The organism is Eubacterium ramulus ATCC 29099 (assembly GCF_000469345.1).
GTDB classification, from domain to species: Bacteria; Bacillota; Clostridia; order Lachnospirales; family Lachnospiraceae; genus Eubacterium_I; species Eubacterium_I ramulus.
The window spans coordinates 39,539-90,853 of record NZ_KI271096.1; the positions used below are offsets into that span (position 1 = coordinate 39,539).

Below are 51,315 nucleotides of genomic sequence, written 5' to 3' on the forward strand. Positions count from 1 at the left end.
AAGTAGCAAAAGCGGATTGCGAATGTCCGCTTGAAATATAAATAGAAAATGTACCGGAGTAGTGGTAAAATATTTCAGATAGAGAAAAAGTTAGTAAAAGGAGGTAAGTATCATGTATCAGGCAAAAGAGACAAGATATGACAAAATGGTATACAACCGTTGTGGAAACAGCGGCTTAAAACTGCCGGAAGTTTCCCTTGGATTCTGGCACAATTTCGGAGATACCGGAGTATATGAAAATATGCGGCAGATGGTATTTACTGCTTTTGACAATGGTATCACACATTTTGATCTGGCCAATAATTACGGACCGGAGTATGGAAGTGCGGAAGCAAATCTCGGAAAACTGCTGAAGGAAAATTTCGCGTCTTACCGGGATGAGCTGATCATCAGTACAAAAGCCGGTTATGATATGTGGAAAGGTCCTTACGGCGACTGGGGCAGCCGCAAATATCTGCTGGCAAGTCTGGATCAGAGTCTGGAGAGACTGGGACTGGAGTATGTGGATATTTTTTACCATCACCGGATGGATCCGAATACTCCGTTAGAGGAGACTATGGGAGCACTGGATCAGGCGGTAAAAAGCGGAAAAGCGTTGTATGCCGGAATTTCCAATTATGACGGTGAGACGATGAAACGCGCAGCAGCGATTATGAGAGAACTGCATTGCCCGTTTGTCATTAACCAGAATCGTTATTCTATTTTTGACCGTACCATTGAGCAGAACGGATTAAAACAGGCGGCACAGGAAGAGGGCAAGGGAATCATTGCATTCAGTCCATTGGCACAGGGGATGCTGACCGACCGTTATCTGAATGGGATTCCTGCTGACAGCCGTGTCAATACAGATGGCCGGTTCCTGAAAAAAGAGCAGTTGACAGACAGTAAGATCCATCAGATCCAGGCGTTGAATGAGATCGCAAAACAGCGTGGCGAGAGCCTGGCACAGATGGCTCTGAAATGGGTATTAAAGGATGATGTAGTCACCAGTGTACTGATCGGGGCATCCAGACCGCAGCAGATCCTGGATAATATCAAAGTGATAGAAAGTGCCGGATTTACAGAGGAAGAACTTAGATTGATTGATGAGGTTTCAGTGGAAAAGAAGGCTTAATCTGTCTGATGCAGCAAGAAAATGAACGCAGAATAAGCATTCCCCCGCTTCAAGTGCGTAGAGCACTAAGCGGTGGGTAAGGGGGATGCTTATGTCAGTGGGAGTTAAAAGCTCCCACTGACAGGTCGCAAAGCGACTGCGTTCATGAGCAAGTAGCGAAAGCGGATTGCGAATGTCCGCTTTACTCGTATTCCGGGGAAATATCATTCAGATCGAATGCATGTGGAAATAGTGCGAGGATATTCTTGAAGTGTTAGAAGGGAGTATATAGATAGAGATAGATGTGGATAATACTTATCGTTGTGGCAGCAGTTGTTATTTTGCTGTGGATGGTAATTGGATATGTGGGATTCCGGACGGCTATCTGCCGTGGACATGAGTTGAATATTACAGACCGGGAGGCATTGAAAGGCACATCCTGGGATCAGTATTATGAGGAAATCCAGGAGGGAATCGAATGGATCAACCGGCAGGAGGCAGAAGATATTTTTATCCGGTCTGAGGATGGCTTCAAGCTGCATGGCCGTCTGATGGATCAGCCAGGAGCAAAAGGAACGGTACTGATGTTTCATGGATACCGCACCCATCCGGAGGTGGATTTTTCCGCCTCTTCCCATGTGTATTATGAATGTGGTAATCGGATCGTACATATTGATCAGCGTGCCGCAGGCGAAAGCGAAGGAAAGTACATCGGATTCGGGGTACTGGAGAGCAGAGACTGCTGTCTGTGGGCGCAGTATATTGCAAAACGGTTTGGACCGGATCAGAAAATCATTCTGGCCGGGCTGTCCATGGGAGCATCTACGGTGCTGATGGCCACTGCACACCATGAAAAGAAGCTGATTCCAATCAGTATTTCCACAGAAAAAACGATGGAAGTGTGTATGGAACTTCCGGAAAATGTGACGGGAATCGTGGCGGACAGTGCGTTTTCATCGCCTTATGATATTATAAAAAAGAGAATCAACACAATGTTTCATTGCAAGGGGAATCTGATTACGGTATCAATCGGGATCTGGAGTCGTTTTTATGCACACTATGGGCTGAAAACATTGTCTGTGCCGGAAGTAATGAAAGAAAATACGATTCCGGTACTGTTGGTGCACGGAACGGCAGACAGTAATGTACCGGTGGAAATGACGATTCAGGCTGCCAAAAACTGCATCGCACCGAAAAAACTGCTTTTGGTGAAAGGCGCAGAGCATGGCACCGGTTATTTGGTAGATAATGCAGGCTATGTGCAGGCATTACAAGAGTTTTGTTGTGTAAGCAGTGCAGAGAGACACTAAAATCTGTAAATTTAACAGAGTAAATTTAGAACTTCTGCAATTTTCTCTCAAGGAGCTATTTCTAGCGACTGAGATAAAATTGCAGAAGTTCGTATTATAAAATTTAATCTAAAACGGAAAATCAAGAATTCATATCTCGTGATTTCTGCACGCATGCTCTTTGTGCTTCAATGACAGCATTGCGCAGGCCCGCTTTTTCCAATGTTGCGACAGCTTCGATGGTAGTGCCGCCCGGAGAGCATACAGCATCTTTCAGTTCGCCCGGATGCTTTCCTGTCTCAAGTACCATTTTGGCGGAACCAAGTACGGCCTGGGCAGCAAATTTATATGCCTGCGCACGCGGCATGCCATCTGCCACAGCGGCATCGGCCATTGCTTCAATAAACATGTATACATATGCAGGAGAAGATCCGCTGACACCGATAACGGTATCTATCATAGATTCGCTGACCACCTCGGATTTACCAAAACTGTTGAAAATAGCCTGTACTTCAGCTAGGTCTTCATCGGTAACGGCATCGTTACAGCATATAGCACTCATGGCTGCACCAACCATAGCGGGAGTATTTGGCATGACACGCACTAATTTGATGGAAGTTTCAAATATTTCTTCTATGCGTTCGATCGTCTGTCCGGCAGCAATTGATACGATGATCGCATTTTCTTTCACTGCATGTCGGATTTCAGGAATTACTTTGTGAAACATATTTGGTTTTATGGCCAAAAAAAGAATGTCTGCTTTTTGAGCAGCGGCTTTGTTGTCTGTAGTAGCTTCAATGTGTAAAGTTTCTTTCAGACGAATAACAGAAGATTCGTGTGCGGCAGTTGCACAGATATGGTCACTGTCTGACAGTCCGGAAGAGAGGATCCCGCTGATGATGGCAGTAGCCATATTTCCACCGCCAATGAAACTGATCATTTTTTTGTTCATGTTTTTCAATTCCTTTCAATAATAGTAAGTTCAAGACGAACGCACGTGAGACTTGGTGCGTGATTCTGGTCAGCGAAAGCTGACATATTCTTTTCAGAATCACCGCACATCCTCAGCACTTCGTGCAAACGATGCATACTTTCTTGTTTTTTTATGAAAGAAGGAGTGCCAGAAATACATACTTGTATTTGGTGGCACCCCTATCATGGTTGATTTATTTCAGTCTGAGTTGAGTAGAATCACGCACTAGGTCTCACGTGCGTTCGACTTGAACTCAGTCTGAAAAGATTCGGAAACGATTCCGGTTTTATTTAGAAATCTGTGAAGTTTTTCTCTTTACGTTTCTCAAGGAAAGCAGTCATTCCTTCTGTTTTGTCATGTGTAGAGCATGTCATACCGAAGAGGTTTGCTTCGTACTCAACCGCATTCTTGATATCCATGTCATAACCATTGTTGATAGCAGCTTTTGCAATTGCAACCGCATAGCTTGCGTTACGTGCAATCTTACCGGCTAATTTTTTAGCAGTAGCCATAAGCTCTTCCTGCGGAACAACTTTGTTTACAAGACCGATTCTGTAAGCCTCGGCAGCATCAATGTTCTGGCATGCAAAGATCATTTCTTTTGCACGTCCCATACCAACCAGGCGGGCAAGTCTCTGTGTACCACCGAATCCCGGGATAATTCCAAGACCGCATTCCGGCTGTCCGAATAATGCATTTTCAGAAGCAATACGGATATCACAAGCCATGGAAATCTCGCATCCACCGCCTAATGCAAAACCGTTTACAGCTGCGATTGTAACCTGACGCATGTTCTGTAATTTGAAGAATGGTTCGGAAGCTCTCATACCGAAAGCACGTCCTTCTGCTGCGGAGAAGTTTACCATCTCAGAGATGTCTGCACCTGCAACAAATGATTTTTCGCCGGCACCGGTAAGGATTACGACTTTGATGTCATCTCTTCCTTCAATCTCAGTAAGAACTTCGTTTAACTCTGTCAGTGTCTCACTGTTCAGGGCATTTAATGCCTTTGGTCTGTTGATAGTAAGTACGGCGATTGGGCCTTCTACTTCTAAAAGTAAATTATTCATTTCAAATACCTCCTGTTTTGGTAAATGTACGGTCATAATCTCTTTAAACAAGTTTAGAATTCTTCATTTAAAAGGGGTGGAACGTACATGTAATTTATGTATCCTGAGAATACAATTTACTCAACAAATTGATTATACACCATATTTGTTAAAAAGAAAACAATAAAACGAACATTTCCCAGTAGAAAAAGTATAAAATATCTGTTAAAGTGCTAAATGATATGAGAGTGGGTCGCAAAGCGACTGCGTTCATGAGCAAGCAGCGAAAACGGATTGCGAATGTCCGTTTGATTATGTCAGCTTTCGCTGACCAGAATTACGCCCCAAGTCTCACGTGTGTTTGACTTGAATGGCGGGATAGATAATTCATTACGGGCTGTAAGGAATAGGAAGCACATATAATAGGAGATAAGATAGAAATGCTGGAAAAATTTCAATTGGAACAGATTGTAAAGCCTTTGCTGGCATGGTTTGAAAAAAATGCACGGACACTGCCCTGGAGGAGTATAAGTACACCTTATCGTGTCTGGGTGTCGGAGATCATGCTGCAGCAGACCCGTGTGGAGGCAGTGAAACCATATTTTGAACGGTTTATGCATGCACTTCCGGATGTGAAAAGTCTGGCAGAATGTGAGGAAGAACGGCTGTTAAAACTGTGGGAAGGGCTTGGTTATTATAACCGGGTGCGTAACATGCAGATCGCGGCACAGACGGTGATGGAGCAGTATGATGGAAAACTGCCGGCGGATTATGAAAAACTGCTGGAGCTGAAAGGAATCGGACACTATACAGCGGGCGCAATTGCATCTATTGCATACGGGATTCCGGTGCCTGCGGTGGATGGAAATGTATTGCGGATCCTGATGCGTGTATCTGCGGACAACTCTGATATTATGAAGCAGTCAGTAAAAACGAGGGTAGAGCAGGCACTGCAGCAGGTGATTCCACAGGACTGTGCCGGGAGTTTTAACCAGGCACTGATGGAACTTGGAGCCATTGTCTGTGTGCCAAACGGAGAGCCTTTGTGTGACCAGTGCCCCTGGTATTCTTTCTGTGAAACGAGAAAACGGGGACTCTGGCAGGAACTTCCGGTAAAAAAGAAGGCAAAGGGCAGAAGAATCGAGGAACGCACGGTGCTGGTGATCCGTGACGGAGAGCGAGTGGTTTTGAAAAGACGTCCGAAAAAGGGATTGCTGGCAGGTCTGTATGAGTTTCCAAATGAGCCGGGAACGCTGACAGAGGATGAAGCATTGCGGGTGGTGCAGGATATGCATCTACATCCCATGCGGATCCAGCGTCTTGAAGAAGCAAAACATATTTTTTCCCACGTGGAATGGCATATGCAGGGGTACATGGTAGAAGTGGATTCTCTGACCAGAGAGGAAGCAGGACTGTTGTTTGTAGAGGCGGCACATTCGGAGGAAGCGTATCCGATCCCGGCGGCATTTGCGGCTTATACGAAATATATGAACATCCGGCTGGGAAATGAAAGATTTAAAGAAAAATAATGAGTCAGTTCTACAGATAAAATAGTGGAACCTTACTGAACCTGGAGTTCGAGAAGCAGCGTTCTCTGCGGGAACTGAAAAGAGGAGCCGATGCGGTTGGCATCGGCTATACATGAAAAAGATTTATGAAAAGAAATTGCTAATTGCTATGTTGGCTGGTGTAAGTTCTTTATTTATCTTACACTTAGAAGTATAGAGATAAATTGTGTCTTTCGTATGTGGAGAGTATGTTATTTTTGCAAATAAAATGTGAACAAACTATGAATACAAAAGAAGTAAGAAAAAATTCAGAAAAAACAGGTTAATTTTTTCAAAACTGTGATGTATACTAAAAGGAAACAAGGAATACGAAAAAGGGGAAAGAGATCGTATGAAGTTATTAACATTTACCGTGCCCTGTTACAATTCACAGGATTATATGCGCCGATGTGTAGATTCGTTGCTGATCGGTGGAGAAGATGTGGAAATTATTATCGTAGACGATGGTTCTTCCGATGATACAGGTGCGATTGCAGATGCATATGCGGAAAAATACCCATCCATTGTTCGTGCCATTCATCAGGAGAACGGCGGCCATGGTGCCGGATTGAATGCAGGACTGAATCATGCTACCGGATTGTATTTTAAGGTTGTAGACAGCGATGACTGGGTAGATGAAGCAAGTTATCGCCAGATTTTGGATGCATTGCATAATCTTTGTTCTGCAGGATGTATGCTGGATATGATGATCAGTAATTTTGTATATGAAAAAGAAGGGGCAAAGCACAAGTCTGCGACCCGTTACCATAATATCCTTCCGCAGGGACAGTTGTTCGGCTGGGAAGAGACAAGGAATTTTAAAATCGGAAAATATATTCTGATGCATTCTGTTATTTATCGGACACAGCTGTTGCGCGACTGTCATCTGGTACTGCCAAAGCATACCTTTTACGTGGACAATCTTTTTGTATATGTGCCACTTCCATATGTAAAAACGATGTACTATCTGGATGTTGATTTTTACCGTTATTATATCGGTCGGGAAGATCAGTCCGTCAATGAAAAGAATATGATCAAAAACATTGATCAGCAGATCAAAGTGAACAAGATCATGGTGGATGCCTATGATTTGTGGAAGATAGCAGACCGCCATCTGCGGCATTATATGATGAACTATCTGGAAATCATTACCGTGATATCTACTGTGATGCTGCTGAAATCCGGTACGGAGGAGAATCTGGAGAAAAAAAGAGAACTCTGGACTTATATCAAGAACCGGGATATCCGGCTGTTCCATAAACTGCGGAACCGCATTATGGGACAGACATTGAATCTTCCCGGAAAAGGCGGAAGAAAATTGTCGCTGACGATTTACAAAATCTCCCAGAAAGTGATCGGGTTTAATTAAATTTTCTTTTTATTTATAAAGAACAAACTGAAACTATTCCAACAAGGACATGAAAAATTTTCTGTGTCAGCTGCATCGCTTATCTCTGACCGCTCCCGCGAACTCACCCGCAAAACCAGCGGGTTCAGACACACTCACGCGGTCGGGCTAGATGCAGCAGTCACGACGAAAATTTTACAACGATCCTTTTGTTGGAATAGTTTCAGTTTTGTTCTATTTACACAATGAATAAACGGAAAAAGTATTCTGTACAGTTCATCTCTGATTAAGTTGATGTGGTATAAAGTGCAGTGGTGTGAATTGGCTGATTCATAAGGTAAATATAGAAAACGAAGAATTCTGTCAGGGTAAGCGATTCAGTGAACGACTGAGTTTTGCGAGTTTTGTGCGAGCGGGAACGACCTCTTTTTCAGGCGTGAGAGCGAGCACGATAAAACCGAAGCAAAACGAGGGTAGTGAACGTCTAGCGTCCCGACAGGATTCTTCGTTTTCATATTAAATTTAAGAAGCGAGCCATTACACAATGTGGTATTTTGCCGCACTGAGTTCATTGAAGACTTTTTGTTTCAGGTCATATAAGTTATCAGACAGATCCACATATACGTTGGATGGATTTACGAAACGCATATTTTCATCCCATAGTGTAGCTTTTTCCTGTGTACAGATGGACTGGATTTCCATAACACTCGGAGAAGTGTATACACATTTTCCTTCTTCAAAGATCGGAACCAGAAGTTTCCGCATAGTGTAAGTGCCACCGACGATGCGAGTGCGTTTCCATGTCTCATTCGGATCAAAGAGTACCATGTCTTCATTTTCATCAAAGGTTTCATTTGCCAGGCAGATCAGATCTGCACGGATTTTTCCTGTTTCTTTATCATAAATACGATAAATCTCTTTGTTGCCCGGATTGGTAACTTTCTCCGTGTTTTCAGAAAGTTTGATCTTTGGTGTGAAGTGCCCATCTTCATTGCGGATGGCAGCAAGTTTGTATACACCGCCGAAAGCCGGGCAGTCTCTGGAGGTGATCAGGCTTGTACCGACACCCCAGGAGGTGATTTTTGCACCCTGGATCTTCAGGGTCTCGATCAGATATTCGTCCAGATCGTTGGAAGCGGAGATGATGGCATCCGGGAATCCGGCAGTATCCAGCATTTGCCGTACTTTCTTGGACAGATAAGCCAGGTCTCCGCTGTCCATCCGGATACCATAATTGTGCAGTTTTACACCGGCATCTTTCATCTCCTGGAATACGCGGATGGCATTTGGAATACCGGATTTTAAAGTGTCATAGGTATCGACCAGCAGAATGCAGGCATTCGGATATAGCTCCGCATATGTTTTGAATGCGGTGTACTCGTCCGGAAAACTCATGATCCAGCTGTGGGCGTGTGTGCCTTTGACCGGAATGTTGAAAATCTGTCCTGCAAGTACGTTGGAAGTTCCGCAGCAGCCGCCAATGACAGCAGCGCGGGCACCGTAAATACCGGAATCCGGTCCCTGTGCACGGCGCAGGCCGAATTCCATGACACCGTCGTTTTGTGCTGCATAGCAGACACGGGCTGCTTTTGTGGCGATGAGGCTCTGATGGTTCAAAATATTTAAAATAGCGGTTTCTACCAGCTGTGCTTCCATGATTGGTGCGATAACTTTGATGAATGGCTCACGGGGGAACATCACGGTGCCTTCCGGAATTGCATAAATACTGCCGGAAAAACGGAACGTACTCAGATATTTTAAGAAATCTTCGTCAAACATATTCAGACTCTGCAGATAGCGGATATCGTCCGCAGAGAACTGAAGATTTTTGATGTAATCGATGACCTGTTCCAGACCACAGGCGATGGCATAGCCGCCACCACATGGATTTTCCCGGTAAAATGCATCAAATACAACCACGTCATTGTTCCGGGCTTTGAAATAGCCCTGCATCATTGTTATTTCGTATAAATCAGTAAGTAATGTCAGATTTAATGATCTCATAGTATCAGTTTGACCGGCGGCCGGTCATTTCCTCCCTATCCTTATAATACTGGCAGACTGCGCTGTCAGTCATTTTTGTAAATGTCTTTTTTCCAGTATACACTTTTTTCAGAAAACTTCCAGTTATTTTTCAGCAAAATGATATCCGGCATTGTCCAAAAAAGCATAACCAGACGGTAGGACAAATGATAACTAAAGTGTATGACAAGATGGGATTTATTCAGTGTACATGCATCAGGATAATAGATATACTTGATTTATCAAAAAGAAATGTCATTGAACAGTGGCGGAAAAAATAAGGACAAGTATTGCCAAACATGGAGGAATGTATTATGGGTAAATATGAAGAGAATCTTGAATTATTGAGAAAAGCGGTTCGCTGTGAGCCGGTGGACCGTGTACCGGTGGTTCCATGTGGAAACGCGTATTTTGCACGGGCACAGCATGTATTATTAAAAGATTATATCACGGATTTCGATAAAGCCTGCGATGCAAATCTGACGGAACTAAAGCGCATTGGAGCAGATGGTACACAGAATGTGATCTTTTCCCCGTATCTGCTGGGTACACAGTGGCTGTCTAAAGCAGCACTTCCGGGACAGGAACTGGGCGATGATGATATGTGGCAGATCAAAGAGTTTGAGAACATGCAGTTTGAGGATTATGAGAAGATCAAAGAGATGGGATGGGATGCATTCCAGAAACAGTTTATCGCAGAAAAATGTGACAATAACTGGGAAAACCTGAAACCGTTTTTTGAAGCAAATCCCCGCTGCTATCAGAAGTTTTATGAAGCAGGTATTCCGTGTATCGCTGATTTCCTGATGATCACACCGTTTGAGTATTTCTGCGGCGGACGTTCCCTGGAAGCATTCTTTATGGATGATCTGATGGAAGAACCGGAGTTGATGCATGAAATTTTTGATATGGTATTGGAGCATAATCTGAAAGCTTATAAACAGCAGATAAAAGATACCCATGCCCTGGGCGTATGGATTGGAGGATGGAGAACCGGCCCGGATCTGGTTTCCCCGAAGATGTTTGATGAATTCGTATGGCCGGCCTTTAAAGCTTACTATGACCTGTGTATCGAGATGAACGTCATTCCGACGTTCCATCTGGATTCCTGCTGGAATCTGGATCTGGATAAGTTTAAACGTCTGGAAGACAAGACCTATATCCTGGCACTGGATTCCAAAACAGATATTCGCAAAGCAAGAGAAGTACTTGGAAAAGATGTATGTATCCTCGGTGATGTTCCGTGTGAACTGATGACATTTGGTACACCGGAGGAGGTAAAAGAGTATGTGACAAAACTTCTGGAAGATATCGGACCTTGGGGTTGTATGATCGCAACCGGATGTGATATCCCGTCAGATGCAAAACCGGAAAATGTGCTTGCCATGAGTGAGGCTGCACATGATTTCCTGAAGACACATCCGCAGAAATAATCAAATAATCAAATCCTTACAAACCACCCCTTGGAAAGTTTATTTCCAAGGGGTGGTTTGCCCACAACATCATCTTATAAAAGAAATGAATACACAAACGGCATAGAATCATAACCAAAACCGATGACAAAACCGATAGAATATATAAATATAACAAAAAATAAATATAAAATATATACAATATGTATAAAAAACAAGCGAGAAAAAGTGCTTTTGATAACCGTTGTGTATCAGTGTATGAATGCAGAAAGAATCATTACCAAACTGCATGGCAGAATGACTTTTACAAATTGGATTCTGGAGCAGGGAACACTTATAATGTGAGTGTAAAAACAGATAAGAAATTCCGGAAAAAAATCTGTGGAGTGTAGAGAAAATGTATAGCTCATGATTTGAGAGAAAGAAGGTAAGGTAGATTATGAATTGGGGAATACTGGCATTTGTTATTATTTATGAAGTTTTAACGGTTGTTGGCGTCGGTCTGGTCATTGCCCGGAAAAATAAACACAGTGTGGAGGAAGGAATCTTTGCACTTGCAGGAAAAGGGCTGCCAACTGCACAGGTCGGTGTCACACTTGCTTTGACCATGCTTGGTTCCGCACATATCTGGGGTACCTGTGAGAATGCTTATTCCATGGGTTCTATCGCAACCTGGTTTGGTATTGCATGTACGGTCATGATGATCGTGATTACACAGATCACCGGTCCATGGGTAAGAAAAATCGGAACAGATACCATGCCGGATCTGTTTGGTAAATTATATGGAAAGAAAATGCGTATCCTGTGCGCCTGTGTTATGGGACCGTTAGTATTCGGATGTCTGTGTCTGGAAACACAGTGTATCGCAGTTACATTCGTGGCATGTACCGGCTGGTCCTACACCGTAGGTGCAATCGTAGGCGGAGCGTTCGGTATCCTCTATGTACTGCTCGCAGGTATGAAAGAAGTATCCTGGCTGAATATGATCAATGCGGTATTTATGTATGCAGCACTGATCATCGCACTGATCGCAATGTTTGTATACCTTCCGGGTAACGGATGGGAGGATGTGGCACAGAATATTACAGATTCCGGAAATGCATGGATGCTTGATATCTTTGGAAATAAAAACCTGATCATCGGATTCGCAATCCCGACGATTTTCTGTACATCCATGTTCCAGGGCGTATCCCAGATGGGATTACAGACCTGTATCGCTGCAAAAGATGTTAAATCCGTAAAGAAATCTATCTGGCTGGCAGGCCCGGTCAACGGTCTGTTCTGTATCATTCCGGCTCTGCTTGGTATGGCAGCACTGGCACTTGGATATTATAAACTGGCTGGCGACAGCGCGATGATGATGACACCGATGATGATGCTTGAAGTACTTCCGCATTGGGTAGTAGCACTGATCTGTGCATCCTTCCTTGGAGCGTTGTTATCCACATTTGCGATGACATCCCTTTGCCCGGCAACTATTTTTGCATACGATTTGTATGGCGGATTATACAAACCGGAAGCAACAGAGAAAGAAAAAACGCTGGTGATGAGAATCATGATCGTCATCGTAGGTATTCTTGCAATCGTATTGTGCAACTTCCAGCCGGCCGTTGTAACAACGATCAACTGGATCTTTACCTGGGGCGTACCGCTTTTTGTAATGCTGGTTATTGGCTTATGCTGGAAACGCAATACTACAGCTGCAATGATCACTATGTTTGTATCATGGATCGCAAATATCGTATGGATAACCTGTGGACTGCAGGAGCGTCTGGGAATGGTAAATTTCCATCAGGTATATCTGTGCATGATTGTTTCAGTGATCCTTGGCCTTGTTCTGACAGCCGTGCTGCCTGGAACAAAACCTGGATATTTCCGCTTATCCAAAGAAGAAAAAGCGGCTTGCTAGGAAAAGGAGGAAAAGATAGATGGTAGCTCATATTGTTCTGGAAAGTGCACTTATGGTATTTGGAATCACAATTGCCGGTTATTTCATCGGCAAACTGTTTAAAGAGGCAGAAAGAGAAGATTAAAGGGGGAAATTGATATGCTGGCAATTACGATGACACAGGGTTGGATGATTGGAATCATCGCATTTATGGCAGTGTTTGGAATCTGTGCGGGTGTTTTTTCCGTACTTGGCAAAAAGAGAAAATAGACAGTACATACATCGTGTGATCTGGTGAAAAATCCCGTGTAATGTGCAGGAAGTCCTGTGGTACAGACAAGTACAGCAGGACTTCCTTTTATCGGCATGTTTTTTTTGCAAAAACAGGCGAGATATGGTAGTATGGATAAACAGGAGGGTTTTGCACTATGAACATGATTCAGATGAAATATTTTATTACGGCAGCAAAGTGTCTGAATTTTACGAAAGCGGCAGATAAACTGTTTATCACGCAGCCGGCACTGAGTCGTCAGATTGCTTCCATGGAAGCAGAACTGAATATGCAGCTGTTTATCCGAAATAACCGTTCTGTACGGCTGACACCGGCAGCAGTGGTGCTTCTAGAAGGATTTGAAAAGATTTATAATGAATATAATGTGACAGTAGCAAAGGCTCTGAATAGTTTCCAGGGATTGAGCGGTGAATTGAACATTGGCATTCTGGACGGTACTTATGTGGGAGACCTGTTCCCGGGTGTATTAAAACATTTTGCAAATTGTTATCCAAATGTGAAGATTAATTTACAGAATTATAGTTTTAATGCATTGGTAGAGAATCTATACAGCAGTAGGCTCGATTTGATCATTACATTGAGATTCGATGTGGAACATCGGGAAAAAATGAAGTATCGTGTGATAGAAGAGACCAGGGATCATGTGGTGGTACATAAGGATCACCGGTTGGCCAATGCATCTTATGTAAAGCTTTCTGATTTCAAAGATGATACTTTTATTATGGTGTCCCCGGAAGATTCGGAAGAATCTCCAAAACTGATCATTGATGCCTGCAAAATGAGTGGATTCAATCCTCAGGTAAAGTTTGCAAGCTCTGTGCAGGAGGAGATGCTCTGGGTGCAGGCCGGTGTGGGCGTATGTATTCTGGATTCACGGAATCTGCTGTCTAATAACGATACGGTACGGTTTTTGAATACGGATATCATCAGTGATCCAAGCCTTGTTATGGCATGGAATATTGATAATTACAATCCGATGAGGGAAATATTTGTAGACAATTTCTTCTGCGATGATAAGAAGTAACAGTAGATATAATTGAACGCAGAACAAGTAGCAAAAGCGGATTGCGAATGTCGATTTACTGATATATGAATCAGAGATGACGGAAATATTGTTACATTTCCGGATAGAAGAGTCAGGCTCAAATGCCTGACTTTTTGGGGGTTTCAGTAAGTATCAGGGAAAATTCGATAATACAGACGGTGAGAAGACACTGCTGAAAAAATGATCAGAGGGGGAAGCTATTATGGATTTACAGACATTGATCAAGGATGCAAAAGAACGTTTTGGATTTGAAGAAGCCGGTGCGCTGAATGTGGAGGCACTGGAGTTTTTGCCGGAAGTACGGCAGATGTGTGCGGCAGACCGCTGCCGTTCTTTTAACAGAAACTGGTCCTGCCCGCCGGGATGCGGCACGCTGGAAGAGATTTCTGAGCGGGTGAAACCGTATACCAGAGGTATCCTGGTGCAGTCGATAGGACAGCTGGAGGATGAGTTTGATGTGGAGACGATGATGGAGACAGAGCATACTCAGAAAGCACGGTTTGCACAGCTGGTGGAATATGTGCGTTCTAAGGAGCCGGACTGCATTCCGATGGCAGCAGGAGCCTGCCAGGTATGCAAAAAATGCACCTATCCGGATGAGCCGTGCAGATTTCCGGAGAAATCCATTCCGTCGATGGAAGCGTATGGATTGTTTGTGAGTAAAGTCTGCATCCAGTCTGGCATGAAGTATAATTATGGAAAAAATACCATCGCGTACAGCAGCTGTATTTTGCTGAAATAGATTTCTGTACAAACGGATGAGTGAAGGAACAGGTAACAGTAATGAAGGTAAAAATCAGAATTGGAAATGAAGTGAAAGAGTATACAGGAGCGTGGGAAGATCATACGCTCCTGGAAGTGTTTCAGGAGCTTGGCATCACGCAGGTACATGCCCCCTGTGGTGGAAACGGTACCTGTAAAAAATGTCTGGTGACAGTGGAGGGACTTGGTGAAGTCCTGTCATGCCAGACGCAATGTAAAGATGGCATGTGTGTGACCGTTGCAGAAGAGCAGAAGTCAGCCATTGCTGAAAATGGAAACTGCTATCTGTATCCGGCAGATGCGGGTGAAGGGCTGTTGGCGGCCTGTGATATCGGAACGACCACTGTGGTATGTCATCTGCTGGATGGAGCAACCGGAGTGCGTCTTTGTACAGTCAGCGCACCGAATGCACAGCGCAGTTTTGGCGCAGATGTCATCTCCAGGATCCAGGCATCTGTGGACAGCGGTCTGGATAAATTGCAGAGTGCCATTGTGGATCAGATCAATGGTATGCTGGTGCAGTTAAAACAGAAAGCGGGCAGAACAGAAGATATCCGTCGGCTGGCGGTTGCCGGCAACACGGTCATGAGCCATCTGTTCTGCGGATTGTCTCCGGAGAGTATCGGTGTGGCACCTTTTACGCCTTTGTCTCTGTTTGGGGAAAGTTATGACGCAAAACAGATTGGTATCGAAGGTTGTGAGACTGTGTATGTCGTGCCGTCCATTGCCGGTTATGTGGGCGGCGATATTGTAGCGGATCTGGCAGCGGTACAGATGCACTCTTCTGTGCTGGCAGAAGATGGTGAGAAAGAGACACTGATGCTGGATATTGGTACCAACGGAGAGATGGTGCTTGGAAAATCCGGTTCGTATGTGTGCTGTGCGACAGCGGCAGGACCGGCTTTTGAAGGAGCGGAGATCGCCATGGGAATGCCGGCAGCTTCCGGAGCTATCTCAAAAGTCTGGCTGGAAGATGGAAAAATCTGTTGTTCCACGATCAACGATGCACCGGCAGTGGGAATCTGCGGTTCCGGGTTGATCGACGCACTGGCGGTATTTTTGGAAACAGAGCTGTTGGATGAGACCGGTCTGATCGCGGATGAGGATGAGGTGGAGGAAGCATATGCCGGTTACCTGGGAGAAGATGAGGACGGTACCTGTGTCTATCTGACGGATACTGTGAAAGTGACCCAGGCAGATGTGCGGAAGCTTCAGCTTGCCAAGGCATCGATCGCGGCTGGTATCCGGATTCTGTTATCCGAGCGGAATATTTCTGTGACTGATGTGGAGCAGGTGATCCTTGCCGGCGGTTTTGGAAGTTTTCTGAACAAAAAGAGTGCGGCAGCGATCGGGCTGATCCCGGAGGAACTGGAGCCGGTGACGATCTCTGTAGGAAATGCGGCCGGTGAGGGCGCAGTGTCTGCGGCAGTGTCAGAGGCAGCCAGACAGGAACTGGGCCGTCTGCAGCAGGAGATGCGCTATGTGGAACTGTCCACACACAAAAAGTTCAGCGATGCTTATATGGAAGAAATGTTTTTCGAATAAAAAACTGAGAAAGAAAGGAAATAAGAAACATGAGAGGAATTTTATACGGGGTAGGAGTAGGTCCGGGAGATCCGGAATTAATGACTTTGAAGGCGGTTCGTATGATCCGCGAGAATGAGGTGATTGCAGTACCGGGGGCAGAGGCAAAGGAAACTGTTGCGTACCAGATCGCTGTACAGGCGGTGCCGGAACTGGCAGACAAAGAATTGCTTTCTATCTATATGCCAATGACACACGATGCAAAGGAACTGGAGGAAAATCACAGAAAGGGAGCAAAAGCACTGGAAGAAGTACTGGATCAGGGAAAAGATATCGTGTTTCTGACCCTCGGAGATCCGACCATCTATTCTACATTTTCCTATTTGCAGAAACGTGTGGAAGATGATGGTTATGAGACTGCGCTGGTAAGTGGTATCACTTCTTTCTGTGCAGCAGCGGCCAGAACAAACCAGCCGCTGGTTGAGTGGAATCAGACTCTGCATATCGTACCTGCTGTTCACCGTCTGGGTGATACTCCGGATGCCGAAGGTAATTATGTATTTATGAAATCCGGAAAGAAGATGAAACAGGTAAAAGAGATTTTGCGGGAGACCGGAAAGCAGGTGTCCATGGTGGAAAACTGTGGAATGGAGACGGAACATGTATACCGCAGTGTGGATGAAATCCCGGATGATGCCGGATACTATTCCCTGATCATTGCGAAAGAGATGGAATCCGGAAAATGATAGAACTGTCAGATCTTACGAAAAAGTTTGATACGTTTACTGCGGTGGATCATCTGAACCTGCGGATCGAAACCGGTGAATTTTTTGGCCTGTTGGGGCCAAACGGAGCCGGAAAGACTACAACAATCAGCCTGATGTCCACCCTGCTTCTGCCTACGGAAGGCGAGATCCGGGTGGACGGGGAAGTGCTTTCACGGAAAAATCCCGGACTGAAACGAAAAATCAGTGTCATTACCCAGGAGTATTCCATGCGTCAGGACATGACGATGGATGAGGTGATGGAATATCAGGGACGGCTGTACTTTATGCCCCGGAAAAAAATCCGGGAAAAGACAGAAGAACTGCTGGAATTTTGTGGCCTGATCGATTTCCGCAGAAGGACAGTGCGAAAACTTTCCGGTGGTATGAAACGAAAACTGATGGTCTGCCGGGCTTTGTTGACAGAGCCGGAGATCCTGCTGCTGGATGAGCCAACCGCTGGTATGGATGCTCTTTCCAGACGGCAGATGTGGAATCTGCTGCGCCAGCTCAATGACCACAATCTTACGATCCTTCTTACGACCCATTATATGGAAGAGGCGGAGAGTCTGTGCCAGAGGGTAGCATTTATGGATCGTGGAAGACTGGAAGAAGTCAGTGAACCAAAGAAAATGGTGGAACAGCTGGGACATTTTGCAGTGGATGAGATGACATCAGATGGGCTGAAAAGTCATTATTTTAAAAACAGAGAAGATGCTATTGCTCATTTGAGCAGACTGACCGGTCAGACTGCTTTGCGCAATACCACATTGGAAGATGTCTTTGTGGCACGGGCAGAGCGGAAAGAGAGGCAGCGGTAGTCAATGGGAATTATAACAGTATTATGGGAAAAATGGACGGAGTTCCGCAGAGATTTTTACAAAATCACTCTGGCGGCAATGATTGCACCGCTGATGTATCTGATCGTGTTTGGAATGGGAATCCAGATGGTGTCCCACGGAGAACCATATCTGAATTTCCTGATTCCGGGTGTAGTGTCACTGACAACGATGACAGGCAGTTTTAATGCCATTGCACAGAATCTGAATGTGCAGCGTCTGTATGAGAAGGCTTTTGATCAGGTAATGATCTCACCGACACCGCTCTGGCAGTTTATTGTAGGCCAGGTGATTGCCGGAAGTCTCCGGGGACTGTATGCGGGATGTGTGATCATGCTTTTGGTCCTGCCGATTCATACCGGAGTAATATTCAACGGATTTTCTTTTCTGATCATGTTTTTGAACGGGGCAGTATTTTCAACGATTGCCGTGGTAGTTTCCTTTATTGCGAAAAATCATACGGATGTGCCGCGGTTTTCCAATTATGTCATTATGCCGATGTCTTATCTGTGTAATACATTTTTTGCTATGGATAATATGCCGGAAGGCATCCGTCAGGTCATCGGTGCATTGCCGTTGTCACAGACAAGTGCTATGATCCGGAGCATTGCAAAAGGAGAAGCCATCAATCCGATTGGAATTCTGATCCTTGCAATTTATCTGGCGGTATTTCTGACACTTTCCTTTTGGTTTATTTACAAGCGGAAGAATCTGTAAACATCGTCTTTATGGACGCAGGTCGCAAAGTAGCTGCGTTCATGAGCAAGCAGCGAAAGCGGATTGCGAATGTCTGCTTTACAACAGAAATATCGGAATAAAAATACAGGGAAAGGAAGCTGAATATGGAAAAACAGACGGGATTCAGAGGAAAAGGAAAAGAACAGAAGACGGGAGTAACCGGAATCTGGCACCGGATCCTGATGGGAGTCTGCTGCTGTCTGCTGCTTGGTGTCTGCCTGTGCCGGACAGTTCAGGCGGAGCCATTGTCCGTGGACAAAGAAGATGGGGAATATGCCATTGATGTGTCCATGACCGGAGGAAGCGGAAAGGCAACGGTGGTATCGCCGACCGTTTTTCTGGTGAAAGATGGCAAAGCATATGCAAAACTGCAGTGGAGCAGCTCTAATTATGATTATATGATCGTGGATGGTGAGAAAATTTTAAATGAGAATACCAATGAGAACGGGTATTCCACCTTTACGATTCCAGTGACGGCATTTGACAGTGAGATGTCTGTCATTGCAGATACTACCGCTATGGGAACACCTCATGAGATTGCTTATGCACTGACCTTTTATGCGGATTCGATTGAAAGTAAGGGAGCACTTCCACAGGAAGCGGCAAAACGTGTACTGGTGGTGGCTGCCATTATCATTGTAGGCGGTGGAATTCTGAATCATTTTGTGGCAAAACGCAGAAACCGGGATTATACCCCGCACAAAAAGACGGGAAAATAAATAACGTTATATATTGTGAATAGAAACGTCATTTTACCAAAATTGAAGTATTTAGAAAGATATGAGGAGCAGCTATGGAATTGAATGCAATGAAAGAACGGGAAGCAATCTGTGATGTCTGCCATAAAATGTGGCAGCGTGGGATCGTGGCAGCAAATGATGGAAATGTTTCCGTAAAATTAGAGGACGGTACATTCTTGTGTACTCCATCCGGTGTCAGCAAGGCAGCCATGACACCGGAGATCCTGGTGCATCTTGCTGCGGACGGAAGTGTGATCTCTGCGGCAGAAGGCTACAAACCATCTTCCGAAATGAAGATGCATTTCCGGTGTTATGCGGAACGTGAGGATGTAAAGGCAGTGGTACATGCTCATCCGCCGATCGCAACAAGCTATGCGTCCATGGGGCGTGCACTGGATGGGTATCAGGCCATGGAATTTATCGTAAATCTCGGTGCAGTTCCGATCGCTCCGTATGCACAGCCATCCACAGATGAAGTGCCGGATTCTATCGCACCGTTTCTTCAGGATCATGATGCCATTTTACTGGCACATCACGGAGCACTGACGGTGGGAGACAGTCTGACCAGAGCTTACTTCAGGATGGAATCGCTGGAGATGTTTGCAAAAACTTCGCTGTATATCCATCTGCTGGGTGGTGCACCGGACATGCCGCAGGATAAGATTGATGCGCTGATCGATCTGCGTAACAATGGATACAAGATTCCGGGCAGACATCCGGGATATGTCAAATATAATGAACCGGAAGGTGACAATCAGTAATGAACAGCAGACAGTTGGAATATTTTCTTGCCGTTGCCCATGAACTGAATTTTACAAAAGCAGCGGAATCCATGTATGTTTCCCAGACGGCGGTAACTCAGCAGATCAAGGCACTGGAAGAACAGCTGGGAGTCAGCCTGTTTGAGCGGACAAAGAAAAAAGTTGTTCTGACTCCGGCAGGAAAAGTATTTCTGCAGGAGGCATCTTCAATACTGAACCGAATCGATACGGCGGTGGAGCGTACCAGGGAGGCATCCAGCGGAGTGATCGGATCACTGGAAATCGGATTTTCCGTGGGCATCGGCAATACGGGACTGGCGGAAAAAATTCAGGCGTTTAATGAGAAATATCCGAATATTGCCATGAAGTTTACGAACCAGAGTCCCTCCATGCTGTTAAAAATGTTGAAAAACGGAGATCTGGACCTGGTGCTGATGCCGATGTTTGAAGAGCGGTATTATCAGAATGTGGAAGTGCGCAGACTGAGCACGGAGCGGATGTCAGCCGTATTTCCACGGACACATGTCCTGGCACAGAAGCCGTATGTGACGAGAGCAGATCTCAAGGACGAGAACCTGATCCTTGCCTGCACACCGGAAAGTGAGATCGGTGAGGACAAGCGGATCATTGAAACATTCTGGAAGCGGGGATATCATCCGAATGTGGTGGCAAAGATCGAGGATGTGGAGACGATTCTTCTGATGCTGTCAGCAAATATGGGGGTGACGATTCTGCCATCCTATCTGTCGATTCCATTGCAGTCAAGAGGGCGGCTTGTGTCAGTGCCATTTGGCGGACCGGAGGATACCATTGATATTATTGCAGCATGGATGCCGCAGACAGAGAATCCGTCCCTGGAAAAAATCCTGCCGTTTCTGGAGGAAAATCAATAGAAGAGAAAAAGTCAAAGAGAGAGGAGCTGGGTGCGGGCAAAATGAAAACCGGATTGGAAGATTATTTTATTATCAAAGATCAGAAAAAAATGCGCTTTGGGTATACCACAGGCAGCTGTGCGGCAGCAGCGGCAAAGGCAGCGGCCAGTATGCTGTTTGAGCGGAAAGAACTTCCGGTTGTAGAACTGCTGCCCCCAAAAGGAATCCGTCTCTGGCTGGAAGTGCTGGACATTAGCCGGAAAAAGGATTGTGTGTCCTGTGCGATCAAAAAGGACGGCGGCGATGATCCGGATGTGACCAGCGGATTGCTGGTATATGCAACCGTGCGGTTGTGCAGCAGGGGAGAGGCCAGGGCACTGCAGCAGGTATTTTTACATACAAAACAGATGCAGGGAGATTGCCGGCAGACAGAATTGCTGCAGCAGGAAAAACCGGAAACTGCAGTGGTGGGAATTACTGCCGGAGAAGGGGTTGGAAAAATCACACTGCCGGGTCTGGAACAGCCGGTGGGAGCCCCTGCCATTAATAAAGTGCCCCGGCGTATGATCACGGAAGCCGTGCAGGAAATCTGTGAAAAACATGGTTATTGTGGCGGAATCGAAGTGTGTATCCGGGTACCGGAAGGGGCGCAGACAGCACAGAAAACCTTTAATCCGAGACTCGGCATACAGGGCGGTATCTCAATCCTCGGAACCAGCGGCATCGTGGAACCTATGAGTGAAAAAGCACTGATCTCCAGTATTGAAGTGGAGATGAAGCAGAAAGCTTCCGGCGGAAAACAATATCTGCTGGTGGCACCGGGCAATTATGGACTGCAGTATCTGTCCGGTCATTTTCCCTTTGATGCTGATGAAGCGGTAAAATGCAGTAATTATGTAGGACAGACCATTGATTTTGCTGTAAATATGGGACTGAAAGGCATTTTATTCGTAGCGCATATCGGAAAATTTATCAAAGTAGCCGGTGGTATCATGAACACCCATTCCAGAGATGCAGATGCAAGGATGGAGATTCTTGCAGCAAATGCCCTGCGGGCAGGAGCGGATGTCCGGACAGCGAAGCAGATACTGGATGCAGTTACAACGGATGAAGGACTTGCTGTTTTAAAACAGACCCCATACTGGACGGATACCATGCAGCTTGTGGCACAGCAGGTGGAATATTATCTGAACCACCGGGCACAGGGGCAGCTGATCATCGGTGCCGTGCTGTATTCCAATGCGATGGGTGAGCTTGGGCGGACAACGCAGGCTGAGCGATTGTTGGAAAATCTGATAAAAGAACGAAAGACGCAGTTATAATACAGAAAAGATAAGAGATAAAAATCAGGAGCAGGAAGCGGTGCACCGGATCTGATCACCGTCAGAGGAAAAAATCTGCTGGAGCAGGCAGATGTGATTATTTATGCGGGATCTTTGGTTAATCCGGAGCTGCTGTCCTATAAAAAAGAAGGATGCGAAGTGTATAACAGTGCGACGATGACACTGGAGGAAGTGCTGGAAGTGATGGAGCAGGCTCATGCAGAGCAGAAAATGATTGTTCGTCTGCATACAGGTGATCCATGTATTTATGGCGCGATCCGTGAACAGATGGATCGACTGGATGAGAAGAACATTCCATATGAGAGCTGCCCGGGTGTCAGCGCATTTTGCGGAGCTGCAGCAGCCCTGAATCTGGAATATACGCTTCCGAATGTGTCACAGAGCGTGGTCATTACCCGTATGGAAGGACGGACACCGGTGCCGGAGCGGGAACGTATTGCTTCTTTTGCAGCGCATCATGCAACGATGGTTGTGTTCCTCAGTACCGGCTTACTGGAGGAACTTTCAAAGGAACTGATTGCCGGAGGGTACACAGCGGATACACCGGCAGCCATTGTATATAAGGCGACCTGGCCGGAGGAAGAAAAATATATCTGTACCGTCGGAACGCTGGCACAGACCGCAAAGGAACACAATATCACAAAGACAGCCCTGATGATCATCGGTGATGCAGTGACACATACGAATTATGACAGATCCGAGCTGTATCATCCGGAATTTACCACAGAATTCAGAAAAGCGAAACAGTGATGGACAGAGTCAGGATCGTATCCTTTACGGAAAATGGATATCAGCTTTTCTGCCGGATGCGGAAGGTGATCGGTGACCGCGCGGCAGTGACAGGATACAGTGGCAGATCGCAGGTAGCAGAGACACATCCGGATATCTATCCGGTGACAGAGGGACTGCAGGCCTGGTGTGAGACCGTATTTGAACAGTCGGAGGTGCTGATCTTTATCGGAGCATGCGGGATAGCCGTGCGAACCATAGCACCCTTTCTGGACAGCAAATATACAGATCCGGCGGTGCTTGTGGCAGATGAACAGGGCGGACATGTGATCTCACTTTTGTCGGGACATCTGGGAGGCGCGAATGCCTGGACGCAGTTTCTGGCAGAGGGATTGCAGGCAGATCCGGTGATTACCACAGCGTCTGATGTCAACGGGCGTCTTGCAGTGGATGTATGGGCTGTCAGACATGGACTTCAGATCACGGACCGGACGCTGGCAAAATATGCAGCGGCTGTGTTTGTGACCGGAGAGCCGCTTCCTTTTTATGCAGAGCCCGGATATGTGGATATTGCTGCGTTGCCGGAGGAATTTAACAGGTTTGAGGCAAAAGAAGCATTTTGGAATGCGGCAGAGCGAAGAAAACAGGAGCAGATCGCAGGTATTGTGGTGTCTGTGCACAGTGGATGGCAGACCAATGTACTTCGGCTGGTTCCGCAGCGGGTAGTTCTCGGCATCGGCTGCCGCAGGGACAAGGATCCGGAAGAACTTGCGCAGCAGGTGGACCGTGTATTGGCACAGTATCAGATTGCACCGGAGAGTATCTGCAAAATTGCCTCGATCGATCTGAAAACGCATGAGAGGGCAATCTGTCAGCTGGCAGAAACATGGAAAGTTCCGTTCGTGACATTTTCTGCGGAAACACTTTTGCAGGTGCCCGGAGCGTATGCGTTGTCTGATTTTGTGAAACAGACAACCGGTGTCGGGAATGTCTGTGAACGTGCGGCAGTGGCTGCCCTGGAAGAACAGAAAAGAAAGAATCCGAAATGGATTTGCAGAAAGCAGGCAGGAAACGGTGTGACAGTTGCATTGTTGGAAACATAAGGAATACAAAAAAGATATGGAGGAATACAGAGCGTGAAAAAAATATATGTAGTTGGAATTGGACCGGGGGAATATGAACAGATGACGATCCGTGCGGTAAAAGCACTGGAATCCTGTGATGTTATTATCGGATATACCGTTTATGTAGATCTGGTGCGGGAGCATTTTGCAGGAAAAGAGTTCCTGACGACACCGATGAAACAGGAAGTAGAGCGTTGCCGTATGGCTTTTGAAAAGGCAGAAGAAGGAAAGACAACGGCTATGATCTGCAGCGGAGATGCCGGAGTCTATGGTATGAGCGGACTGATGCTTGAAATCGGACAGGAGTATCCGGATGTGGAAGTGGAGTGTATACCGGGAGTGACCGCAGCTATCGGCGGAGCGGCAGTTCTTGGAGCACCGCTGATCCATGATTTTGCACTGATCAGCCTGAGTGATCTGCTGACACCTTGGGAGAAAATTGAAAAACGTCTGCTGGCAGCGGCAGCAGCGGATTTTGTAATCTGCCTGTATAATCCTTCCAGTAAAAAGCGTCATGATTATCTGCAGAAAGCCTGTGATCTGATTTTACAGTACCAGCCGGAGACGCTGGTGTGCGCAACGGTCAGCCAGATTGGCAGAGACGGGGAAGAGAAGCATATTTATACTTTAAAAGAATTGCGTGATCTGCAGGTAGATATGTTTACTACAGTATTTATCGGAAATTCCCAGACCAGGGAGATCAACGGCTGTATGGTGACTCCGCGGGGATACCGGGTATGAAAAAAGCGATAAGCTATCTGGTGTTTGCCGGAACCAGTGAGGGGCGGCAGCTGGCAGAGTTTTTTCAGAAAAATCAGATTCCGGCATTGTTTTGCGTGGCGACGGCATATGGCGAAGAATTGCTGGAGCAGACAGAGGAGATCCGGGTTCATACCGGCAGGATGGATGAAATACAGATGCAGGCCTGTATCCTGGAACTGATGAAAACGGGGCTGCAGGCGGTGATCGATGCGACACATCCCCATGCAGTGGATGTGACGGAAAATCTGAAACGGGCGTGTGAAGCAGCCGGGGCACGCTATATCCGGCTGCTGCGTAAACCGCTGGACTTGTCAGCATATGATCACATCGTAACCGTAAAATCCTGTCAGGAAGCGGCGGATTGGCTGGAGGCACAACAGGGAAATATCTTTCTGACCACAGGGTTGAAGGAACTGCCGGAGATTGCGGCACAGATCACAGACAAGAAGCGTCTGTATGCAAGAGTGCTTCCGCAGGAAGAGGCATTTGCAGTGGCAGAGGGCATCGGATTGCAGAAAAAACAGCTGATCTGCATGCAGGGACCGTTTTCGAGGGAATTGAATGCGGCGATGCTGCGGGAGACAAAAGCAGATTTTCTGGTAACGAAGGAATCCGGGGCAGCCGGCGGGTTTGCAGATAAAGTGCAGGCGGCTGGAGATGTGAAAGCCACCTGCGTGGTGATCATCCGTCCGATGCAGGAAAGCGGATATTCGCTGGAGGAAGTGGAAACTATGATTTTGCAGGAATATCACAAAAAACAGAAAGAGCATTCAGTGACCGGAACGAAGCCGGAAATCACGTTGCTTGGCATTGGAATGGGTGCACCGGAAAGTATGACACTGGAAGGATTTTGCGCCTGCCGGGACGCAGATTGTATTATTGGCGCAAAGCGTATGCTGGAAGCTGTGAAAAACAGTCTGGCGCACTGGTCTGTGTCGAGAAATTGTCCGGAACTCCAAAAGGAAAATAGAACAGATATTGCCGGTATGGCAGCAAACGGTGCTTGTGATGGAAAAACGATGGTTTCCATGTATGAGAGCAAGCAGATCGCGGACTATATCCGGAACCATCCGACATACAGCCGTATTGTGATCGCACTGTCCGGAGATGTGGGATTTTACAGCGGAGCAAAGAAATTGAAGGAAGCATTGGCGGATTATCCGCTGCGCTTTATCTGCGGAATTTCCAGCGGTGTTTATTTTGCTTCAAAGCTGCAGACTTCCTGGGATGATATGCTGCTGACCAGTATGCACGGGCGCAGTCTGAATCTTTTAGATGCACTGAAGAAAAGCGGTAAGGTATTTACCCTTGCTTCAGATGCCAAGAGTATCCGGGAACTTGCAGATTTTCTGTTGGAGTATGGACGGACAGATCTTATTATGTCAGTAGGGACAAATCTGAGTTATCCGGAGGAATCCATTACGACCGGTGTTCCGGCAGATTTTTCCGCATATTCTGTGGAGGGTGTCAGTGTGGTGCTCTTACAACAGAAAAATCACACAGAGCCGGTAGTCACTCATGGGATTCCGGATGCAGCGTTTATTCGGGCAAAAGTGCCAATGACAAAGGAGGAAGTACGCAGCATTTCTCTGTCGAAACTGCAGCTTCAGGCGGATTCTGTTGTGTATGATGTGGGAGCCGGAACCGGATCGATCTCCATCGAGGCTGCTTGCATGGCAGACCGTGGGATTGTATATGCCATCGAACAGAAGGAAGAGGCTGTGGCACTGATCCGGGAAAACAGCAGAAAGTTCGGGGTATCCAATCTGCAGGTCATTCACGGAAAAGCACCGGATGCCTTTGTGGATCTTGAGACGCCAACCCATGCATTTTTAGGCGGAACCGGTGGAAACATGCGGGAGATCATTGGCTGGCTGCGGGAACGAAATCCGCAGATCCGGATTGTGATCAACTGTATCGCACTGGAAACACTGGCGGAAATCACTGCTTTACTGCAGGAGTGGGAGATTTGTGATGTGGATATCGCTTCTGTGAATATTGGAAAGGCAAAACAATTGGGAGCTTATCATCTGATGATGGGACAGAATCCTGTATATGTGATTTCTTTTGGTGGAAAAATGTGATTCTGAGAAGAATATGTCAGCTTTCGCTGACCAGATTCACGCACCAAATCTCACGTGCGTTCGACTTGAAAATTTATGTTAGGAAAAACAGGAATGAGAAATGGGGGAATATGCAGTATGAATGAAAAAGGGGGAGCAGGTGTAAAGATTCCGCGGTTTATGCTGGCGGCACCAAACAGTGGCAGCGGCAAGACGCTGATCACCTGTGGTCTGCTGCAGGCATTGAAAAACAGAGGTCTGCAGCCGGCTTCATTCAAGTGCGGACCGGATTACATCGATCCGTTGTTTCATACCAAAGTTCTGGGTGTGCCATCCCGGAATCTGGACACATATTTTACCGGGCGTGATCTGACCTGTGCATTGTTTGGTACGCATGCACAGAATGCAGATCTGGCAGTAATGGAAGGCGTTATGGGATTTTATGACGGGGTTGCAGGTGTGACTTGCGTGGCCTCTTCCTGGGAACTGGCGGATGTGACAGATACACCGGTGATTCTTGTGATCAATATGCGGGGGATGAGTCTGTCTGTAGCGGCTCTGATCCGGGGATTTCAGCAGATGAAGCCGGAATCTCATATCCGGGGCGTCATTCTGAATCAGACATCGGAATTTATGTGCCGGCAGCTACGCCCTATGATTGAGGATCTTTGTCAGATCCCGGTGCTTGGATATGTGCCGAAGGTGACGGATTGCGTGATTGAGAGCCGGCATCTGGGCCTGGTGACACCGGATGAACTGACGGATCTGCAGGAGCGGATTGAGAAACTGGCAGAGATTCTGGAGCAGACACTGGATTTGGATGCCATTCTCAGGCTGGCAGAAGATGCATCGGCGCTTTCCTGGGAGCCGCTGCAACAGTTTTTACCGGAGACCTATACTACGAAGTCTACTTTAGAAAACAATGAGATACCGCAAATTCGTATCGGTGTCGCCCGGGACGAAGCTTTTTGCTTTTACTATGAGGATAATCTGGATCTGTTGCGGCAGCTGGGAGCGGAAATCCTGTATTTTTCTCCGCTGCATGACAGAAAACTTCCGGAAAAGTTACAGGGACTGTTGATCGGAGGCGGATATCCGGAACTATATGCACAGGCTCTCAGTGAGAACACCGGAATGCTGCAGGATATACGGAAGCAGATTGCCGGAGGACTGCCGTATCTGGCAGAGTGTGGCGGCTTTATGTATCTGCATGAGAGCATGGAGGATATGGAGCAAAAGCACTGGCCAATGGCAGGGATTTTGAGCGGAAAAGCTTTTTATACCGGAAAGCTGGGACGTTTTGGCTATGTGGAATTGACAGCTGAACAGGATCAGATGCTTGGCAGAGCGGGAGACTGTATCAGAGCCCATGAATTTCATTATTTTGACAGTTCGGATAATGGAAACGCATTTCATGCGGCAAAACCGATGCGCAGCCGTGGATGGGACTGTATGCAGGCAGGAAGCAGCTATGCGGCGGGATTTCCACATCTATATTATTATTCCAACCCGGAGTTTGCACTAAATTTTGTAGATACATGCAGGAGGTATAAAGGATGACACTGGAAGAGACGATGCAAAAGATCCGTCCGGTGGATGCAGCTGCCATGGCGGCTGCAAAGCAGCACTGGGACGGACTTGGAAAACCATTAGGAAGTCTGGGGCGGCTGGAGAAAGCATTGATCCAGATTGCGGGAATCCAGCGCACCGGAGATGTGCATATTGATCGGAAAGCACTGGTCATCATGTGTGCGGATAATGGTGTGGTAGAGGAAGGCGTGACCCAGTGCGGGCAGGAAGTAACGGCGACGGTTGCGGAGAACTTCCTGGATGAAAAATCCTGCGTAGCGATCATGTGCAGACGGGCCGGAACAAAGATCTGTCCGGTGGATATCGGCATGGCAGTGGATACCCCACGGGTGGAAAAACGAAAAATCGCTTATGGAACGAAAAATATGGCGAAAGAGCCTGCCATGACAAGGGAACAGGCTGTTGCAGCCATTGAAGTTGGTATTGCAAAAGCAGAAGAACTCCATGCGCAAGGGTATGAAATGCTGGCAACCGGAGAGATGGGAATCGGCAACACTACTACCAGCAGTGCCATGACAGCAGTATATCTGGGACTGGATGTGGAGACCGTCACCGGTCGTGGTGCCGGGCTTTCCAGCCACGGATTGCAGCGGAAAATACATGCGATAAAACAGGCCATTGCAGTGAATCAGCCGGATCCGGAGGATCCACTAGATGTGTTGGCAAAAGTCGGCGGACTGGATATTGCCGGAATGTGCGGCCTGTTTCTTGGCGGTGCTGCACAGCAGATGCCGGTGGTAATGGATGGATTTATTTCCCAGGTGGCGGCTCTGACAGCGGTGAGACTGGTACCGGAATGTGCGGATTATATTCTGGCATCCCATGTTTCAGAGGAGCCGGGCGCAAATATTTTACTGAAGGCATTAGAGAAAGATGCATTTCTCACCTGTGGGATGAGACTCGGAGAGGGAAGCGGCGCGGTGGCACTGTTCCCGATCCTTGATTTTGCATCAGATATTTATCACAAAATGAGTACCTTTGTACAGGCGGATATTGTTGAGTATCAGCCGCTGGATTAAGAAAGCGATAAAACAGGAATGATAGTATTGGTAATAGGGGGAAGCGGCAGTGGAAAATCCGAATTTGCAGAAACGATCTGCATGGAACTGCCGGCGGAAGAAAAGTGTTACATTGCAACGATGCAGGCTTTTGACGAGGAAAGCCGGGCAAGAATTGCGAAACACCGGAAGGCTAGAAGCGGGAAAGGTTTTGAAACCATTGAACAGGGGACACATCTGGAAGCAGTTTGTCTGCCTGCGGGCTGCACGGCATTGCTGGAATGTATGTCCAATCTCGTGGCGAATGAGGTGTTTGCACCGGAGGGCAGAGGTGCAGACTGCAGCGAAGTATTAAAATGCGGGCTGCATCATCTGGCCGGGACTGCCGCACATCTGGTCATTGTCACCAACGATATTTTTTCGGATGGTGTGACGTATGATCCGGAAACAGAGCAGTATAGGAAAATCCTTGGGGAAGTGAACCTGGAAGCTGCGGCCATGGCAGATTATGTTTATGAAGTGGTGTGCGGTATTCCCATTTGTGTCAAAGGTGAGAAAAGAGACTTTACGGACAAAAATGACAAAAATAACAGATGAACAGATACATAAAGGAGTGTTGGCAGATGAAGGTTCTGGAGAGTATTGTTGTGGCATTTTCCATGTATTCGAAAATACCGATGCCACACATTGAATGGAACAAAGAAAATATGAAAAATGTGCTCTGCTTTTTTCCATGGGTCGGAGCAGTAGCAGGGGTTCTGGTCTGGTTGTGGTTCCGGGTCAGTGATCAGCTTGGATTTGGTGTGATGCTGAGGGCGTCGGTGGCAGTTCTGATCCCGGTGCTGGTGACCGGCGGCATCCATCTGGACGGATTGCTGGATACGGCAGATGCGTTAAGTTCCTGGCAGACCCGGGAGCGCAGGCTGGAGATCCTGAAGGATTCCCATGCGGGCGCATTTGCCATCATTGTGTGCTGTAGCTACTTCCTGGCGTCTTTCGGAATCTGGACGGAGGCCGAGGCAGCTGATATCGGGGTTCTGGCAGTGGGCTTTATCCTGAGCCGTGCCCTGAACGGATTTGGCATCTGCACGTTTCCCTGTGCAAAAAACAGCGGACTGGCGGCCACTTTTGCACAGGCAGCAGACCGGAAACGGTGTCAGATCGTATTGGTGATTGAAATTCTGCTGTGCATTGCAGGAATGCTTCTGATTGATCCGCTGCGTGGAACAAAGGCCGCAGTGGTTGCAGTTGTGGTATGCCTTTGCTGCAGGCGGATGGCTATAAAAACTTTTGGTGGTATCACCGGAGATATTCAGGGATTTTTTCAGCAGATCTGTGAACTTACCATGGCGTATGTGGTGATTTTGCAATAAAGGAGGTATGTTTGATATGATACTTGTGATCGGTGGGGCTTATCAGGGAAAAGAGAAATTTGCAGAAAGTCTTCGGGAGCAGGAAAAGAAAGCCGGAAGAGAAAGAACCATAGTTCCACAGTTTCATGAATGGGTGAAAAACTGTATGAAAGCGGAGCAAAATATAGAAGAGGAGTTGCGGGAGAAACTGGCACAGGAGCCGGATCAGATCATTGTATGTGATGAACTGGGCTGCGGAGTCGTTCCCATGGATGCATTTGAACGTGCATGGCGGGAGCGTACCGGACGGATAGGCTGTGAACTGGCAAAGCAGGCAGAGGCAGTATACCGTGTGACCTGTGGAATCGGAACCCGCATAAAATAGACAATGTATATTTATACAACGATTGCGGCCCTGGTGGCCGGTTATGTGCTGGATCTGTGCATCGGAGATCCGCATGGTATGTGGCATCCCATCTGTTTTGTTGGGAATCTGATTTCATTTTTTGAGAAAAGACTGCGCAGGGGCAGAAGTGAAAGAGCAGATCTGGCAGGCGGTGTTTTGCTGGTGATTCTGGTGACCGGGATTTCCACGGCGATCCCTTTTGGAATTCTGTTCCTTTGTTATCGTCTCTGGTTCTGGCTGGGATTCGCAGTGGAAGTGTATATGTGTTATACGGTTCTGGCGACGAAATCGCTGAAGACAGAGAGTATGAAAGTGGCAGAGGCACTGGAACAGGAAGGTCTGGAAGCCGGACGGTATGCAGTGTCCATGATCGTGGGCAGAGATACGAAAGAACTGACGGAGACCGGTGTGGTAAAGGCTGCTGTTGAAACAGTGGCAGAGAATACATCGGATGGCATTCTGGCACCGATGTTTTATATGGTCATCGGTGGTCCGGTGCTGGGCTATTTTTATAAGGCTGTGAATACCATGGATTCTATGGTAGGATATAAAAATGACAAGTTTTTGTATTTTGGACGTGCAGCGGCAAAATTTGATGATGTGATGAATTTTCTGCCGTCCAGAATTTCAGGTATCCTGATGGTGCTGGCAGCACCGCTGGTAAAACTGGATGGAAAAAATGCCTGGAAAATTTTTAAACGTGACCGGCTGTGTCATGCCAGTCCGAATTCAGCACAGACGGAATCTGTCATGGCAGGGGCATTGCAGGTCCAGCTGGCGGGCGATGCCTGGTATTTTGGAAAAAAACATGAGAAACCAACCATCGGGGATCCGATCCGTCCGGTGGAGATTGCGGATATTGCCCGGGCAAACCGGCTGCTGTATGCGGCGAGTGCGCTTGGCATGATCGTATTCAATGGAATAAAAATAATCCTGCTGTTGTTGCTTCTGTAAAAAAGAAAAACAACACAGATGAAATAGAAAGAGGTGTGACCAATGCATAAGCATGGTGGAGATATTTACCGCAATCAGGGAGTGGTGGATTATTCTGCAAATATTAATTTCCGGGGGATGCCGGAGTCCGTCCGTCAGGCCGCAAAGGATGCTATTGATGCATCGGTCTGCTATCCGGATCCACAGTGTGAGGAACTGAAGGCGGCCATTGCAGAAAAAGAAAATGTTCCTGCAGAATGGATTTTCTGCGGAAACGGGGCAGCGGATGTGATTTTTTCTCTGGTGCTGGCATTAAAGCCGCAAAAAGCACTGCTCCCGATTCCTTCTTTTTATGAGTACCGGCAGGCACTGGAGAGTGTGGGATGCCAGATAAGTGAGATCCTTTTAAAGGAAGATGAGGCATTCTGTCTTCAGAAGCGTTTTGTGAATGAAATTCCGATGGATACGGATATGGTATGCTTGTGCAATCCGAATAATCCCACCGGACAACTGATTGACCGGGAGGTACTGGAACAGGTGGCAGACTATTGTCAGAAAACAGACACCTGTCTGCTGCTGGATGAATGTTTTCATGATTTTCTGGAAGAGGGCAGTGTGCATACACTGCTGCCGCGGGTAAAAGAGAATCCGAAGTTGTTTGTGCTGCGGGCATTTACAAAAATGTATGGCATGGCCGGATTGCGGCTCGGGTATGGCATCTGCAGTGACACGGAGTTGATCCGGCGGATGGAACAGGTGACCCAGCCCTGGAACGTATCGGTTCCGGCTCAGGCTGCGGGAATCGCGGCTGCAAGAGAACAGGAATTTGTGGCGGTGAGCAGACAGATGATCACCGAACAGAAAAAACTACTGCTTGCAGGTCTGGAGGCAGCGGGGGCGAAAGTATACGGTTCGGCGGCAAACTATATTTTTTTCCGGGCAGCACCGGGATTTGATACACGGATGTATCGTGCCGGATTTATGGTACGCAACTGTGGCAATTATGATGGACTGACAGAAGGTTTTTACCGGATCGCAGTGCGTGGAGAAGCAGATAACCGGGCATTTTTGCAGGCATTGCAAGAATTGGAGCAGAGAGAGGGGTAACAGGATGGCAAAATCGATTATGGTACAGGGAACCATGTCAAATGCAGGCAAGAGCCTGCTGGCGGCAGGACTGTGCAGAATTTTTAAGCAGGATGGGTATCGTGTGGCACCCTTTAAGTCACAAAATATGGCGCTGAATTCCTTTATTACCAGAGAAGGTCTGGAGATGGGACGCGCACAGGTCATGCAGGCGGAGGCGGCAGGAATCGAGCCATCCGTTCTCATGAATCCGATTTTATTAAAACCGACGAATGATACTGGTTCCCAGGTGATCGTCAATGGGGAGGTACTCTCTACCATGAGTGCACGGGACTATTTCAAATATAAAAAACAGCTGGTGCCGGATATTATGAAGGCGTATCATGCCCTGGAAGAACAGGCAGATATCATTGTGCTGGAGGGAGCTGGCTCCCCGGCGGAGATTAATCTGAAAAATGATGATATCGTCAATATGGGAATGGCAAAGATGGCGAATGCACCGGTACTTCTGGTAGGAGATATCGACCGTGGTGGTGTGTTTGCACAGCTGGCGGGCACGATGATGTTGCTGGAGGAAGAGGAAAAACGGCTGGTCAAAGGACTGGTGATCAATAAATTCCGGGGAGATAAGAGCATTCTGGATCCGGGAATCGAGATGCTGGAGCAGCTTTGCAGGAAGCCTGTGGTAGGTGTGGCACCGTACATGGACATTGATGTGGAAGATGAGGACAGTCTCAGTGAACGCATGAGTGACCATAAGGAGATTGGTCAGATTGATCTGGCAGTGATCCGGCTTCCACGGATTTCCAATTTTACGGATTTCAATATTTTTGAAAGTATTCCGGGTGTATCCGTGCGTTATATATTCCGTGCGGCACAGCTGGGCCATCCGGATCTCATTCTGATACCGGGTACCAAGAATACCATGCATGATCTGGCCTGGATGCGTCAGTCAGGTGTGGAAGCGTCTGTGCTCAAAGCACATGCTTCCGGCTGTCCGGTTTTCGGCATCTGTGGCGGTTATCAGATGCTTGGTGAATATCTGGAGGATCCGCACGGAGTGGAAGAAGGCGGCAGCATGCGTGGCATGGGACTGCTTCCGATGCGCACGGTTTTCACAGAAGAGAAAACGAGAACCCGGGTGGATGGAACTTTTGGCAGTGTCCATGGCATTTTACAGGCACTTTCCGGTGTGGCTTTTAGCGGATATGAAATCCACATGGGACAGAGTATCGGAAAAGAGGGTACAGATACATTGACGGAGATTCATGATACGAACCGGCAGCAGGGAGAACCTGCAGTTTGGGAGCGAAAATCCGAGGGTGCCATGGGAGAGAATGTCTATGGTACCTATGTCCATGGCATTTTTGACAGCATGGATGTGGTAAATGCGGTAGTGCGTGCACTGGCAGAGCGCAAGGGGATTGATCCGGAAGGACTGGCACAGATTGATTATGCGGCCTATAAAGAACAGCAGTATGACAAGATGGCAGCGATCCTGCGTCAGTATCTGGATATGGAAGCAATCTACCGGATCGTGGAAGCAGGCGTATAAATCAATACAATGACAAATCAGATTGAAATAGATACAGGCAGGAGAGAAAAACATGGAGTTTGAACATGTAAAACCAATGGACATAGAGAAACGGAGTATGGAGATTATTGGACAGGAGCTGGCAGAGATGGGGATTTCCCTGCCGGCAGATAAGGCACATATTATAAAGAGAGTGATTCATACCAGTGCGGATTTCGATTATGCGCAGACACTGACTTTTTCAGAGGATGCACTGGAGCGTGCCACAGATGCACTGAAACAGGGAGCCTCCATTATCACGGATACGAAAATGGCATGGTCCGGGATCAATAAGCGGGCGCTGGAGAATCTGGGCGGCCAGGCATATAATTTTATTTCGGACGAAGATGTTGCAGCAATCGCAAAAGAGAAAGGCTGTACGAGAGCAGCGGCAAGTATTGACAAGGCGGCAAATCTGAATGGACCGTTGATCTTTGCAGTGGGAAATGCACCGACGGCACTGATCCGGCTGCATGAACTGATCACAGAGGGAAAACTGAAACCGGCGCTGATCATCGGTGTTCCGGTGGGCTTTGTGAATGTGGTGCAGGCAAAAGAATTAATCATGGAAACAGATGTGCCTTATATCGTGGCACGGGGCCGGAAAGGCGGAAGCAATGTGGCAGCGGCCATCTGCAATGCCTTATTATATAATCTTGACAGTAGCAGAGGTGCAAAGAAACCATGAGAAAGATACAGATGATGGGAATTGATCACAGCAGGGCGACCGTTGCGGAACGTGAGCTGTTTTCACTGACAAAAGCAAAGCAGAAGGAATTGATGGAGGCAGTCATCCGGCAGCAGGGCGTGGGTGGCTGCGTGTTGCTGTCCACTTGTAACCGGACAGAGTTGTATGTATCCCTGCAAAAAGAAGAGGATATTGATCTGTACCGGATTTTCTGTCATATCCGGGAGATTCCGCAGACAGCACAGGATGAACTGCAGCATTTGTTTTGCAGGCGGAGCGGGGAGGATGCAGTACGTCACCTCTTCTTGCTGACCGGAGGACTCAAATCCAGAATTATCGGGGAGGATCAGATTCTGACGCAGGTGCGGGAAGCACTGGAATATGCAAGATTGTGTAATGTGGCAGATACCGTATTAAAGACGCTGTTTCGCATGGCAGTTACTGTTGGAAAGAAGATCAAGACCCAGGTAGCTATTCCGAGAGGGAATACATCAGCGATTGCGGCAGCTCTTGCACAGTTGGAACAGGAAGGGCATACCTTCGGGGGTACACAGTGTCTGGTGATTGGAAACGGCGAAATGGGCAGACTGACAGCCCGGGCTTTCCGGGAGCGGGGGGCTTTTGTTACGGTAACGGTACGACAGTATCGCAGCGGCCAGGTGCAGATCCCGGAAGGATGTGCAAGGATCCATTATGGAGAGCGTTATGAGAAAATACCGGAGTGCCGGTATGTAGTATCAGCAACGTCCAGTCCGAATCTGACACTGGAAAAAGATAAAATACAGGAACTGAATCTGACAGGTGCACTGACGCTGATCGATCTGGCCGTTCCACGGGATATTGATCCTTGTATCGGAGAACTTCCGCAGACGGAAGTCTATAACATCGATGATTTTCAGACCGGAACCGGTGTATCAGAGGAGCAGAGTGCTTCGATTGAAGCTGCAAAGACACTGGTGGAAGAGGAAGTCGCAGAATTTGTATCCTGGTATGAGTGTAAAGATATGATTCCGGAGATACGCGAACTGGGAACACTGGCGGCACAGGATGTCAGCTGGCGGATGGGAAAAACCTTTCATGAGATGCAGTTTGCACCGGAAGTCTGTCATCAGCTGGCCGATGCGGTGGAGCAGACAGCTGCAAAAGTGTTCCAGAAGATGCTGTTTGGCGTGCGGGATCATGCAGACAGCGATGTGATGCGTGAGTGTCTGGATGCACTGGGACAGGTGTGGAAAAAGGAGTGATCCGATGGAAAAGGAGCAGAGATATTTTCCGTTTTTTGTAGATATTTCGGAATATCGGGTGCTGGTGGTGGGTGCAGGTATCATTGCATTGCGCAGGACATCTGCACTGCTGCGTTTTGGAACCAGGGTTACGGTGGTGGCACCGGATATCCGTGCAGAATTTCAGGCACTGCAGGCACAGTATGGACAGGAATATGTCTGCCTGCAGCAGAAAAAATTTACACCGGGTATGACAAATGGATATGATATCGTATTGGCCGCTACGGATAGTCCTGAGACAGATCATAGCATCTGGGAGGAGTGTAAAAAGCATGGTATCCGCGTCAGTGTGGCATCCGATCAGACGTTGTGTGATTTCCGGTTTCCGGCATTGATCGAGAAAGATAATATCGTTGTGGGTGTTACATCAAATGACAGTGATCATCGGAACGTACGGGAGATCAGTGCCAGGATCAGAGAAACACTGGGGACTGAGAACCGGAATATAGACAGAGCTGAAAAGCAGGACAGCAAAGAATCTGAATATCAGAGGAAAGAGATGTCAGCAGGCAGAACTGGCAGTGAAGAAAAAAATCAGTGAAGCAGGAGTCAGGAACATGAAAAACATTCGAGTAGGAAGCAGGGAGAGCCGTCTGGCTGTGGTACAAAGCGAGATGGTGATGGATTATATAAAAGAAAACTGTCCGGAATATACACCGGAACTTGTGACAATGAAAACGACCGGAGACAGGATCCTGGATCGGAATCTGGATCAGATCGGTGGAAAAGGGTTGTTTGTAAAGGAACTGGATGCGGCTTTGATGGATGGACGCAGTGATATGTCCGTGCACAGCCTGAAAGATATGCCGGCGCAGATTCCGGAGGAACTTCCATTGATCGGTTTTTCCAAACGGGAAGATCCAAGAGATGTTCTGGTACTGCCGGAGGGAGTCGCAGAACTTGATTTTTCAAAACCGGTGGGTTGTTCCAGCCGCCGAAGAATGCTGCAGTTTCAGGCCATGTATCCAGAGGCAACCTTTGCACCGATCCGGGGAAATGTGTATACACGGCTGGCAAAAGTAGATTCCGGTGAGTATGCGGCTACGATTCTGGCAGCAGCCGGACTGAAGCGGCTGGGGTTGGAGCAACGTATCAGCCGGTATTTTTCTGTGGAGGAAATGATCCCGGCAGCCGGCCAGGGCGTACTGGCACTGCAGGGCCGGGCAGGAGAAGACTACGGTTTTCTGCGTGGCTTCTGTTCTGAGGAAAGCCATGTGACATCTGTATGTGAACGTGCCTTTATCCGGGAACTGGACGGAGGCTGTTCCTCGCCTATTGCAGCGCATGCGGTGGTGAAAGGAGATACCGTAGTATTGCGGGGACTGTATTATGAAGAGTGCAGTGGAAAAGCAGAGACTGCGGTAGAGGAAGCACCGGTTTCCGAGGCGGAACATCTCGGTATCATGCTGGCCCGCAGACTGAAAGAATTATGTCAGAAACAGGAGGAAAAATAGATGAATCAGGGGAAAGTCTGGCTGGTAGGAGCCGGCCCGTCAGATGCGGAACTGCTGACGGTAAAAGCAAAACGCGTATTGGAACAGGCAGAAGTCGTGGTGTATGACCGGTTGGTGGGTGACAGCATTTTGCTGATGATGCCGGATACAGCAGAAAAAATTGATGCGGGAAAGCGTTCCGGCAATCATACGATGCCACAGGAGGAGATGAACCGGCTGTTACTGCGTAAGGCGCAGGAAGGAAAGCGGGTCGTGCGTTTAAAAGGCGGGGATCCGTTTCTTTTTGGCAGAGGTGGGGAGGAACTGACCCTTCTGGCAGAGCATGGGATTCCATATGAGGTGGTTCCGGGTGTGACATCTGCCATTGCAGTGCCGGCATATAACGGAATTCCGATTACTCATCGGGATTTTGCTTCCAGTGTACATATTATTACAGGACATAAAAAGAAAGACGAACCGCTGGAACTGGATTTTGCCACACTGGCAAAACTGGAGGGAACACTGGTATTCTTAATGGGAGTATCTGCCCTGGGGGATATCTGTGACGGACTGATGCATGCCGGAAAAGCAAAAGATACACCGGCGGCACTGCTGAGCCGGGGAACCACGTCACGTCAGGCAAGGCTGGTGAGCACACTGGAAAAACTGCCGGAGGAACTGCATGAACATCCGCTGATGACACCGGCTATCATTGTGATCGGAGAAGTGTGCGCACTGGCGGATCAGTTTGCATGGTATGAAAAGCTGCCATTGTCTGGCAAAAAGATCATTGTGACACGTCCGAGGGAACGTCAGGAAGAAATTTCACAGCGTCTGCGCAGCCTGGGTGCGGAAGTGCTGGAACTGCCGACGATTTCCATTGCACCATATCGGGCAGAGGAACTGCCGGAGCAGGGAGCTGCCCTGGAGGAGCTGGAGAGCTATCAGTATCTCGTATTTACATCACCTTCCGGAGTAGACTGCTTTTTTGCACTGCTGCGGGAAAAAAAGATGGATATCCGCCGGTTTTGTGCCGGAAAGATTGCGGTAATCGGAGCCGGCACAGCCAGCCGTCTGCAGAACTACGGACTGATGGCAGATTTGATGCCGGAGATTTATGATGCGGTGCATCTTGGAAAGTGTGTTGGAGCGGACTGCAAAGACGGTGACCGGATCCTGATTCCACGGGCAAGACTTGGTAGTCAGGCTCTGATCGGGGAAATTACGGCACAGAAAAAAGTTACGATTGCAGATTTGCCGATTTATGATACCATAGAGAAGGAATCACCGGTGGTGGAACTGCCGGATCTGACAAAAGAAGAAGCAATGATTGTATTTACCAGTGCTTCTACGGTACGTGGTTTCAGAAAAATGATGGCAGATGCGGACATCAGCCGTCTGCAGGCTGTCTGCATTGGTGCACAGACAAAAGAAGCAGCAGAAAAAGCTGGATTTACTAATGTCTGTGTGGCAGCAGAAGCGACTGTGGATGCCATTGTTTCAGCAATAGAAGAACAGTAGGACAGGAATGACAGACAGGCGAGCATGAGGAGGAAATAAAAGTGGAAATGATCAATCGTCCCCGCAGATTGCGGACAAGTGCAAATTTAAGAAAAATGGTTCGGGAGACCAGAATGGATAAATCTTCTCTGATCTATCCGATGTTTATTGTAGAAGGAACAAATATTAAGGAGGAGATCCCATCCATGATGGGACAGTACCGTTACAGTGTGGATCGTATGGAGGAAAAACTGGAGCAGTTGAGTAAAGCAGGGATCGGCGGTGTCATGCTTTTTGGAATCCCGGATCACAAGGATGAGCTGGGAAGCGGTGCGTATGCACAGGATGGCATTGTGCAGCAGGGTTTCCGCAAAGCAAAAGAACTGTTCCCGGATCTGTATATGATCGGTGATGTGTGCATGTGCGAGTATACGTCCCATGGTCACTGCGGTGTGCTCTGCGGTCATGATGTGGACAATGATAAGACATTGGAACTGTTGCAGAAGACGGCGCTGTCTCAGGTACAGGCGGGAGCAGATATGGTGGCACCTTCCGATATGATGGATGGCAGAGTCGGTGCAATCCGTGAAATTCTGGATAAAAACGGATATATCAATACACCGATCATGGCATATTCTGCAAAATTTGCTTCTGCATTTTACGGACCGTTCCGTGATGCAGCAGAGTCCGCACCGGCATTTGGTGACCGTAAGACGTATCAGATGGATTATCACAACCGCAGAGAAGCGTTAAAGGAAGTGGATCAGGATGTGCTGGAGGGCGCAGATATCGTTATGGTAAAACCGGCCATGGCTTATGGTGATCTGATCCGTGAAGTAAAGGATATGACGGATATTCCGGTGGCAGCGTACAGTGTCAGCGGAGAATATTCTATGGTAAAAACGACTGCAGCAGCAGGTTTCATCGATGAAACTGCCATTATGTGTGAGATGGCAGTATCTGCATTCCGCGCAGGCACCGATATTTATATTACTTATTTTGCAGAAGAACTTGCAAAATGCATGGATGAAGGGAGAATCGGATAATGGCAATCACAAAATCAGAAGCACTTTTTAAAGAAGCCGTACAATATATTCCGGGTGGCGTTAATTCTCCGGTCCGTGCGTTCGGATCGATCGGATCCACACCGCGTTTTATCAAAAAAGCAGATAAAGCGCTGATGTGGGATGAGGATGATAACGAATACATTGATTTTATCGGATCCTGGGGACCGATGATCCTGGGACATAACCATCCGCTGGTGCTGGATGCAGTGCTGGAGTATGCAAAACGCGGATTAAGCTACGGTGCAGCGACATCTATTGAAGTAGATATGGCAAAGTTGGTCTGCAGTATGGTTCCATCTATTGATATGGTGCGTATGGTAAACTCCGGTACGGAGGCTGTGATGAGTGCCGTGCGTGTGGCTCGCGGATTTACACGCAGAGACAAAATCATCAAATTTAACGGTTGTTATCATGGACATTCCGATGCGTTGCTTGTAAAAGCCGGATCCGGTGTCATGACAGCAGGTGTCCCGGATTCTCTGGGCGTTCCGGCCGGCTGCACAGCGGATACTGTAACAGCAGATTATAACTCACTGGAGAGCGTGCAGGACTGTTTTGACCGGTATGGTGAGCAGATTGCGGCGATCATTGTGGAGCCGGTGGGAGCAAATATGGGTACGGTTCCACCAAAACCAGGATTTTTACAGGGATTGCGTGATATCTGTGACAAATATGGTTCGCTGCTGATTTTTGACGAAGTAATTACAGGATTCCGTATGCAGGCAGACGGAGCACAGGGACATTTTGGTGTGACACCGGATCTGACTACTTTTGGAAAAATCATCGGTGCAGGTATGCCGGTAGGTGCTTACGGTGGCCGCAGGGAAATTATGGAAATGGTATCTCCGGTGGGAGCTGTGTATCAGGCAGGAACATTAAGCGGCAATCCGGTGGCGATGGCAGCAGGTATTGCACAGCTGACTTATTTAAAAGAACATCCGGAAGTATATACAAAATTAAATAAAACCGCCGATTCTTTCTTTTCAGAACTGCAGAAAATCGTGGATGAGAGCGGCAGAGGATATCAGGTAAACCATATCTGTTCTCTGGGAAGTATGTTCTGTACTACACAGGAAGTATATGATTATGAGACTGCCAAGACCTCAGATACAAAGGCATATGCGGATTATTGCAATTATATGCAGAATCATGGCATTTACCTGGCTCCGGCGCAGTTTGAGGCAATGTTTATCTCTGCGGCACATACGCAGGAACAACTGGCACAGACACTGGAGACAGCACGTAATTATTTTAAAAACAACTGATAAAACGGGATATCGTTTGACATAGAGCGAAGTTTGGCAGATGAAGGAAATCAGAGACGATGGCAGTACAGAAGAAGGTACAGAAAAGCACAACTAAGAAAAAGAAACGAAAAAATAGAAAGAAGCGGTATGATCTGTCCAGGGTCTGGATGGCATTGGGAATGCTGATCGTGATTCTTCTTGTGATTTTCGGTGTGGCACAGCATCAGAAGACGCAGAATGCGGCACAGCAGATGTCAGGACTTTCTGCCATCGATGGCAGCCGGCCGGATCTGGATGTGGAACTGCTGACAGTCAATCCGTACTCACGACCGGGGACGGCTCTGACACAGGTAAACGGTATCGTGATCCATTATACAGCCAATCCGGGAGCAACAGCGATCGCAAACCGGAACTACTTTGAAAATCTGAAAGATACGCATACGACAAAAGCCAGTGCGCATTTTATTGTTGGTCTGGAAGGTGAAATCGTGCAGTGTATACCGACGGCAGAGATTGCCTATGCTTCTAATGACAGAAACAGTGATACCCTGTCCATTGAATGTTGTTACGAAAAGGATGACGGATCCTTTAACCGGGAGACTTATGAGTCCGTGATACGTCTGACAGCATGGCTGTGCAACAAATTCGGACTGACGTCAGAACAAGTGATCCGGCATTATGATGTGACCGGAAAACTCTGCCCGCTGTATTATGTGGAGCATGAGGATGCCTGGCAGCAGTTTAAGGCAGATGTGGATACAGCGATCCAGGCAGGAGAAAACAATACAGGAACACAAAACACGGGAGAAAATGGATGAGAGAACTTTATGAAAAAATAAAAAAAGGGACAGACCGCAGAGCAAGTCTGATTGCCCTGAAAAAAGAATTGAAAGATGAAGCAAAGAAAAAGGTGTTTCTCACCATGACCGGAAACCGTCTGGATGAAATTATGAAATGCCTGGTGGATGAAGACCCGAAGGTGCGGAAAAATGCGGTAGCTATTCTCGGCGAATTACATTGTCAGGATGCGTTGGATGTGCTGATGGATGCTTATGAGGAAGAGGACAAATTGTTTGTCCGGGAAGCTTATGTACAGGCACTTTCTGCGATTGACTGCAGCGAGTATCTGCCTCAGCTGGAAGAGCGGTTGCAGGAACTGGCAGAATATGATGCTCCGGAAGAGGAAAAGAAGCATACCCAGGCAGAACTGCATGCATTGCAGGAACTGATCCTTCAGAAAAAAGGCGTGAAAAAACATACGTTTAACGGATGGAATCGTTCCAGTGAAGTGTTGCTTTTAACATTGCCGGCATTTCGGGATGTGCTGGCAGAGCAAGTGACCGGAAAGAAAAAAATATTGAAATCCGGAGTCCGTACCATAGTATCTGATTTTGAAGATACGATGAAGATCCGTATGTTTCAGGAATTGCTTTTTGTCATTCATACACAGACAGAGAAACATGTCCTGTCTTCTGAACCGGAAACCCTGGCAGCGCAGCTGGCAGGTTCGGATCTGCTGCAGATCCTTGCAGAGACACATAAGGGAGAAGCACCGTTCTATTTTCGGATCGGTGTGTCCGGCGGAATGGCTCTTGAGGAGCGGAGCAGTTTTTCCAGACAGACAGCAGCAGCCATTGAGAAGGCTTTTGCACGAAAGCTGATCAATTCTACTTCCCACTATGAAGTTGAAATTCGTCTGCTGCAGAACCGTGAGGGTGGATTTGTACCGCTGCTTAAGCTGTATACTCTGCCGGATCACCGGTTTGACTACCGCAGATATTATGTGGCAGCCAGCATGAAACCAACTATGGCAGCAGGGCTGCTGGCACTGGCAAAACCGTATCTGAAGGAGCATGCACAGATTCTGGATCCGTTCTGCGGTGTAGGAACATTACTGATCGAGCGCCGGTTTCTGGTGCCGGCACGAAATGCTTATGGCATTGACAGTTTCGGGGAGGCTGTTGAAAAAGCACGGGTGAACAGCAAAATTGCAGGAATGCAGATAAATTATATCAATCGTGATTATTTTGATTTTGTGCATGACTATAAATTTGACGAGATCGTCACAGATCTTCCGGCTGGCAATCTGACAAAACCGGAACTGGATGTGTTGTACCGCAGATTTTTTGAAAAATCCGATGAGGTACTGACAGAGGATGGCCGCATGATCTTTTTCTCCAGAGAGATGGGTCTTGTGAAAAAGCAGCTGCGTCTGCATCCACAGTTCCGTCTGGCGCAGGAATTCTGCATTCAGGAGAAAAACGGAAGTTATTTATTTATTATTGAAAAACGTCAGTAAAAATGTCGGAAGTGTGATGCCCCATTTTTACAGATGGCAGCGGACACAAATCGCTATTAGTATCAGTCAGAGGGAAGAAGACAGGAGAAACGCATGCTTCAGAATTCATTTCAGGAACAGTTGGAAGATTGTCCGGTGATCGCAGCGGCAAGAGACAGGGAGGGACTGGCACGCTGCTGTCAGTCCGAGAGTGGCATCGTATTTATTTTATTCGGAGATGTCTGCACCATTTCAGAAATCGTAGATCATGTTAAATCCGCAGGGAAACTTGCATTTGTACACATGGATCTGGTGAATGGACTTTCCAGTCGTGAGATCAGTGTGGATTATATTCGAAAAGAAACAAATGCGGATGGAATCATTTCCACAAAACAGCCACAGATCCGCCGTGGAAAAGAACTTGGGTTATACACCGTGCACCGTTTTTTTGTTATTGATTCCGCAGCCTATGAGAATGTGGAAAAATGTACAAAAGCGATTCGTCCGGATTGTGTGGAACTGATGCCCGGTGTTATGCCAAAGGTTATCCGCCAGATGGCAGAAACACTGTCCGTTCCGGTGATCGCAGGCGGTCTGATTTCCGATAAAGAGGATATTATTGCTGCATTGGATGCAGGTGCGGCGTCGATTTCAACGACGAAAGAAGAACTGTGGTTTCTGTGATTTACAGAAGAAAAAAATGTGATTAAGTTGAGGAAAAGAATTACGGAGGTAGCGCAAACATGTATGATTGTATTATTATCGGAACCGGTCCGGCAGGCTTATCTGCAGCATTGAACCTGAAAACTTACAAAAAAAGTTTTGTATGGTTCGGTTCCAAAAATCTGAGTGATAAAGTGCAGAAAGCAGAAAAAATTACAAATTATCCGGGATTTCCGGAGCTGACCGGACAGGAATTGTTTTCTCGTTTTACAGATCACATACAGAGCGCCGGTCTGGATATTACAGAAAAGACAGTGACAAATGTTATGTCAGTCGGAACGTATTACATGGTACTGGCAGACAATGAAGTCTACGAGGCAAAAACACTGATCCTTGCCATGGGTGTGATGACAGCAAAACTGCTGAAGGGTGAAGACGAGTTACTTGGCAGGGGTGTCAGTTATTGCGCTACCTGCGATGGTATGTTCTATAAGGATAAGGAAATCGCAGTACTGTGTAATGATCCAAAATATGAGCATGAAGTAGAATACCTGGCAGATCTGGCAGCAAAGGTAACTTATTTTCCAATGTTTTCAGACAGTCAGATAAAAAAAGAGAATGTTACGATTTCGAAAGACTTTCCGTTGGAAATAAAGGGCAGTGACCGGGTAACCGGTCTCGTGTTAAAAAGCGGAAAGGTGTTGGAGCTTGACGGCATTTTCTGTCTGCGCAATGCTATTGCGCCCTCCAAACTCGTTTCCGGATTAGAGATTGAGAATGGACATATCAAAGTGGATCGCACCCAGAAAACAAATCTGCCCGGCTGTTTTGCAGCGGGAGACTGCACCGGTCGTCCGTATCAGTATACAAAAGCAGTGGGAGAAGGAAATGTGGCAGCACATAGCTGTATCAGTTATCTCACAGAATAGCTTCTATGAAAGACAAAAGCGTCGTAGCAATACGGCGCTTTTTAGGTTTATGAATGAGGTGCATTGACAGGAGATTAGATGAAAATGAATATTCACAAAGATAAAATGCTATGGTATAATACAAGGTACTGTATTGGGGCTTCTTATGAAAGAAGCTGAAATTAGGAGGAAATAGAGAAAATGAAATTAGGAATCGTGGGACTGCCAAACGTAGGAAAAAGTACCCTGTTCAATTCACTGACAAAAGCCGGTGCTGAGTCAGCAAACTATCCGTTTTGTACCATTGACCCGAATGTGGGTGTCGTAGCAGTACCGGATGAGCGCTTGAAATTACTGGGAGATATGTATCATTCCAAGAAAGTGACACCGGCTGTTATTGAGTTTGTAGATATTGCAGGCTTGGTAAAAGGAGCCAGCAAAGGTGAGGGACTCGGAAACCAGTTTCTGGCAAACATTCGTGAAGTAGATGCAATTGTACATGTGGTACGTTGCTTTGAGGATCCAAATGTTGTTCATGTAGACGGAAGTGTAGATCCGGCCCGTGATATTGAGACCATCAATCTGGAGCTGATCTTTTCTGATATCGAAATTCTGGAGCGCCGTATCGCCAAAACAAGCAAAGGTGCCAGAATGGATAAGAAACTGGCAAAAGAGCTGGAATTGTTAGAGAAGATCAAAGCACATCTGGAGGACGGTCAGCTGGCAAAAACCTTTGAGGTAGGCGATGATGAAGATGATCAGGAATGGTTTGCTTCTTACAATCTGCTGACTGCAAAACCGGTGATTTATGCTGCCAACGTATCCGAGGATGATCTGGCTGATGACGGCGCAAACAATCCGCATGTGGCAAATGTACGCAAACTGGCTGCAGAGGAAGGCTCTGAAGTATTTGTTATCTGTGCACAGATTGAGCAGGAGATCGCGGAACTGGATGATGATGAGAAAGCAATGTTCCTGGAAGATCTGGGACTGAAACAGTCCGGTCTGGAAAAACTGATCAAGGCAAGTTACAGCTTACTTGGTCTGCTGAGTTATCTGACTGCAGGTGAGGATGAGACACGAGCATGGACCATCAAAAAAGGAACCAAAGCTCCGCAGGCAGCCGGAAAGATCCATACTGATTTTGAGCGCGGATTCATCCGTGCCGAGGTTGTAAACTACAAAGATCTCCTGGAGTGCGGCTCACTGGCTGCAGCCCGTGAAAAAGGTCTGGTAGGACTGGAAGGAAAAGAATATGTGGTACAGGACGGCGATGTGATCCTGTTCCGTTTCAATGTATAAAACGATTGAAGCAGGATGCCTATTGGCTTTAAACAATGGGTAGTTCACAAGAGAATAAGCGTATATAAAAAAATAATCTGATGCATCAGCAGCATAGCTTCATAAAACAGTATCATATGCACGTTCCTGGCAACTATGAATAAGATAAAAGAACAAAAAAATCCGGGAAGTGCAGGATGCGTTTATGTGAATTTTCAAAAAAAGAGGTTATCAATGTCTCTGACTGCAAATGTCTGGGATGTGTCTGTGATCTGAAATTTGATGAATGCAGTGGACAGATATGTGCGATGATCATAAAGGGACCTCCGAAGTGGTTTCATCTGGTAGGCTGTGACACGGAATATGTCATAGACTGGAAAAAAATTGTTCGGATCGGACCGGATGTAATACTGGTAGACATTTGTGCAGAAAAATGTCTGCGTAAACTTTAAGCAATTTTATAAATACGGAGGAAAAGAGCGATGAAATGCCCTTATTGCAGCAGCGATAATACAAGAGTCATTGATTCCAGACCGGCAGATGATAATTATTCCATCCGCCGGAGAAGACTTTGTGATGATTGTGCAAAGAGATTTACGACTTATGAGAAGGTGGAGACCATTCCGCTGATCATTATAAAAAAAGACAATACCAGAGAACAGTATAACCGTTCAAAAATCGAGGATGGTGTACTGCGCGCCTGCCACAAACGCCCGGTGTCCGTTAACCAGATCAATCAGCTTATTGATGAGGTGGAGACTGAAATCTTCAATATGGAAGAAAAAGAAATCCCAAGCAGTGTCATCGGGGAATTGGTGATGGATAAGCTCAAGGATCTGGAAGCAGTGGCATATGTGAGATTTGCATCGGTTTACCGGGAGTTCAAAGATGTAAATTCGTTTGTGGAAGAACTAAAAAAAGTGTTGGATAAATAAAATTTATGAGGTTAGACTTGTGGGAGTACGAAACAATTCGTATGGCATCTTTTAACCCAAACATCAATTTATGCATGTAATACGGAGGTGGTTTATGTTTCAAAAATTTTATCCGGATCTGTATGTATCCTCTACATATGAGATTGATTTTGACCGGTTGTACCGGTCCGGATACCGGGGATTGATTTTTGATATTGATAATACATTGGTAACACATGGAGCACCTGCAAATGATCAGGCGAAACAGCTTTTTGCACATCTGCATGAGATTGGATTTGCCACCTGCCTGATTTCTAATAATCAGGAGCCGCGGGTAAAACCATTTGCGGATGCTGTGCATTCTCTGTATATTTATGATGCGCATAAGCCATCAACAAAAAATTATGAGAAAGCTATGGAGCAGATGCATACGGAGAAGGGCAATACGATTTTTATCGGAGATCAGATGTTTACCGATGTGTTTGGTGCCAATCGGACAGGAATTCCATCCATAATGGTAAAGAAAATCCACTGGAAGGAAGAAATTCAGATTGTTTTAAAACGGCGGTTGGAAGCCATTGTGCTGATCGGTTACCGCAGATACAGAAAGACACATAAAAGTATATTAGAGTGAGAAATGATTGTCACGGACATAAACAGTGAATATGAAAATGATATCGGTGACAGGAATCAATCCTAGGATAAATGAAAAAACGGAGGGAAGAACAATGAAACTTGTAATTGGTAATGACCATGCAGCAGTAGAACTGAAAAATGAGATCAAGGCATATCTGGAAGAGAAAGGTCATGAGGTGATCAATATCGGTACAGATACACATGACAGCTGTAATTATCCGGAGTACGGCGAGAAAGCCGGACGTATGGTAGCAGCAGGTGAAGCGGACGGTGGTGTGCTGATCTGTGGAACCGGTGTCGGTATCTCCATCGCTGCAAACAAAGTAAAAGGGGTACGTGCGGCAGTATGTTCCGAGCCGGTAACAGCCCGTCTCGTAAAAGAACATAACAACGCAAATATCATTGCTTTCGGTGCCAGAATTGTAGGCAGTGAGACTGCAAAAGCAATTGTGGATGCATGGCTGGATGCCAAATTCCAGGGTGGCCGTCATCAGACACGTATCGATATGATCCATAAAATTGAGGAATAGTCTATAAAAAGGTTGAAAAATCACGGTTTTTCATATAGAATAGATAGAAGTAATAATTACCATATATTTGTGGTAATAGAAGAAAAGACCGAGAGTCTTAACATACAAGGAGGATTTTTGAATGGCAAACGCAGGAAAGGTAATCGGAAAAGGTGTTACAATCGAGCTGGAAGGCAATGTATACAGAGTAGATGATTTCCAGCACGTAAAACCTGGAAAAGGCGCAGCTTTTATCAGAACAAGATTAAAAAATATTAAAACCGGTGGTGTTGTAGAGAAAACATTCCGTCCGACAGAGGATGTAGAGACAGCACACGTTGACAGATCTGAGAAACAGTATCTGTACAATGACGGTGATTTATATTACTTCATGGATACAGAGACATATGATCAGATCGCTCTGAGTGCAGATGCAATCGGTGATGCTCTGAAGTTCGTAAAAGAGAACGAGGCAGTTACAATGCTTGCTCACAACGGAGATATCTTCGCAGTTGAGCCGCCGATGTTCGTTGAACTTGTTATTACAGAGACAGAGCCAGGTTTCAAAGGCGATACAGCAACAGGTGCTACAAAACCGGCAACTGTTGAGACAGGTGCTACTGTGTACGTTCCGTTATTCGTAAATGAGGGAGACGTAATCAAGATTGATACAAGAACAGGCGAGTACTTATCACGAGTGTAAAAAATAGTGAGCAAAGCGAACTATTTTTTTAATGACGGAGTGGATTGTAAATATCCGCTCCGTTTTCTGTTTGACGAGGATTAAGGAGGACGTATGAAATACGATTTTGACAAAATAGTAGACCGTCATGGAACGGACTGTTATAAATGGGATATGATTGCAAAAAGAAAATTACCGGCGGATACGTTACCACTCTGGGTGGCAGATATGGATTTTGAGACGGTTCCGGAAGTGAAAGAACGGTTAAAAGAAGTGGCAGATCGTGGTATATACGGTTATTCCATGCTGGGTGACGGCTATTATCATGCATTGAAAAACTGGTTTTCTGAGCGGTTTGGATGGCAGGTGGAAAAAGACTGGGTGATCGTCACTCCGGGTGTGGTATTTGCGCTGGCAGCAGCAGTCCGTGCTTACACAAAAGAGGGGGACAGCGTTATGATCCAGCGCCCGGTTTATCATCCATTTACCAATGTGGTAAAAGAAAACGGACGAAAACTGGTGAATAATCCACTGGTTATGGAAAACGGAAAATATCACATGGATTATGAAGATATGGAGCGCAAGATCACAGAAGAACAGGTAAAACTGTTTCTGCTTTGCAGCCCGCATAACCCGGTGTCCCGTGTCTGGACAAAAGAAGAACTGTGTCAGGCTGCCGAAATCTGTAAAAAGCATGGTGTCATCATGATCGTGGATGAGATTCACTGTGATTTTGTATATGAGGGATATCATCACACCAGTTTTGGTACACTGAGTGAATATGCAGACAATGCAGTGATCTGTACGGCACCGAGTAAGACATTTAATTTGGCAGAACTGCAGCTGTCCAATATTATGATCCCGAATCCGGAACTGAGAAAGACCTTCCAGGCAGAGATGGACAAAGTATTTTACTCCGATGCAAACCTGTTCGGACAGGTATCCTGCCAGGCAGCATATGAATATGGTGCACAGTGGATGGATGAATTACGAGTATATCTGCAGGGAAACATTACATACATCCGTGATTATCTGGCAGAGCATCTGCCCAAAGTCCATCTCATCGAGCCGGAGGGAACCTATCTGCTTTGGGTGGATTTCCGGGAATATGGACTGTCTGCGGAAGCACTGAATGCGAAGATCCTGAAAGATGCAAGAATCTGGTTTAATGAGGGCTCTATGTTCGGACCGGAGGGGGCAGGGTTTATGCGGATCAATATTGCAAGTCCCCGCAGTATGATCGTGGAAGCAATGGAACGTCTGGGAGAAGTCTTCGGAGAATGAACGCAGAATAAGCATTCCCCCGCTT

The 51,315-nt window shown here is 46.8% G+C and carries 48 protein-coding genes and 1 pseudogene; 46 read left to right on the forward strand and 3 right to left on the reverse strand.

Translation table 11 applies throughout. The features are described from left to right. Positions 1-112 precede the first annotated feature (112 nt). Together HMPREF0373_RS03365 and HMPREF0373_RS03370 are read left to right on the forward strand one after the other, a co-directional pair. Positions 113-1,114: an aldo/keto reductase gene (locus HMPREF0373_RS03365; RefSeq protein ID WP_021738189.1), complete on the forward strand. Its 1,002-nt coding sequence runs from the start codon at positions 113-115 to the stop codon at positions 1,112-1,114. Positions 1,115-1,395: 281 nt separating this feature from the next. Next, positions 1,396-2,403 (forward strand): alpha/beta hydrolase, encoded by a 1,008-nt coding sequence (locus HMPREF0373_RS03370; RefSeq protein ID WP_021738190.1) that lies wholly within the window; start codon positions 1,396-1,398, stop codon positions 2,401-2,403. A 121-nt stretch (positions 2,404-2,524) separates the two neighbouring features. Here HMPREF0373_RS03370 and proC read toward each other — a convergent pair whose 3' ends face one another. Together proC and HMPREF0373_RS03380 are read right to left on the reverse strand one after the other, a co-directional pair. Further along, positions 2,525-3,334 (reverse strand): pyrroline-5-carboxylate reductase, encoded by an 810-nt coding sequence (proC, locus tag HMPREF0373_RS03375; RefSeq protein WP_021738191.1) that lies wholly within the window; start codon positions 3,332-3,334, stop codon positions 2,525-2,527. A 311-nt stretch (positions 3,335-3,645) separates the two neighbouring features. Beyond that, a complete protein-coding gene (locus HMPREF0373_RS03380) occupies positions 3,646-4,425 on the reverse strand; it encodes an enoyl-CoA hydratase-related protein (RefSeq protein ID WP_022036059.1) in 780 nt (259 codons plus the stop codon). A gap of 419 nt (positions 4,426-4,844) precedes the next feature. On the opposite strand from HMPREF0373_RS03380, the gene mutY reads away from it, so the two are divergent. Next, positions 4,845-5,933, forward strand: a complete 1,089-nt coding sequence (mutY, locus tag HMPREF0373_RS03385) for an A/G-specific adenine glycosylase (protein WP_021738193.1) — start codon at positions 4,845-4,847, stop codon at positions 5,931-5,933. 370 nt (positions 5,934-6,303) lie between these two features. Further along, positions 6,304-7,320, forward strand: a complete 1,017-nt coding sequence (locus HMPREF0373_RS03390; protein ID WP_022035493.1) for a glycosyltransferase family 2 protein — start codon at positions 6,304-6,306, stop codon at positions 7,318-7,320. 516 nt (positions 7,321-7,836) lie between these two features. Here the strand turns inward: HMPREF0373_RS03390 and HMPREF0373_RS03395 are convergent. Further along, positions 7,837-9,303 carry a nicotinate phosphoribosyltransferase gene (locus tag HMPREF0373_RS03395; protein ID WP_022036184.1) on the reverse strand — a complete coding sequence of 489 codons (1,467 nt, stop codon included), beginning with the start codon at positions 9,301-9,303 and terminating at the stop codon, positions 7,837-7,839. A gap of 332 nt (positions 9,304-9,635) precedes the next feature. Between HMPREF0373_RS03395 and HMPREF0373_RS03400 the strand changes: the two genes are divergently transcribed. The 42 genes and pseudogenes from HMPREF0373_RS03400 to HMPREF0373_RS03610 all read left to right on the forward strand — a co-directional run bounded on the left by HMPREF0373_RS03400 (position 9,636) and on the right by HMPREF0373_RS03610 (position 51,290). Continuing rightward, complete coding sequence (locus HMPREF0373_RS03400) at positions 9,636-10,754, forward strand: uroporphyrinogen decarboxylase family protein (protein ID WP_044962719.1); 1,119 nt, start codon at positions 9,636-9,638, stop codon at positions 10,752-10,754. 418 nt (positions 10,755-11,172) lie between these two features. Continuing rightward, positions 11,173-12,642 (forward strand): sodium:solute symporter family protein, encoded by a 1,470-nt coding sequence (locus tag HMPREF0373_RS03410; RefSeq protein ID WP_021738200.1) that lies wholly within the window; start codon positions 11,173-11,175, stop codon positions 12,640-12,642. A 407-nt stretch (positions 12,643-13,049) separates the two neighbouring features. Continuing rightward, a complete protein-coding gene (locus tag HMPREF0373_RS03415) occupies positions 13,050-13,937 on the forward strand; it encodes a LysR family transcriptional regulator (RefSeq protein WP_021738201.1) in 888 nt (295 codons plus the stop codon). Between the two features lie 223 nt (positions 13,938-14,160). Next, complete coding sequence (locus HMPREF0373_RS03420; protein ID WP_021738202.1) at positions 14,161-14,700, forward strand: DUF2284 domain-containing protein; 540 nt, start codon at positions 14,161-14,163, stop codon at positions 14,698-14,700. Between the two features lie 41 nt (positions 14,701-14,741). Continuing rightward, a complete protein-coding gene (locus tag HMPREF0373_RS03425) occupies positions 14,742-16,265 on the forward strand; it encodes an ASKHA domain-containing protein (protein ID WP_049946803.1) in 1,524 nt (507 codons plus the stop codon). A 29-nt stretch (positions 16,266-16,294) separates the two neighbouring features. Continuing rightward, positions 16,295-16,990, forward strand: a complete 696-nt coding sequence (cobI, locus tag HMPREF0373_RS03430) for a precorrin-2 C(20)-methyltransferase (protein WP_021738204.1) — start codon at positions 16,295-16,297, stop codon at positions 16,988-16,990. After that, positions 16,987-17,829: an ABC transporter ATP-binding protein gene (locus HMPREF0373_RS03435; RefSeq protein ID WP_021738205.1), complete on the forward strand. Its 843-nt coding sequence runs from the start codon at positions 16,987-16,989 to the stop codon at positions 17,827-17,829. The genes cobI and HMPREF0373_RS03435 overlap by 4 nt, the downstream gene beginning before the upstream one ends. Positions 17,830-17,832: 3 nt before the next feature. After that, on the forward strand, positions 17,833-18,564 hold the full coding sequence (locus HMPREF0373_RS03440) for an ABC transporter permease (RefSeq protein ID WP_021738206.1): 732 nt from the start codon (positions 17,833-17,835) through the stop codon (positions 18,562-18,564). 125 nt (positions 18,565-18,689) lie between these two features. Then, on the forward strand, positions 18,690-19,304 hold the full coding sequence (locus HMPREF0373_RS03445) for a hypothetical protein (protein ID WP_021738207.1): 615 nt from the start codon (positions 18,690-18,692) through the stop codon (positions 19,302-19,304). Between the two features lie 74 nt (positions 19,305-19,378). Beyond that, positions 19,379-20,086 carry a class II aldolase/adducin family protein gene (locus HMPREF0373_RS03450; RefSeq protein ID WP_021738208.1) on the forward strand — a complete coding sequence of 236 codons (708 nt, stop codon included), beginning with the start codon at positions 19,379-19,381 and terminating at the stop codon, positions 20,084-20,086. Beyond that, a complete protein-coding gene (locus HMPREF0373_RS03455) occupies positions 20,086-20,979 on the forward strand; it encodes a LysR family transcriptional regulator (protein WP_021738209.1) in 894 nt (297 codons plus the stop codon). Before HMPREF0373_RS03450 ends, HMPREF0373_RS03455 begins: the two co-directional genes overlap by 1 nt. Positions 20,980-21,020: 41 nt before the next feature. Beyond that, positions 21,021-22,280 (forward strand): cobalt-precorrin-5B (C(1))-methyltransferase CbiD, encoded by a 1,260-nt coding sequence (cbiD, locus tag HMPREF0373_RS03460; protein ID WP_049946806.1) that lies wholly within the window; start codon positions 21,021-21,023, stop codon positions 22,278-22,280. Between the two features lie 27 nt (positions 22,281-22,307). Beyond that, positions 22,308-23,051, forward strand: a pseudogene (gene cobM / locus HMPREF0373_RS03465) (precorrin-4 C(11)-methyltransferase); the annotation flags it as partial. Next, a complete protein-coding gene (locus HMPREF0373_RS03470) occupies positions 23,051-24,133 on the forward strand; it encodes a cobalt-precorrin 5A hydrolase (RefSeq protein ID WP_021738212.1) in 1,083 nt (360 codons plus the stop codon). The pseudogene cobM and the gene HMPREF0373_RS03470, both read left to right, overlap by 1 nt. A gap of 33 nt (positions 24,134-24,166) precedes the next feature. Next, positions 24,167-24,895 (forward strand): precorrin-3B C(17)-methyltransferase, encoded by a 729-nt coding sequence (gene cobJ / locus HMPREF0373_RS03475; RefSeq protein ID WP_021738213.1) that lies wholly within the window; start codon positions 24,167-24,169, stop codon positions 24,893-24,895. Further along, complete coding sequence (gene cobK, locus HMPREF0373_RS03480; protein WP_021738214.1) at positions 24,892-27,000, forward strand: precorrin-6A reductase; 2,109 nt, start codon at positions 24,892-24,894, stop codon at positions 26,998-27,000. Before cobJ ends, cobK begins: the two co-directional genes overlap by 4 nt. A gap of 117 nt (positions 27,001-27,117) precedes the next feature. After that, positions 27,118-28,539 carry a cobyrinate a,c-diamide synthase gene (locus tag HMPREF0373_RS03485; protein ID WP_044962776.1) on the forward strand — a complete coding sequence of 474 codons (1,422 nt, stop codon included), beginning with the start codon at positions 27,118-27,120 and terminating at the stop codon, positions 28,537-28,539. Continuing rightward, positions 28,536-29,588, forward strand: a complete 1,053-nt coding sequence (gene cobT / locus HMPREF0373_RS03490; RefSeq protein ID WP_021738216.1) for a nicotinate-nucleotide--dimethylbenzimidazole phosphoribosyltransferase — start codon at positions 28,536-28,538, stop codon at positions 29,586-29,588. The genes HMPREF0373_RS03485 and cobT overlap by 4 nt, the downstream gene beginning before the upstream one ends. Positions 29,589-29,606: 18 nt before the next feature. Beyond that, on the forward strand, positions 29,607-30,164 hold the full coding sequence (locus tag HMPREF0373_RS03495; RefSeq protein WP_021738217.1) for a bifunctional adenosylcobinamide kinase/adenosylcobinamide-phosphate guanylyltransferase: 558 nt from the start codon (positions 29,607-29,609) through the stop codon (positions 30,162-30,164). Between the two features lie 26 nt (positions 30,165-30,190). Further along, positions 30,191-30,940, forward strand: coding sequence for an adenosylcobinamide-GDP ribazoletransferase (locus tag HMPREF0373_RS03500; RefSeq protein WP_044962727.1), 750 nt, complete (start codon positions 30,191-30,193; stop codon positions 30,938-30,940). A gap of 7 nt (positions 30,941-30,947) precedes the next feature. Continuing rightward, positions 30,948-31,304: a bifunctional adenosylcobinamide kinase/adenosylcobinamide-phosphate guanylyltransferase gene (locus HMPREF0373_RS03505; RefSeq protein ID WP_021738219.1), complete on the forward strand. Its 357-nt coding sequence runs from the start codon at positions 30,948-30,950 to the stop codon at positions 31,302-31,304. Positions 31,305-31,307: 3 nt separating this feature from the next. Further along, the gene (gene cbiB / locus HMPREF0373_RS03510; RefSeq protein WP_021738220.1) at positions 31,308-32,279 is read left to right on the forward strand and encodes an adenosylcobinamide-phosphate synthase CbiB; all 972 of its coding nucleotides are present in this window, start codon (positions 31,308-31,310) and stop codon (positions 32,277-32,279) included. 42 nt (positions 32,280-32,321) lie between these two features. Further along, positions 32,322-33,365 (forward strand): pyridoxal phosphate-dependent aminotransferase, encoded by a 1,044-nt coding sequence (locus HMPREF0373_RS03515; RefSeq protein WP_021738221.1) that lies wholly within the window; start codon positions 32,322-32,324, stop codon positions 33,363-33,365. 4 nt (positions 33,366-33,369) lie between these two features. Next, positions 33,370-34,899 carry a cobyric acid synthase gene (locus HMPREF0373_RS03520; RefSeq protein WP_021738222.1) on the forward strand — a complete coding sequence of 510 codons (1,530 nt, stop codon included), beginning with the start codon at positions 33,370-33,372 and terminating at the stop codon, positions 34,897-34,899. A gap of 52 nt (positions 34,900-34,951) precedes the next feature. Continuing rightward, positions 34,952-35,605, forward strand: a complete 654-nt coding sequence (locus tag HMPREF0373_RS03525) for a precorrin-8X methylmutase (RefSeq protein ID WP_021738223.1) — start codon at positions 34,952-34,954, stop codon at positions 35,603-35,605. Next, positions 35,602-36,849, forward strand: a complete 1,248-nt coding sequence (gene hemA / locus HMPREF0373_RS03530; protein ID WP_021738224.1) for a glutamyl-tRNA reductase — start codon at positions 35,602-35,604, stop codon at positions 36,847-36,849. Before HMPREF0373_RS03525 ends, hemA begins: the two co-directional genes overlap by 4 nt. Positions 36,850-36,853: 4 nt before the next feature. Beyond that, complete coding sequence (locus tag HMPREF0373_RS03535) at positions 36,854-37,429, forward strand: precorrin-2 dehydrogenase/sirohydrochlorin ferrochelatase family protein (RefSeq protein WP_021738225.1); 576 nt, start codon at positions 36,854-36,856, stop codon at positions 37,427-37,429. Positions 37,430-37,445: 16 nt separating this feature from the next. Next, positions 37,446-38,342 (forward strand): hydroxymethylbilane synthase, encoded by an 897-nt coding sequence (gene hemC, locus HMPREF0373_RS03540; protein ID WP_044962783.1) that lies wholly within the window; start codon positions 37,446-37,448, stop codon positions 38,340-38,342. Further along, a complete protein-coding gene (gene cobA / locus HMPREF0373_RS03545; RefSeq protein ID WP_021738227.1) occupies positions 38,343-39,842 on the forward strand; it encodes a uroporphyrinogen-III C-methyltransferase in 1,500 nt (499 codons plus the stop codon). Between the two features lie 41 nt (positions 39,843-39,883). Beyond that, positions 39,884-40,867 carry a porphobilinogen synthase gene (gene hemB / locus HMPREF0373_RS03550; protein WP_457851861.1) on the forward strand — a complete coding sequence of 328 codons (984 nt, stop codon included), beginning with the start codon at positions 39,884-39,886 and terminating at the stop codon, positions 40,865-40,867. Continuing rightward, entirely contained in the window at positions 40,867-42,153 is a 1,287-nt protein-coding gene (gene hemL, locus HMPREF0373_RS03555) for a glutamate-1-semialdehyde 2,1-aminomutase (protein WP_021738229.1), read from the forward strand. Before hemB ends, hemL begins: the two co-directional genes overlap by 1 nt. Before the next feature lie 59 nt (positions 42,154-42,212). Next, positions 42,213-42,953: a peptidoglycan recognition protein family protein gene (locus HMPREF0373_RS03560; protein ID WP_021738230.1), complete on the forward strand. Its 741-nt coding sequence runs from the start codon at positions 42,213-42,215 to the stop codon at positions 42,951-42,953. After that, positions 42,950-44,434 carry a HEAT repeat domain-containing protein gene (locus HMPREF0373_RS03565; RefSeq protein WP_021738231.1) on the forward strand — a complete coding sequence of 495 codons (1,485 nt, stop codon included), beginning with the start codon at positions 42,950-42,952 and terminating at the stop codon, positions 44,432-44,434. The genes HMPREF0373_RS03560 and HMPREF0373_RS03565 overlap by 4 nt, the downstream gene beginning before the upstream one ends. 93 nt (positions 44,435-44,527) lie before the next feature. Then, positions 44,528-45,097, forward strand: a complete 570-nt coding sequence (locus tag HMPREF0373_RS03570; RefSeq protein ID WP_021738232.1) for a glycerol-3-phosphate responsive antiterminator — start codon at positions 44,528-44,530, stop codon at positions 45,095-45,097. A 59-nt stretch (positions 45,098-45,156) separates the two neighbouring features. Next, complete coding sequence (locus HMPREF0373_RS03575; protein WP_021738233.1) at positions 45,157-46,005, forward strand: NAD(P)/FAD-dependent oxidoreductase; 849 nt, start codon at positions 45,157-45,159, stop codon at positions 46,003-46,005. Positions 46,006-46,185: 180 nt separating this feature from the next. Continuing rightward, positions 46,186-47,286, forward strand: coding sequence for a redox-regulated ATPase YchF (gene ychF, locus HMPREF0373_RS03580; RefSeq protein WP_021738234.1), 1,101 nt, complete (start codon positions 46,186-46,188; stop codon positions 47,284-47,286). Positions 47,287-47,462: 176 nt separating this feature from the next. Continuing rightward, entirely contained in the window at positions 47,463-47,717 is a 255-nt protein-coding gene (locus tag HMPREF0373_RS03585) for a YlmC/YmxH family sporulation protein (protein ID WP_021738235.1), read from the forward strand. A 30-nt stretch (positions 47,718-47,747) separates the two neighbouring features. Then, positions 47,748-48,200 (forward strand): transcriptional regulator NrdR, encoded by a 453-nt coding sequence (gene nrdR, locus HMPREF0373_RS03590; protein WP_021738236.1) that lies wholly within the window; start codon positions 47,748-47,750, stop codon positions 48,198-48,200. 94 nt (positions 48,201-48,294) lie between these two features. Continuing rightward, on the forward strand, positions 48,295-48,813 hold the full coding sequence (locus tag HMPREF0373_RS03595) for a YqeG family HAD IIIA-type phosphatase (protein ID WP_022034952.1): 519 nt from the start codon (positions 48,295-48,297) through the stop codon (positions 48,811-48,813). A gap of 94 nt (positions 48,814-48,907) precedes the next feature. After that, positions 48,908-49,345: a ribose 5-phosphate isomerase B gene (rpiB, locus tag HMPREF0373_RS03600; protein WP_022034951.1), complete on the forward strand. Its 438-nt coding sequence runs from the start codon at positions 48,908-48,910 to the stop codon at positions 49,343-49,345. 121 nt (positions 49,346-49,466) lie between these two features. Next, positions 49,467-50,027, forward strand: coding sequence for an elongation factor P (gene efp / locus HMPREF0373_RS03605; RefSeq protein WP_021738239.1), 561 nt, complete (start codon positions 49,467-49,469; stop codon positions 50,025-50,027). 93 nt (positions 50,028-50,120) lie between these two features. Continuing rightward, a complete protein-coding gene (locus HMPREF0373_RS03610) occupies positions 50,121-51,290 on the forward strand; it encodes a MalY/PatB family protein (RefSeq protein ID WP_021738240.1) in 1,170 nt (389 codons plus the stop codon). The last annotated feature ends 25 nt before the right edge of the window (positions 51,291-51,315 follow it).

Coding starts and splice junctions, on each gene's coding strand:
- HMPREF0373_RS03365 (WP_021738189.1), top strand. CDS start 113: ATGTATCAGGCAAAAGAGACAAGATATGACAAAATGGTATACAACCGT.
- HMPREF0373_RS03370 (WP_021738190.1), top strand. CDS start 1,396: ATGTGGATAATACTTATCGTTGTGGCAGCAGTTGTTATTTTGCTGTGG.
- proC (WP_021738191.1), bottom strand. CDS start 3,334: ATGAACAAAAAAATGATCAGTTTCATTGGCGGTGGAAATATGGCTACT.
- HMPREF0373_RS03380 (WP_022036059.1), bottom strand. CDS start 4,425: ATGAATAATTTACTTTTAGAAGTAGAAGGCCCAATCGCCGTACTTACT.
- mutY (WP_021738193.1), top strand. CDS start 4,845: ATGCTGGAAAAATTTCAATTGGAACAGATTGTAAAGCCTTTGCTGGCA.
- HMPREF0373_RS03390 (WP_022035493.1), top strand. CDS start 6,304: ATGAAGTTATTAACATTTACCGTGCCCTGTTACAATTCACAGGATTAT.
- HMPREF0373_RS03395 (WP_022036184.1), bottom strand. CDS start 9,303: ATGAGATCATTAAATCTGACATTACTTACTGATTTATACGAAATAACA.
- HMPREF0373_RS03400 (WP_044962719.1), top strand. CDS start 9,636: ATGGGTAAATATGAAGAGAATCTTGAATTATTGAGAAAAGCGGTTCGC.
- HMPREF0373_RS03410 (WP_021738200.1), top strand. CDS start 11,173: ATGAATTGGGGAATACTGGCATTTGTTATTATTTATGAAGTTTTAACG.
- HMPREF0373_RS03415 (WP_021738201.1), top strand. CDS start 13,050: ATGAACATGATTCAGATGAAATATTTTATTACGGCAGCAAAGTGTCTG.
- HMPREF0373_RS03420 (WP_021738202.1), top strand. CDS start 14,161: ATGGATTTACAGACATTGATCAAGGATGCAAAAGAACGTTTTGGATTT.
- HMPREF0373_RS03425 (WP_049946803.1), top strand. CDS start 14,742: ATGAAGGTAAAAATCAGAATTGGAAATGAAGTGAAAGAGTATACAGGA.
- cobI (WP_021738204.1), top strand. CDS start 16,295: ATGAGAGGAATTTTATACGGGGTAGGAGTAGGTCCGGGAGATCCGGAA.
- HMPREF0373_RS03435 (WP_021738205.1), top strand. CDS start 16,987: ATGATAGAACTGTCAGATCTTACGAAAAAGTTTGATACGTTTACTGCG.
- HMPREF0373_RS03440 (WP_021738206.1), top strand. CDS start 17,833: ATGGGAATTATAACAGTATTATGGGAAAAATGGACGGAGTTCCGCAGA.
- HMPREF0373_RS03445 (WP_021738207.1), top strand. CDS start 18,690: ATGGAAAAACAGACGGGATTCAGAGGAAAAGGAAAAGAACAGAAGACG.
- HMPREF0373_RS03450 (WP_021738208.1), top strand. CDS start 19,379: ATGGAATTGAATGCAATGAAAGAACGGGAAGCAATCTGTGATGTCTGC.
- HMPREF0373_RS03455 (WP_021738209.1), top strand. CDS start 20,086: ATGAACAGCAGACAGTTGGAATATTTTCTTGCCGTTGCCCATGAACTG.
- cbiD (WP_049946806.1), top strand. CDS start 21,021: ATGAAAACCGGATTGGAAGATTATTTTATTATCAAAGATCAGAAAAAA.
- HMPREF0373_RS03470 (WP_021738212.1), top strand. CDS start 23,051: ATGGACAGAGTCAGGATCGTATCCTTTACGGAAAATGGATATCAGCTT.
- cobK (WP_021738214.1), top strand. CDS start 24,892: ATGAAAAAAGCGATAAGCTATCTGGTGTTTGCCGGAACCAGTGAGGGG.
- HMPREF0373_RS03485 (WP_044962776.1), top strand. CDS start 27,118: ATGAATGAAAAAGGGGGAGCAGGTGTAAAGATTCCGCGGTTTATGCTG.
- cobT (WP_021738216.1), top strand. CDS start 28,536: ATGACACTGGAAGAGACGATGCAAAAGATCCGTCCGGTGGATGCAGCT.
- HMPREF0373_RS03495 (WP_021738217.1), top strand. CDS start 29,607: ATGATAGTATTGGTAATAGGGGGAAGCGGCAGTGGAAAATCCGAATTT.
- HMPREF0373_RS03500 (WP_044962727.1), top strand. CDS start 30,191: ATGAAGGTTCTGGAGAGTATTGTTGTGGCATTTTCCATGTATTCGAAA.
- HMPREF0373_RS03505 (WP_021738219.1), top strand. CDS start 30,948: ATGTTTGATATGATACTTGTGATCGGTGGGGCTTATCAGGGAAAAGAG.
- cbiB (WP_021738220.1), top strand. CDS start 31,308: ATGTATATTTATACAACGATTGCGGCCCTGGTGGCCGGTTATGTGCTG.
- HMPREF0373_RS03515 (WP_021738221.1), top strand. CDS start 32,322: ATGCATAAGCATGGTGGAGATATTTACCGCAATCAGGGAGTGGTGGAT.
- HMPREF0373_RS03520 (WP_021738222.1), top strand. CDS start 33,370: ATGGCAAAATCGATTATGGTACAGGGAACCATGTCAAATGCAGGCAAG.
- HMPREF0373_RS03525 (WP_021738223.1), top strand. CDS start 34,952: ATGGAGTTTGAACATGTAAAACCAATGGACATAGAGAAACGGAGTATG.
- hemA (WP_021738224.1), top strand. CDS start 35,602: ATGAGAAAGATACAGATGATGGGAATTGATCACAGCAGGGCGACCGTT.
- HMPREF0373_RS03535 (WP_021738225.1), top strand. CDS start 36,854: ATGGAAAAGGAGCAGAGATATTTTCCGTTTTTTGTAGATATTTCGGAA.
- hemC (WP_044962783.1), top strand. CDS start 37,446: ATGAAAAACATTCGAGTAGGAAGCAGGGAGAGCCGTCTGGCTGTGGTA.
- cobA (WP_021738227.1), top strand. CDS start 38,343: ATGAATCAGGGGAAAGTCTGGCTGGTAGGAGCCGGCCCGTCAGATGCG.
- hemL (WP_021738229.1), top strand. CDS start 40,867: ATGGCAATCACAAAATCAGAAGCACTTTTTAAAGAAGCCGTACAATAT.
- HMPREF0373_RS03560 (WP_021738230.1), top strand. CDS start 42,213: ATGGCAGTACAGAAGAAGGTACAGAAAAGCACAACTAAGAAAAAGAAA.
- HMPREF0373_RS03565 (WP_021738231.1), top strand. CDS start 42,950: ATGAGAGAACTTTATGAAAAAATAAAAAAAGGGACAGACCGCAGAGCA.
- HMPREF0373_RS03570 (WP_021738232.1), top strand. CDS start 44,528: ATGCTTCAGAATTCATTTCAGGAACAGTTGGAAGATTGTCCGGTGATC.
- HMPREF0373_RS03575 (WP_021738233.1), top strand. CDS start 45,157: ATGTATGATTGTATTATTATCGGAACCGGTCCGGCAGGCTTATCTGCA.
- ychF (WP_021738234.1), top strand. CDS start 46,186: ATGAAATTAGGAATCGTGGGACTGCCAAACGTAGGAAAAAGTACCCTG.
- HMPREF0373_RS03585 (WP_021738235.1), top strand. CDS start 47,463: ATGCGTTTATGTGAATTTTCAAAAAAAGAGGTTATCAATGTCTCTGAC.
- nrdR (WP_021738236.1), top strand. CDS start 47,748: ATGAAATGCCCTTATTGCAGCAGCGATAATACAAGAGTCATTGATTCC.
- HMPREF0373_RS03595 (WP_022034952.1), top strand. CDS start 48,295: ATGTTTCAAAAATTTTATCCGGATCTGTATGTATCCTCTACATATGAG.
- rpiB (WP_022034951.1), top strand. CDS start 48,908: ATGAAACTTGTAATTGGTAATGACCATGCAGCAGTAGAACTGAAAAAT.
- efp (WP_021738239.1), top strand. CDS start 49,467: ATGGCAAACGCAGGAAAGGTAATCGGAAAAGGTGTTACAATCGAGCTG.
- HMPREF0373_RS03610 (WP_021738240.1), top strand. CDS start 50,121: ATGAAATACGATTTTGACAAAATAGTAGACCGTCATGGAACGGACTGT.